This is a genomic window from Chitinophaga filiformis, from assembly GCF_021646545.1.
Lineage (GTDB): Bacteria > Bacteroidota > Bacteroidia > Chitinophagales > Chitinophagaceae > Chitinophaga > Chitinophaga filiformis_A.
The window spans coordinates 1-57671 of the sequence record NZ_JAKIRP010000017.1; the positions used below are offsets into that span (position 1 = coordinate 1).

At 45.0% G+C, this 57671-nt stretch carries 43 protein-coding genes and 2 tRNA genes (1 of these 45 running past the window's edge); 19 read left to right on the forward strand and 26 right to left on the reverse strand.

The window, feature by feature from the left end; all coding sequences use genetic code 11:
- Nucleotides 1-434 precede the first annotated feature (434 nt).
- Nucleotides 435-510, reverse strand: a tRNA-Gly gene (locus L3C95_RS29155).
- Between the two features lie 130 nt (nt 511-640).
- Nucleotides 641-716: transfer RNA gene (locus tag L3C95_RS29160), tRNA-Gly, on the reverse strand.
- Between the two features lie 346 nt (nt 717-1062).
- Here L3C95_RS29160 and L3C95_RS29165 point away from each other — a divergent pair.
- Nucleotides 1063-2601, forward strand: coding sequence for an alpha-N-arabinofuranosidase (locus L3C95_RS29165; RefSeq protein ID WP_236393760.1), 1539 nt, complete (start codon nt 1063-1065; stop codon nt 2599-2601).
- 98 nt (nt 2602-2699) lie between these two features.
- Here L3C95_RS29165 and L3C95_RS29170 read toward each other — a convergent pair whose 3' ends face one another.
- From L3C95_RS29170 to L3C95_RS29195, 6 genes are read right to left on the reverse strand one after another with little or no spacing between them, the layout of a single operon-like run.
- Nucleotides 2700-4958: a DUF4838 domain-containing protein gene (locus tag L3C95_RS29170; protein ID WP_236393765.1), complete on the reverse strand. Its 2259-nt coding sequence runs from the start codon at nt 4956-4958 to the stop codon at nt 2700-2702.
- 11 nt (nt 4959-4969) lie between these two features.
- A complete protein-coding gene (locus L3C95_RS29175) occupies nt 4970-7837 on the reverse strand; it encodes a tetratricopeptide repeat protein (protein WP_236393770.1) in 2868 nt (955 codons plus the stop codon).
- A gap of 1 nt (nt 7838) precedes the next feature.
- Nucleotides 7839-9335 (reverse strand): glycosyltransferase family 2 protein, encoded by a 1497-nt coding sequence (locus L3C95_RS29180; RefSeq protein WP_236393781.1) that lies wholly within the window; start codon nt 9333-9335, stop codon nt 7839-7841.
- 44 nt (nt 9336-9379) lie between these two features.
- Nucleotides 9380-10837, reverse strand: a complete 1458-nt coding sequence (locus L3C95_RS29185) for a glycosyltransferase family 2 protein (RefSeq protein WP_236393792.1) — start codon at nt 10835-10837, stop codon at nt 9380-9382.
- 7 nt (nt 10838-10844) lie between these two features.
- Nucleotides 10845-11972 carry a HEAT repeat domain-containing protein gene (locus L3C95_RS29190; protein WP_236393801.1) on the reverse strand — a complete coding sequence of 376 codons (1128 nt, stop codon included), beginning with the start codon at nt 11970-11972 and terminating at the stop codon, nt 10845-10847.
- 49 nt (nt 11973-12021) lie between these two features.
- Nucleotides 12022-12408, reverse strand: coding sequence for a PleD family two-component system response regulator (locus tag L3C95_RS29195; protein ID WP_236393803.1), 387 nt, complete (start codon nt 12406-12408; stop codon nt 12022-12024).
- Nucleotides 12409-12825: 417 nt separating this feature from the next.
- Here L3C95_RS29195 and L3C95_RS29200 point away from each other — a divergent pair, with 417 nt between their 5' ends.
- The 5 genes from L3C95_RS29200 (at nt 12826) to L3C95_RS29220 (ending at nt 19083) form a co-directional block, all read left to right on the forward strand.
- The gene (locus tag L3C95_RS29200) at nt 12826-16239 is read left to right on the forward strand and encodes a response regulator (RefSeq protein ID WP_236393807.1); all 3414 of its coding nucleotides are present in this window, start codon (nt 12826-12828) and stop codon (nt 16237-16239) included.
- Nucleotides 16240-16254: 15 nt separating this feature from the next.
- Nucleotides 16255-17076, forward strand: coding sequence for a CheR family methyltransferase (locus L3C95_RS29205; protein ID WP_236393808.1), 822 nt, complete (start codon nt 16255-16257; stop codon nt 17074-17076).
- Between the two features lie 26 nt (nt 17077-17102).
- Nucleotides 17103-17663 (forward strand): chemotaxis protein CheB, encoded by a 561-nt coding sequence (locus tag L3C95_RS29210; RefSeq protein WP_236393809.1) that lies wholly within the window; start codon nt 17103-17105, stop codon nt 17661-17663.
- A gap of 51 nt (nt 17664-17714) precedes the next feature.
- Nucleotides 17715-18800: a sensor histidine kinase gene (locus L3C95_RS29215; protein ID WP_236393810.1), complete on the forward strand. Its 1086-nt coding sequence runs from the start codon at nt 17715-17717 to the stop codon at nt 18798-18800.
- A gap of 73 nt (nt 18801-18873) precedes the next feature.
- A complete protein-coding gene (locus tag L3C95_RS29220) occupies nt 18874-19083 on the forward strand; it encodes a hypothetical protein (RefSeq protein WP_236393811.1) in 210 nt (69 codons plus the stop codon).
- 148 nt (nt 19084-19231) lie between these two features.
- Here the strand turns inward: L3C95_RS29220 and L3C95_RS29225 are convergent, their stop codons facing one another.
- Nucleotides 19232-20377 (reverse strand): FecR family protein, encoded by a 1146-nt coding sequence (locus tag L3C95_RS29225; protein ID WP_236393812.1) that lies wholly within the window; start codon nt 20375-20377, stop codon nt 19232-19234.
- A gap of 42 nt (nt 20378-20419) precedes the next feature.
- A complete protein-coding gene (locus tag L3C95_RS29230) occupies nt 20420-20953 on the reverse strand; it encodes a sigma-70 family RNA polymerase sigma factor (RefSeq protein ID WP_236393813.1) in 534 nt (177 codons plus the stop codon).
- 448 nt (nt 20954-21401) lie between these two features.
- On the opposite strand from L3C95_RS29230, the gene L3C95_RS29235 reads away from it, so the two are divergent.
- The 3 genes from L3C95_RS29235 to L3C95_RS29245 are packed head-to-tail and all read left to right on the forward strand — an operon-like array spanning nt 21402 to nt 27704.
- On the forward strand, nt 21402-24938 hold the full coding sequence (locus L3C95_RS29235) for a SusC/RagA family TonB-linked outer membrane protein (protein WP_236393814.1): 3537 nt from the start codon (nt 21402-21404) through the stop codon (nt 24936-24938).
- Between the two features lie 17 nt (nt 24939-24955).
- Nucleotides 24956-26311: a RagB/SusD family nutrient uptake outer membrane protein gene (locus tag L3C95_RS29240; protein WP_236393815.1), complete on the forward strand. Its 1356-nt coding sequence runs from the start codon at nt 24956-24958 to the stop codon at nt 26309-26311.
- A 7-nt stretch (nt 26312-26318) separates the two neighbouring features.
- The gene (locus tag L3C95_RS29245) at nt 26319-27704 is read left to right on the forward strand and encodes a TlpA family protein disulfide reductase (RefSeq protein WP_236393816.1); all 1386 of its coding nucleotides are present in this window, start codon (nt 26319-26321) and stop codon (nt 27702-27704) included.
- A gap of 23 nt (nt 27705-27727) precedes the next feature.
- Here L3C95_RS29245 and L3C95_RS29250 read toward each other — a convergent pair whose 3' ends face one another.
- From L3C95_RS29250 to L3C95_RS29260, 3 genes are all read right to left on the reverse strand, one after another.
- Complete coding sequence (locus L3C95_RS29250) at nt 27728-28009, reverse strand: hypothetical protein (protein ID WP_236393817.1); 282 nt, start codon at nt 28007-28009, stop codon at nt 27728-27730.
- A gap of 106 nt (nt 28010-28115) precedes the next feature.
- A complete protein-coding gene (locus L3C95_RS29255) occupies nt 28116-29162 on the reverse strand; it encodes a hypothetical protein (protein ID WP_236393818.1) in 1047 nt (348 codons plus the stop codon).
- A 28-nt stretch (nt 29163-29190) separates the two neighbouring features.
- Nucleotides 29191-29607 (reverse strand): MauE/DoxX family redox-associated membrane protein, encoded by a 417-nt coding sequence (locus L3C95_RS29260; protein WP_236393819.1) that lies wholly within the window; start codon nt 29605-29607, stop codon nt 29191-29193.
- A 514-nt stretch (nt 29608-30121) separates the two neighbouring features.
- On the opposite strand from L3C95_RS29260, the gene L3C95_RS29265 reads away from it, so the two are divergent.
- From L3C95_RS29265 to L3C95_RS29285, 5 genes are all read left to right on the forward strand, one after another.
- A complete protein-coding gene (locus tag L3C95_RS29265; RefSeq protein ID WP_236393820.1) occupies nt 30122-31387 on the forward strand; it encodes a Gfo/Idh/MocA family oxidoreductase in 1266 nt (421 codons plus the stop codon).
- Between the two features lie 21 nt (nt 31388-31408).
- Nucleotides 31409-32857 (forward strand): HEAT repeat domain-containing protein, encoded by a 1449-nt coding sequence (locus tag L3C95_RS29270; RefSeq protein ID WP_236393821.1) that lies wholly within the window; start codon nt 31409-31411, stop codon nt 32855-32857.
- Nucleotides 32858-32950: 93 nt separating this feature from the next.
- Nucleotides 32951-33361 (forward strand): hypothetical protein, encoded by a 411-nt coding sequence (locus L3C95_RS29275; RefSeq protein ID WP_236393822.1) that lies wholly within the window; start codon nt 32951-32953, stop codon nt 33359-33361.
- 409 nt (nt 33362-33770) lie between these two features.
- Nucleotides 33771-36401, forward strand: a complete 2631-nt coding sequence (locus L3C95_RS29280) for a glycoside hydrolase family 2 protein (protein WP_236393823.1) — start codon at nt 33771-33773, stop codon at nt 36399-36401.
- Nucleotides 36402-36881: 480 nt separating this feature from the next.
- The gene (locus L3C95_RS29285; RefSeq protein ID WP_236393824.1) at nt 36882-37616 is read left to right on the forward strand and encodes a hypothetical protein; all 735 of its coding nucleotides are present in this window, start codon (nt 36882-36884) and stop codon (nt 37614-37616) included.
- Here the strand turns inward: L3C95_RS29285 and L3C95_RS29290 are convergent.
- The 12 genes from L3C95_RS29290 to L3C95_RS29345 all read right to left on the reverse strand — a co-directional run bounded on the left by L3C95_RS29290 (nt 37600) and on the right by L3C95_RS29345 (nt 51680).
- Entirely contained in the window at nt 37600-38838 is a 1239-nt protein-coding gene (locus L3C95_RS29290) for a WcaI family glycosyltransferase (protein WP_236393825.1), read from the reverse strand. The genes L3C95_RS29285 and L3C95_RS29290 overlap by 17 nt on opposite strands.
- Nucleotides 38839-38847: 9 nt before the next feature.
- Nucleotides 38848-40254, reverse strand: a complete 1407-nt coding sequence (locus L3C95_RS29295; protein WP_236393826.1) for an undecaprenyl-phosphate glucose phosphotransferase — start codon at nt 40252-40254, stop codon at nt 38848-38850.
- Between the two features lie 125 nt (nt 40255-40379).
- Entirely contained in the window at nt 40380-41117 is a 738-nt protein-coding gene (locus tag L3C95_RS29300; RefSeq protein WP_236393827.1) for an FkbM family methyltransferase, read from the reverse strand.
- Entirely contained in the window at nt 41114-42217 is a 1104-nt protein-coding gene (locus tag L3C95_RS29305) for a glycosyltransferase family 4 protein (RefSeq protein ID WP_236393828.1), read from the reverse strand. The genes L3C95_RS29300 and L3C95_RS29305 overlap by 4 nt, the downstream gene beginning before the upstream one ends.
- Before the next feature lie 3 nt (nt 42218-42220).
- A complete protein-coding gene (locus L3C95_RS29310) occupies nt 42221-43660 on the reverse strand; it encodes a hypothetical protein (protein WP_236393829.1) in 1440 nt (479 codons plus the stop codon).
- 3 nt (nt 43661-43663) lie between these two features.
- Nucleotides 43664-44566: a glycosyltransferase family A protein gene (locus L3C95_RS29315; RefSeq protein WP_236393830.1), complete on the reverse strand. Its 903-nt coding sequence runs from the start codon at nt 44564-44566 to the stop codon at nt 43664-43666.
- A gap of 6 nt (nt 44567-44572) precedes the next feature.
- Nucleotides 44573-45217 carry a class I SAM-dependent methyltransferase gene (locus L3C95_RS29320; RefSeq protein WP_236393831.1) on the reverse strand — a complete coding sequence of 215 codons (645 nt, stop codon included), beginning with the start codon at nt 45215-45217 and terminating at the stop codon, nt 44573-44575.
- A complete protein-coding gene (locus L3C95_RS29325) occupies nt 45210-45905 on the reverse strand; it encodes an FkbM family methyltransferase (RefSeq protein ID WP_236393832.1) in 696 nt (231 codons plus the stop codon). The genes L3C95_RS29320 and L3C95_RS29325 overlap by 8 nt, the downstream gene beginning before the upstream one ends.
- Nucleotides 45902-47248, reverse strand: a complete 1347-nt coding sequence (locus tag L3C95_RS29330; RefSeq protein WP_236393833.1) for a flippase — start codon at nt 47246-47248, stop codon at nt 45902-45904. The genes L3C95_RS29325 and L3C95_RS29330 overlap by 4 nt, the downstream gene beginning before the upstream one ends.
- Nucleotides 47241-49604 carry a GumC family protein gene (locus L3C95_RS29335; protein ID WP_236393834.1) on the reverse strand — a complete coding sequence of 788 codons (2364 nt, stop codon included), beginning with the start codon at nt 49602-49604 and terminating at the stop codon, nt 47241-47243. Before L3C95_RS29335 ends, L3C95_RS29330 begins: the two co-directional genes overlap by 8 nt.
- A gap of 8 nt (nt 49605-49612) precedes the next feature.
- Nucleotides 49613-50377, reverse strand: coding sequence for a polysaccharide biosynthesis/export family protein (locus tag L3C95_RS29340; protein ID WP_236393835.1), 765 nt, complete (start codon nt 50375-50377; stop codon nt 49613-49615).
- Between the two features lie 64 nt (nt 50378-50441).
- Nucleotides 50442-51680, reverse strand: a complete 1239-nt coding sequence (locus L3C95_RS29345) for an acyltransferase family protein (RefSeq protein WP_236393836.1) — start codon at nt 51678-51680, stop codon at nt 50442-50444.
- 320 nt (nt 51681-52000) lie between these two features.
- On the opposite strand from L3C95_RS29345, the gene L3C95_RS29350 reads away from it, so the two are divergent.
- The 5 genes from L3C95_RS29350 (at nt 52001) to L3C95_RS29370 (ending at nt 56630) form a co-directional block, all read left to right on the forward strand.
- Entirely contained in the window at nt 52001-52906 is a 906-nt protein-coding gene (locus L3C95_RS29350; protein WP_236393837.1) for a hypothetical protein, read from the forward strand.
- Nucleotides 52907-52929: 23 nt separating this feature from the next.
- Nucleotides 52930-53730: an FkbM family methyltransferase gene (locus L3C95_RS29355; RefSeq protein ID WP_236393838.1), complete on the forward strand. Its 801-nt coding sequence runs from the start codon at nt 52930-52932 to the stop codon at nt 53728-53730.
- Between the two features lie 108 nt (nt 53731-53838).
- Nucleotides 53839-55257, forward strand: a complete 1419-nt coding sequence (locus L3C95_RS29360) for an RtcB family protein (RefSeq protein WP_317207723.1) — start codon at nt 53839-53841, stop codon at nt 55255-55257.
- A gap of 74 nt (nt 55258-55331) precedes the next feature.
- Complete coding sequence (locus tag L3C95_RS29365; protein WP_236393840.1) at nt 55332-56297, forward strand: MBL fold metallo-hydrolase; 966 nt, start codon at nt 55332-55334, stop codon at nt 56295-56297.
- Between the two features lie 144 nt (nt 56298-56441).
- Complete coding sequence (locus L3C95_RS29370; RefSeq protein ID WP_110055495.1) at nt 56442-56630, forward strand: pinensin family lanthipeptide; 189 nt, start codon at nt 56442-56444, stop codon at nt 56628-56630.
- Between the two features lie 66 nt (nt 56631-56696).
- Here L3C95_RS29370 and L3C95_RS29375 read toward each other — a convergent pair whose 3' ends face one another.
- On the reverse strand, nt 56697-57671 hold the 3' portion of the coding sequence (locus tag L3C95_RS29375) for a lanthionine synthetase LanC family protein (protein WP_236393841.1). It continues 894 nt past the right edge of the window; 975 of the gene's 1869 nt are visible here — the last part of the coding sequence; its start codon lies beyond the right edge, outside the window — the gene reads right to left on this strand; it ends in the stop codon at nt 56697-56699.

Sequence of the window (57671 nt, forward strand, 5' to 3'; positions counted from 1 at the left end):
GCGCTGCCTGCAGGCGGTAAAGTCATTGTGGAAGCGGAGAATTTGCCAGGGAGGTATACGGTGAAGGAATTGCTGCTTACATAAAAAACGTCTTCACTGCTTACGAATGGCTTCTTTCTGATTGGGGGCCCTGCATCGCTGGAATATTCTCCAATTTGCCAGCCAGCCAGAATTATTTTGATAGGTATTGTTCCCTCCTTACAAGTGGGTAGGCGTAGCTTTGCCCACCAGGTTTTCAACTTGATCCGATCTGCCTTTCTAAAAGGGAGGCCTCAGGATAGGATTGAAATTTCAAGGAAGGGTGTGTAAATAGGCCTCAACAAACCGCTGATGCCGGCTGCGTGATATATTCTGTGGGAAAATGGATCGGGAGACGAAATAGCCCCTGCAGGGCATAAAAAAAGTCCTGATGTAGCAACACCAGGACTTTTGTGTGGAGCGGAAGACCGGGCTCGAACCGGCCACCCCGACCTTGGCAAGGTCGTGCTCTACCAAATGAGCTACTTCCGCGTATCTGAGATACGGTTTCTAAAACCGGCCTCTTTAGTTAAGAACTTGTTTTTGCACTATTGCCTGCAATTGATCTTGTGAGCCAGCGCAATAAAAAAGTCCTGGTGTAGTATACAGCAGGACTTCTCTGTGGAGCGGAAGACCGGGCTCGAACCGGCCACCCCGACCTTGGCAAGGTCGTGCTCTACCAAATGAGCTACTTCCGCATATCTGAGATACAATTTTATTCAGTGATTACCTGTCTAAACTGACCTCTTTAATTAAGAACTTTTGTTTCCCGCCTGCGTCATTCGCGATTGGGATTGCAAATGTACAATTTTGTCCGAAATCGCAAAATATTTGCGTCCTTTTTTTCAAAAAAAGTTGAGCCACTTTTTAATACGCTGAACAAACAATTCTGATGTTTGATATTTGAAGACGATGAAATGCCGTAGCAGTAAGGATTATAAGAGAAAGAAAATAGTTGTATGATTGACAGTTATTTTTTCTATCTTGTGCCTGTTCCACGTCTCTCAAATGTTGACAAGTCAGACAATACATAAATTCTAAATTATGAAAAAGAAGCTATCGCTCCTGTTACTGGTGCTTTTCAATTACGCGGCAAAGGCACAAAATACGGCAAGCCTGGTGGTACAGCCCAAATCTGATCACACCATCAGTCGTCATATCTATGGACATTTTTCTGAGCACCTGGGGCATTGCATTTATGATGGCTTCTGGGTTGATCCTGCACTGAACGTGCCTAAAAAGGACCGCATACGCCTCGATGTAGTGGAAGCCCTGAAAAAGATCCGTATCCCTAACCTGCGCTGGCCGGGAGGTTGTTTCGCTGATGAATATCACTGGCGGGACGGTATCGGCCCAAGAGAACAACGCCCTAAAATGGTAAATACCAACTGGGGGGGCGTAACAGAAGATAACAGCTTCGGTACACACGAATTCCTGGAGCTTTGTGAACTGCTGCAAACCGAACCTTATATCTCTGCAAACGTAGGTAGTGGCACTGTTGAAGAAATGGCCAAATGGGTAGAGTATTTCAACTTCGACGGCCTTAGTCCTATGAGCAACTTACGTAAGCAGAACGGCCACGAAAAGCCCTGGAAAGTGACCTTCCTGGGTGTGGGTAATGAAAGCTGGGGTTGCGGTGGTAATATGACGCCGGCTTTTTATGCTGACCAGTACCGCAGGTATGCTACCTACGCACGTAACTATCCCGGTGCGCCCCTGAAAAAGATCGCCAGCGGTGCAAGCGATTTTGATTTTAACTGGACAGAAACCTGCATGAAGCAGATCCCGCTGGGACAAATGTGGGGACTCAGCCTGCACTATTATACCGTACCTAAGACCTGGAACGATAAAGGTTCTGCTACCAACTTCACCGAACAGGAATATTTCACTACCATGAAAAAATGCCTGGCCATGGATTCCCTGGTGATCAAACATGCGGCTATCATGGATAAATATGATCCTAAAAAACGTGTAGCCCTGGTGGTGGACGAATGGGGTATCTGGACAAATGTGGAACCAGGCACCAATCCTGGCTTCCTGTATCAGCAGAACAGCCTGCGTGATGCCCTGATAGCCGGTAGCACACTGAATATCTTCAACAATCATAGCGACCGTGTGAGAATGGCAGAACTGGCGCAGACTGTGAACGTGTTACAGGCCCTGATCCTGACAGACAAGGAGAAGATGCTGCTAACGCCTACCTACCATGTATTTGATCTGTACAAAGTACACCAGGATGCACAATACCTGCCTATAAAGCTGAACAGCCCTGCTTACACTTCGGGTAACGAACAGATACCTGCGGTGAATGCTTCTGCTTCGCAGGATTCTACCGGTGCAATACATATCTCCCTGGTGAACCTGAACCCTTCTCAGAAAATCAGCCTCAGCACCAGCTTCGAACAGGCAAAATGGAAAACAGTGACGGGCGAAGTGCTGACATCAGCAAAAACAACTGACATCAATACATTTGAGCAGCCTAATAAAGTGCATATTGAGAAATTCTCGGGAGCAAAGAAACAGGGCGACAATCTTGTAGTGGAACTGCCTCCTGCATCAGTAGTAGTGCTGGAACTGAAATAGTACCACACATCCTGACCATATATCGTTGAGTGGCAATTGCAAAAAGCAGTTGCCACTTTTTTTACAGGCTGTCGAAAAAGTATTTATACAGGATACTGTTACAGCACATACACCTCATCACAACATACCGCCGCCTTTTTACCTGATGGTGCTCCTCTCCATGCCGGCACCTCCTGCTGGCAACGGCCGGTAACGCGCAGGAAACGCGCATGAACTGCTGGCAGCCGGAAACGGAAATTGCGTACTGCTATGGTATAATCTTCTTCTCCAATTGGTGCCGGTTGCTGCTGGCCCGCCGGTTTGAAGTTGACACCGTCTGCAGATGTTTCTATCACTATTTCGGAAGGATTGAAAATATAATGCCGGGCGTCCTGCAGGAAGTTCATCTGCACCTGCGTGATGATCTTTTCTTCCCCGAGATCGATGGTGGCAACCAGGTCTTTTCCATAGATAAACAGCCAGTTGATGCTGAAATCCTTATCGCCCTGTAATCCGTCCGTGAGTGTCCGTTCTCTTTTTGCCGGGTACTCATCTGACCATGGATGCAGCAGCGAAACTTTTGCGCCGAAGGCCAGGCTGTTGATCCATTTGCGGGCAAAAATAGTGTCCCATTCCTGTTGATAGGCATCTGCATTACCGCCACCCTCTGATAGCTCTTTTACACCTGCCTGTTTACATTGTGCTACAAATTTATGTACACGTTCCGGCCAGCGGGGATTTACAATATAACCGCCCTTATCCGGGATAAGATAGCCGAACTTCTCCGTCCCGAAAAAGCGGGATTGCTGTAATACAGTATACTCCAGTGGCAGCCGCGCGTTATATACTTTTGTGAGCAGATCGTTATTGCCGGCTGCTGCCTTTTCAGCTTTGTCGAGAAGATCAGAATACTGATCTATCGCCGTGGGTGAAAGATAGTTGATATGGTTGTTGACAGGATTGCCATAAATGTCCAGTTGCGTTTTGGTGTTGTGCATCGTAGTGACCAATGCCTGCAGATATTGTCCAATGAAAGGGCCTGCTTTGCCATAATAGCCATTCAGGAAATCCAGGGTGATCTCCTCCGTAGTGCGTGATGGATTCCAGAGCAATTTTGCCTGCAGATAGCTATTGTAGGCAGCCATATCACCATAGGTATCGCCACTGCCCTGTGAAAAAACACCTGTTACTTTATGTGCTGACAGGTACTTCAGATTGGGCTGCAGATTGTTGTAGTCAGGAAAAGGCGCCAGGTAGTTCGTGAACTGTGTAGTATAATCCCACAGGAAAATATGATCGGTTATGGCGCCCCATCCTTCTAAGTCTTTCCTGAATGCAGCGGCAGAAGGAATAGTGCTCAGCGGCTCCTGGCGGTAAGCATCAATGCTGCTCAACATGATATATACGTTAGCGGCAGGCTTCGTCCTCTGCGGCGGATGTGACGTGTATTGATAGGCCAGTGTTGTAAACTGTTGTTCAGGAAACACGGCCGCAACCTTGTTTACAAAGCGGATCAGTGAGCCCTGCGGACCGCCTTCTTCTGCATTCGCTTTGCTGCATTGATCGCAGGTACAGAAACCACCACCATCTTCTGCAGCAATAGACCAGTAAAGTGCATCGGGATTGGTGGCAATGGCTTTACGGAAATATTCCACCATTACATTAAATACGTCTTGATTACTGAGGCACAGCTGACTGGCCTGTCGTTTGCCGTTTACCAGTGCATAATATTCCGGATGGGCAGCAAAGTATGTTTTGGGAGGAAGGATCTTGAAAAAGGAATGTCCCCATACTCCCCAGAGGTCTTCCAGGCGATGCAGTTTATGCCATTCCAGGTATTCATCGTCAAATGCAGCGGGGTAATAGGTTTCTCTGTATACAAAAGCAGGCTCCTGTTTATCCATCAGTTCCTGCGGTAAGCGAAGATTTTTACTGTTGGGTATAATGACCGGTGTAGCAGCATATTTACGGCAACCAAAATAGTCTTCCAGCAGGGTATATACACCATATAGAATACCTTTGCCAGTGCCTCCCCTGATATACAGATGCTGATCGTCTGTAGCAATAAAAAAGCTTTCTCCCTTCAGCTTACCACTCCTGAACTGTTCTACATGTTCAGTGTTGCCAATAAAAATACCGGGTTGCTCCTGATATGTTTTTTCCTGAATGATGTTCAGGGATGCGCCTGAAATCCGTTTCACATAAGTCTGCAGCAGGCTGGCCGCCTTTGTTTCATGCTTCGTTGCTTCATCCGGCAGTACGATCACATACCTGGAACTACCCTTGGATACCAGGTCAATATTCCCTCTTGGGGATTGACAGCTGTTATGGGTGAGCAGCGTCATTATCAACAGTAAAGAGTACATCATCCTGAACATGAATAGTGTGATTAAAATTTACGTTGCAGGGTTACATAAATATCGTACTGGTTCTGAAAGACAGTGGAGCTGATCTTCTGATTGATCCATGTGCCGAAAATACCCGCCGTAGTACGGTATTTAAAAGTCTTCTGATATCCCGCGCCTACACTGCGGGTCAGCAGGCCCGCCAGTTTAGGGAATTGTATAAGACGGCTTCTGTCATCAGGAGAAGTACCCAGTCCTGCATTGAAAGCAATAAAGTCCTGCTGCCGGTTCATATAGTAACGGGCAGTAAGATTGTAAGAGGTATAAAACTCGGGTGAATCATTAATGAAATAAGCCCTGAAATTCACCCAGAATTCTTTCCATGTCTTTGAAATGGATGCTACGCCCGATATACTGCTCGTACTGTCTGCATTCAGATAACGGATACCCAGCTCACCCTCTATATCGCGTTTGAATGTTTTGAAAATAGAGTAAGCCAGCCGCGTTCTTGGGAAGACAATTTCATTGGAATAAGTGGCGAGTGCATAAGAGTACAACTTTGGATTGTGTGTGTAATACAATTCTCCTTCACCCTGCAACCCCGTACCCTGTTCCCGTCCTGCATAGTTCAGGCGGGCAGCATAGGAGCCCCGTTTGAAGAAATGACGGTATTCAAGGGTCGCAATATTATATGAGTTGTCCTGGTAGTCGTAGCTGGAATGAAGGAAGAACATGCCAAACTGGTTCTTCATTGTTTTACTATGCAGGTAGTCCGCATAGTCAATATACTCTGTACTGCGGCTCAGCTTTACAACAGAATCTGCCGACAGTGCAGCTTCCGCGTACATCTTTTTATTCTCCAGTAACACAGCTCTTTTCTGTATGAAAGATGCATTGTCGGGATAGAAGCGGATACCCTGATCCGCATATGTCAAAGCACTGTCGTATTCCTTTTTGTCGCTCAGCAGATTTATACTGTAGAGTAAGGCCAGAGAATCTCTCCGGTTCAGGCCCAGCACCTGCTGGTAGATGGCCAATGCGCTATCTGGCGCATTGTTGCGCTGATAGGCAGTACCTGCGGCAAGGAGGCCATCGGTATATGCGGTTCTGTATTTGGCTGTGAACGGATAACGTTGCATCAGCTGGTAGGAGATGGCATTTGCTTCGTTATACCGCTTCATTTCAGTCAGTATGCCTGCCTTTTTCAGGAGCAGCTCTTTGTTGTCAGGGTAATAGGTCAATGCCTGACTAATATAGAACAGGGAGCTATCTGCTTGCCCTACGGCATGCTGCAGGTTGATCATGTAATTCAGCGCATCGGGGTTTTCGGGCGATTGTGCCAGCACTGCACGGAATTCTCTGGCGGCCATATCATATTCTTCTGCCTGCATCAGTGTACGGCCTGCTGTCAGGCGCAGGTCGGTCAGATTTGCTGCGTATTTCGTATCAGAAGGAGCGCGGCGTAACAATTGTTCTGCAATCACCGCTGCTTCATCATACTGCCCCATCTCAGCAAGTATACTGGATTTCTTCAGGAGGAAACGGCTGTTGTCAGGGTAGGAGGCGAGCGCCCTGTCCAGCACCTGCAACGCGTGTATATTGTCTTTCTGATTGATATAAGTGTTGGCCATCATATCCAGCGCGGTAGAATCCCGTGGATCTGTTTGCAGGGCCTTGTCAAATTCTGCCAGCGCCAGGTCGTATTGTTGCTGGGACAGATAATCCCGTCCACTGGCTATTTTTAAGGCAGTATACCGGCTTTTCAGGTCAGCGCCGGACCTGTTGTTTGCATACAATTTTTCAGCCAATACTGCGGCTTCTGTGAACTTTCTGTCGCTTTCAAGTACATCCAGTTTAAGCGATAGTAATCGCTGATCGTTCGGATTATTCTTCAGGCCCCGGTTGATCCAGGCAAGCGCTTCGCGATAGGCGCCGCGTGACATGCTCATGCCTATTATTTTATCCAGCGCCTCGCGGTTGCCGGGATTTTTTTCCAGTACCCCCTGATATAACAGGTAGGGATCTGTATTAGCATACCATGCTGCAGCCTCCATATGCAGGGCTGTTTCCATACTGTGTGCTTTAGCATCCCCGGGCCAGCGTTTCAGTATCTGTTGCAGTTGATCAATGGCCGCGGGATAATCGTGCATTTCCTGCAGCAGCCCTAGTTTACGCATCATCAGGTCATGGGAACCGGGATTAGCGGCCAGTTCTGCATTCACCTGTTCAATCGCCCGTGTATAACTGCCGCTTTTGATATACATAGCGGTGATGGCCGATTTTGCTTCCTCATTGGTATGATCCAGCAGTAAGGCCCTCTCATAATTCTGCATGGCAAGCAGCTGGTTGTTCCTGAGCTGATAGTAACGTCCTGCCAGCAGGAAGTGGCCGGTATATGCTCTCTGGACCGTGGTATCGGTACTGTACTTTTCCAGGAGTGAAGTTGCATAATTGCCACCCTGGAAAAATCGTTCAGATGCATCGAGGATGCTTAGTTTTTTTAACATCAATGTTTTATCACCCGGGAACTGGAACAATCCTTCATCAACATAACATTCTGCTTCCTCATACTTTTTTGCGCCCAGCTCAATGTTGACAGCGTAAAGGTAGGCATCATAATAGGTAGGCGCTTTAGCCAGCACCTGTTTCACATAGCGTCTTGCCAGCATTGTGTTGCCGGTCAGCATGTACAATCTTCCCAGCAATAACTCCTGATCGGTGAAGTCCGGTCTTTTCAGCAGGGCTTCTTTCGAGAGCTGTATTGCCTTCTGGTAATGATTGGCCCGGGTCTCTTTTACTGCTTCTTCATACAGCTCATCTGCGTCTTTCTCTTTGGTAAAGAGCTGCGCCTGTGCCTGCAATGAAAGGCAAAGTATGGTACCGGACAGTATATATTTGAATAACGACATCATCTTAAGTATTTGCAGGTTTCCGCTGGCCAAATCCCTGGCGCTGCATGTTCCCCCAGCTGTGTTTCCGTCCTGTGATGAAATGGAAATATCCCCTCAGCGCAAAGAATACGATCAGGGGGTGATAGACAAAAGGTTCAAGAAAGGCCATTAAAGCCAGGCCTATCACTTCCTTCCATGTCTTATAGTGTTTGTAGGTGATCTGGTCCCATAAGATGGCCAGTGTAGTGATCATTACCGAATAGAAATAGACAAACGCCAGCAGGATCAGTGCATTGTGCCAGTTGATACTGCCTGTAACGATCTGGTAGATATAATAAAAAATACCTGTGATCTCGATAATCGGAGCCAGGAATTCAAAAAGCAGGTTATATGGCAGCACGATCATCCCGAGGCGCTTATAGTGCGGATTGAAAATCACCTTGCGGTGTATGGTGATGATCTCTGCCAGACCACGGCCCCAGCGGGTACGCTGGCGACTGAATACCTTCATGGTAGGAGGGCCTTCCGTCCAGCATTGTGTGGTAGGAATGTACCTGATCGCATACTTCAGTTTGTTGTCGATCATGTAGGTACACATCCGCGTTACAATATCCATGTCTTCTGCAAACGACTTACTGTCATAGCCGCCGGCCTTGATAGCGATCTCTTTATCAAACAGCCCCAGACCACCGGATACATTCGGTACACAGTTGATCACACTCCATCCCATTTTACCCAATACATAGGCCCGCAGGTACTCCATTTCCTGGAAGCGGGGCAACCATTTATCCGGAGGCCGCACACGGGTGATCACGCCTTCGTCCACCTCGCAGGAGTTGGCCAGACGCAAAGTTGCACCTGTAGCAATGACGCGGATACTGTCTTCCACCATATGCACATAACCACATTCAGGGCAGGGTTCTCCGATCTCTTTGATCTTATTGTGCTCCTCATCCATAAATGGTTTGATCATGCGCAGCAGCGTATCTTTTTCAATGATACAATCCACATCCGTACAAAGAAAGTAATCATAAGCAGCAGCGTTGATACCTGCGTTGGAAGCGTCAGCCTTACTCTTTCCATTTACCTTATCGATCACCACCAGTTTCTCATATGCAGAGTTGGAAGATTTGAAGAGCCTTTTTACCGGTTGTGATTTGATACGTTCATTATAGGCGAAGTCTACTACCTGCAGCTGGAATTCCCTAATGAGTTTTTCGAGGGTGTCGTCTGTACTACCGTCGTTGACGATGATCACTTCATAGCGGGGATAGTTCAGTGTCAGCAGTGAACGAACGTTCTGGATAATGGTCACACCTTCATTGTATGCAGGTGCAATGATGGAGATACCAGGCGCTATGGGCGACTGCAGCATTTTGTTATAATCCACATAACTGTTCTTACGCTGGAACCTGATGATACCACGGAGCGAGAGTATAGCCAGCAAAGCATACATGAACAGCATGGTACTGCCGTATACAAAAACAAAGCCTTCAAAAACGTTTCTAAACAATTGCACGGTATCTCCTGGTTTTTATAGATAATAGTTTTACAAGCCGACCCTTATTTCGCTGTGACGGTCGCAGCTGCTTTCTGCGTCGTCTGGAAACCCCTCCGCTGCATATTGCCCCAGGCACTCTTTTTACCCGTAAGGAAGTAGTAATATCCACGCACCGCGAATATTACTATCAGCGGGTGATAAAGGAAGAATTCCATAAAAGGCGTTAAGCAGAGATAGGCCACCTCTTTCCATGTTTTGTAATACCTGAACGTAAGCTGGTCCCAAAGGATAGCCATAGTGGTGATCATCACGGAATAAGTATATACAAAAAGCAGCAGTACCAGCGCTGTAGGCCAGTTGATAAGGCCAAGGCAGGTCATGATTATGTAGTAAGCTATACCGGTAATTTCAATGATGGGCGCCAGCAGTTCAAAGAAGAAGTTGTAAGGAATAATGACGAGTCCCATTTTTCCATAACGGGGATTCATGAACATGCTGAAATGCGCATACATCAGTTGCGCCAGTCCTCTTGCCCAGCGGGTGCGCTGGCGGTTGAAGATTTTGACGGTGGAGGGTGCTTCCGTCCAGCAGAGCGTTTTAGGAATATAACGGATAGCGTAATCGATCTTATTGTCATATGCATAACGGCACATCCGTGTCATCAGTTCCATGTCCTCACCAAAAGAGCTATGATCATATCCACCCGAGCGGATGGCAATTTCCTTATCAAACAATCCCAGACCACCGGAAACGTTCGGTACGCAGTTCAGGAGGCTCCAGCCCATTTTACCCAGTACAAACGCACGGATATATTCTACTTCCTGGAAGCGGGGCAGCAACTGGCGGGGAGGGCGCATACGGGTCATTACTCCTTCGTCAAATTCGCAGGAGTTGGCAATACGTAAGGTAGCGCCGGTAGCAATGACACGTTTCTTCTTTTCCTGCATCACCGGTTTAATGAGTTCCAGCAGGGTATTTTTGTCGAGAATGCAGTCTACATCTGTACACACGAAATGATCATATGACGCGGCGTTGATGCCGGCGTTTACCGCGTCTGCCTTGCTTTTACCGTTTACTTTATCAATGACGAGCAATTTGGAATAGGCGGGGTTGGTGGATTTGAAGATCTTCCTGACCGGTCTGGTCTGTATCTTGACATTATAAGCAAAGTCAACCTGTACCAGTTCAAATTCATTGATCATCTGTTCGAGGCTGTTATCTGTACTGCCGTCGTTCACGATGATGATCTCATATTTCGGATAGTTCAGCGTAAGCAGGGAACGCACGTTGAAAATGATGGTAAGTCCTTCGTTGAAGGCGGGCGCCAATACCGTGATGCCGGGAGCGAGTGGAGAACTGAGCAGGGTATTTTGCTGGTTGAACTTATCTTTTCTGGCATATGCCCTGACAGAAATCATAGAGAAGATGGCCAACAACGCATATGTGATCAGCAGTATTGTACCGTAAACAAAAACAGTGGTTTCATAAAATCTTCCTATCGTATCCCAGATATTACCCATCTCACGGTCAGTATTTAATTAAAGGGTTCATACTATGTTTCAGGATCAGTTTATTTTCTGCAGTAGCGGTTTCTACCAGTTCTTCAATAATGCCTTTGGCGGCCCATTTATTATTTATGATCGATTTGGCAGCATGTTTACGAACGTCGAAATCAGTAGCATGCAGGAATTCCTGACGCAGGAAGTCAACATGCCGGCCGCTGCTGATGCGGCCAAGGGCTTTCAGTATTTCCAGCTGGCAGTTCAGCGGCTGACTGTCATACATCTGGAGGAGTTTATCTTCCACACTTTCCATTTTCAGTTTCCCCAGACAATTGATTGCATCAGCACGCAGGTAATGATCTTTGGTGTCCAATAGTTTCAGCACCGCCGGAACGGCACTGATCTGGTTGTAGTGGACTACCAGTTTGAGGCAGAAAGAGACAATACTTTTATTGGAAGAATAGGTGATCCATTGTGCAAAGTTAGGAATCGCGATACGCTCGGTAGTGGAGATGATCTTAAAAAGCTCCACCTGGTCCCACATGAGGAGCGGCTCAGTTACTACGTCAAAGAATTTGAAAGGTTCATTCTTACTCAGCTTGATATATGCGTGCCGGGCGGCAGCGCGTAATTCGCGGTTGCGGCTGTTGGTAAGAGGGAGAATGGTAACATCTGCAATGGACATATTCATGTTGCTGAGTTCTGCCAGTGCCTGCACTTTTTTATCCCATTTGCGGGACTTCATTTTTTTGAGGGAATCTTTGTCCAGTTCCAGTTGTATGTAGAGGTTCCGGAGTTGTTCGCCCATAGCCCCCCGTACATTATTCCTGTAGTCTATCAGCCGGTCTATTAACGCCTGTCTGGCCCATCTGTGTTCAAAAACGGGCAGGCGGAACACTTCTATGGGAAGCATGACCTGATCTGCCGGAACATCGCTGGCCAGCTCGTCATTAAGAAGGATATGCTCCATGAGCAGGTTGTCTATAACAGGATGAAGGCTGGCAAGCTTCTTTTCCCGCTGATGGGCCTTGTACCTGCCGGTAAGTATGGACAGGTAGGCAAGGACAGTGAAGGATATCGCAATGATAATGAATATTATTGCGATCTGAATATTCAGGGAAGACCCCCTGAAATCATATAGGTTATATTCCATACAGGACTGGTCAATTGATCAAGGTTCAAGAGGAAAGTAACAACAATGTCTATCTGGCGCTGTACTGCATCAGTAAGCGTTTTACCCGTATCAGTAATTCCCCCGGAATAACCGGTTTCTTAAGGAAGTCGTCTGCTCCCAGTTTGAAACCTTCGAGGATCATCTCTTCGTTACCTGCATTAGAAACAATAATTACAGGAATTGGTTTACCATTTGTTCTTGTTTTCACCTTGCTGAGGATCTCAAAGCCGCTTGCATATGGCATCATGATATCCGTAATGATCAGGTCATAATCATAATTAGTGTCTTCAAGACGCTGAAAAGCCTCTTTTCCATTGGTGACATGTTCTATCTTATATTCTTCCTTATGAAGTATTCGTTCCATTATTTTAGGCATTACTTCATCGTCCTCGACGAGCAGGATCCTGTTACTCATAAAATCGGCTTTTTTGTGCAGTATGCACTGGTGGAAGATTGGTCTTTCAGCATGGTGCAAGATATTTTAGCGTGAAAGTTTAAGAGTGCATTTCAGTCATATCAGTTTGTATAAGACAATCTTTCACAGTATCCTATTATATACTGAAAATCCGCTTGCAGGGATTTATTGCTATGGAGAATTCTCTGCCTGTTCACATGATGAATAATTGTTACTTATTGTAGGTGTATAATATGTTCACTTGGTTTTTACTGACTCTCCGCCAAAGTTAAGGGGCCTGTTCGAAAGATGGTCCATATTAGGCTTAGAAATATATGTGAACAACGGCGGCCTTCGCTGCTGACATATAACAATTCGCTATATTTGCCAGGTCTTTGGTCGTAAATCCTATTGGCTATCACGCTGCATAACCATCACATGAAAAACACCTTAAAACTGCGCCTGTATCTGGGTTTTGCAGTCGCTCTTATTCTTGTAACCGTAGGAGGTATTTTTTCGTATCTGACTTTCAGGCACCAGCGAACTGAAGGGCAATGGGTAGAGCATTCGTATGAAGTGATCACCACTGCTCAACGACTGAACCGGTACATTTATGAAATTGAAACGGCAGGGGTTACTTACAGAAGTACACGGGAGAAAAAATTCCTCGATTCATATTATGAGAACTATCCACGGGTACTGCCAACGGCACAGGACCTGCGCAAACTGGTAGCCGATAATCTGTCACAGTTCCGGCGGGCCGGAAGGCTGGAGACGGGGGTGATCGCGGTGCTCAATTATTGGCAGGAGCTGTACCAGGTGCGTGACACAGGTTACGTGTTCGCCAACCAGCTAATGATCACGCAGGAGGAGTTAAAATTTGCTGATACGGTACATAATATCATCGGAGAATTAATTTCAGAAGAAAGGGCACTGCTTGGCAACCGGGCAGCTTCGAACAAGGCTTCTGTGGGAAGGGCCATGAACATGTTGATCGTGAACACCATTTTTATCCTGCTGGTGGCTGTTACGCTGATGGTGGTATCTTTCCGGGAACTGAGCAGCAGGATGAAGATCCAGCAGGAGTTGCGCAAGAAGCTGAAAGACGTAGAAGATCTCAATCAGATAACGACAGACAGGAACTGGTTGCTCACGGGAATGTCGAGGATCAATGACAGCCTCAGTGGTGATCTGCAGATGGGCGTGCTGGCGAAAAGATGTCTTGATGTAATGGTCAATTACCTGAATGTACCGGCCGGCGCGCTGTATGCTTTTGATGAGAGGAGTCGTTTGCTTACATTATGTGCAGGTGTTGCGCTACCGGCGAACATAAAGCGGGAATATGCACTGGAAGAAGGGATCACCGGCTATGCAGCCACAAAAAAAGAACTGACCGTCATAGAAAATGTGCCTGCCAGTTACTGGAATATTGAAGCCGGTAGCGGTAGTGCTTTACCAGGCGCCATTGTTTGCCTGCCCCTGTGGCACAATGACGCACTGATGGGCGTTATTGAACTGGTAGTATTCGACGGGGTGAACCCTGCTATGCTGGAGTTATTACGCACCAGTAGTAATGCAATAGCTGTTGCCTTCAACGCTGCTGACGCCAGGACCAGGGTGATGCAGCTGCTGGAACGGGTACAGGAGCAGAAAGAAACGCTGGAAACGCAACAGGAAGAATTGCGGCAGTCTAATGAAGAACTGACCCGCCAGTCCGAGATATTGCAGACCTCCGAGGAGGAATTGCGCGTACAGGAGGAAGAACTGCGCCAGGTGAACGACGAAATGAGTGTACAGAACAAGGCGCTGGAAATGGCCAGGGAAGAACTTTCCGAGAAAGCGAAAGAGCTGGAGCAGAGCAGCCGGTACAAGTCGGAGTTCCTGGCAAATATGTCGCATGAACTGCGTACGCCCCTCAACAGTGTGTTGATATTAGCCCGGTTGCTGGAGGAAAATAAGGATCGCAACCTGAGCAGCAAGCAGGTGGAGTATGCTGGTATCATTCATAAATCAGGTTCCGATCTGCTGAAGCTGATCAATGATATCCTTGATCTGTCTAAGATAGAAGCCGGTAAAATAGAGATAAATATAGAGCCGGTATCTGTCAGGACAATGGTGAGTGACCTGGAGCAGTTGTTCCTGGTGGTAGCGGAAGAGAAGAACATCCGGTTTACAACAGAAATATTGCCGGGCGTGCCTGAAGAGATCCGGACCGACAGGCAGCGACTGGAACAGGTGATCAAAAACCTGTTGTCGAACGCTTTCAAGTTCACACCTGCTGCAGGTACTATTAAGCTTCGCCTTGCGGCTAACCCCGATGGACTGCATATTGCAGTAAGCGATTCGGGAGCGGGCATTCCGGCAGACAAACAACAACTCATCTTTGAGGCTTTCCGGCAGGCGGATGGTTCTACCAGCCGGAAATACGGAGGAACAGGACTGGGCCTTTCTATCAGCAAGGAACTGATGAAAAGGTTAGATGGAGAGATCAGGCTGAAAAGTGAGGAAGGAAAAGGAAGCACATTCACGGTAGTGATGAAGACCAATGGTGTATCGGCGCCGCTGGCAGCAGCTGAGGAAGAAGTGTCTTTACCGGTGAAAAAAGAAGTGCAGCCTATTCCGGTGGCTGAGCCGCCAGCTACAGAGAATGGTGCTGTAGAAGATGACAGGGAGGGGCTTAGTAAGCAGGACAAGCTGGTATTGATCATAGAAGATGACGTTAATTTTGCCATGATCCTGCGGGATTTTGCCCGGGAGAAGGGATATAAAACGATTGTGGCCCTGAATGGTAACGATGGCCTGTTCTTTGCCCGTAAGTATTTGCCGGCAGCTATCCTGCTTGATATGAACCTGCCATTGATAGATGGAAACAGCATCCTGAAGATCCTGAAGAGCAATGAAGACCTTAAGCATATACTAGTACACGTGATCTCCGCAGGGGAAATATCGATCCAGGTCAGGGATAAGGTGGAAGGCTATACGCAGAAGCCTTTGCAGGTGACCGATATGGAGTCAGTATTTTCAGGCATCAGCGAGCAGTTGCAGGCACGTTTTAAGAAGGTGCTGGTAGTGTCTGACGGGGTACTGTTGCATCATCCGTCATTGCAGTCGCTCAGCGATAAACGGCAATTGCAGACGCAGTACAGTCATGTGGAAGACCAGGATGCCGCCGCCACTGAACTGCTCCAGAAAAATTATGATGCCGTGATACTTGATGCGGGAACAGATATTGAGGCAGGCATCGGAAAACTGAACATGCTCAGGCAGGTGGCAGGCAACAAAGGCATGCCTATAATTGTATATCTTGATCATGATATTTCAGAAGCAGATGAGCTGAAACTGAAAAAAGAAGCAGCTGCGATTGTGAGGAACTCTACGTTTTCTACCGACCGACTGATGGACGAGCTGGAACTCTTTTTGTATAAACTGAAGGAGGTAGCTCCCAGGCAAACCAGTGCCATAGAAGTATCTGAGAAGAATCTGTCGGGGCAGAAAGTACTGCTGGCAGATGATGATATGCGGAATGTATTTTCTATCAGTGCGCTGCTGGAAGAGCAGGGTATGGACGTCGTTACGGCTGCGGATGGCAAGGAAGCGCTTGAAAAACTCGAACAACATAAAGACATCCGCCTGGTACTCATGGATATTATGATGCCGGAGATGGATGGCTATGAGGCCATGCGGCACATCAGGGCCGATATGCGTCATAAACAGCTGCCGGTGATAGCGCTGACAGCTAAAGCGATGGCTGGCGACAGAGAGAAATGTATTGCGGCGGGAGCGTCCGACTATATTGCAAAACCAATAGAAAGCAGCAAGCTTTTGTCTTTAATACGTGTATGGATGGTGTAAACCTTATTGTTTCTTATGAAGGAGGTTATCTCAAATGCAGATTTCCTGGATATTATCAACATTGTTAAGTTACAATACGGATATGATTTCACTGGCTATGCACAGGCGTCGATTAAACGGCGCTTACTCCGCTTCATGGGACATATGCGGCTGGACTCCGTTTTTGAACTGAAACACAGGTTGGTCAATGATCAGGATCTCTTTGCCCGGTTGATGCAGTACATTACGGTAAATGTGACGGAAATGTTCAGGGACCCCGCATTTTACAGGTCTTTACGTGAACAGGTATTACCTAAACTTGCCGCTTACCCCAATATCAAAATATGGCATGCGGGTTGTTCCACGGGAGAAGAAGTGTTTTCAATGGCGATCCTTTTACAGGAAGCAGGATTGTTAAGCAGGACGAAGATCTACGCAACAGATCTGAACCCGACTAACCTGGAGCGGGCGGCGACGGGGATTCTGCCCCTGGACAACATGAAAGATTTTACACAGAATTATATACAGTCCGGCGGTCTGGCGGACTTTTCCAATTACTATACGGCCCGGTATGACAATGTGCTTATTAAGAAAGAACTCAGACGGCATATTGCCTTCTTTCAGCATAATCTGGTAACAGACAAGGTGTTTAACGAGTTCCAGCTGATCTGCTGCAGAAATGTATTTATTTATTTCAACAGGGACCTTCAGAATTCGGTATTGCAGTTATTCTTTGACAGTTTGTCCTCAAGGGGATACCTGGCAATGGGACTGAAAGAGACAATGCGTTTTGCAGATATTCATGGCAAATTTGAGACAGTGCATGCATATCATAAAATCTACCGGCGTAAAGAATAGCAGGCCCTATTATTGATAGTCACTTTATGAAGAACAGATTTGACGTTATTACTATTGGAGGCTCCGCCGGCAGTCTGCTTGTATTGACCGATATCCTGGATATCGTGCCTCATCATCTTGCTGCTCCTGTGATCATTGTATTGCATCGTCTTCGTAATGTACAGAGTGAAATGGGGCGTTTATTGTCCAGCAAAAGACGGATCATTGAGCCGGAAGATAAGGAGCCTGTGAGGGAGCACTGTATTTATCTCGCTCCGCAGAACTATCACCTGATGGTAGAGGCAGAGAGGACTTTCATGCTGGATTATTCCGAACTGGTGAATTACAGCCGGCCGTCTATTGATATGACGTTCAGTAGTATCGCTGATGTTTATGGTGCAAGAACATTGGGTATTTTGCTGAGCGGAGCTAATAAAGATGGCGCTGCCGGTTTGTGTCAGATCATTGCTGCCGGAGGGCGGGGCATTGTTCAGGATCCGCGGACGGCAGCATTTGACGCAATGCCGCAATCAGCTATTGAAATGTGTGACGGTGTTCAGGTATTGTCTATAGAAGATATTAAGAAAATCATAATTGGTGAAACGTAAATGTGGCGTATTTCGTATATACCTTCAGCGTAGCCGTTAAAAGAATAAGAGATGACTAAGAAATTTACGATCCTGTTAGTAGATGACCGAATGGAGAACCTGCTGTCATTGGAACAGATGCTGCTTGCTGAAAACAGGATTTTTCTGCATGCAACGTCCGGAAATGAGGCATTAAAACAGGTATTAAGGAACGAAGATATCGGGCTGATCATGCTGGACGTGCAGATGCCCGATATGGATGGATTTGAAGTAGCGCGGCTGCTAAAGGCAAACCCGAAAACGCGGGATATTTCCATCATTTTTGTAACCGCCATCAACAAAGATGAATATCATGTGCTCAAAGGTTTTGAGAAAGGGGCGGTTGATTATCTGTACAAGCCTTTGGACATCAACATGACGCGCGCCAAGGTGGATGTTTTTGAGCGGCTGTACCTTTATCAGATGGAGTTAAGGCAGGCTTTAAAAGACAAAGAGCTGATCAATGGTCAGCTGGAGCGTTTTATGCATGTGGTAGCACATGACCTGAAGTCGCCGCTTTCCGGCATAACAGGTTTACTGATGCTGATGAAAGAGGAGGAAGAGATCTGTAAATCTCCTTTCCTCACGGAATATACGAATATGGCCATCAATGCCACATCCCAGCTGGCGGATATGATCACGGCCATTCTGGATTATAGCCGGGAACATCAGTTTCGGCATATAGAGGAAGATGTGGATGTAGGGGAATTGTTGCAACAGCTGGTCAAGTTCCTGTTTCCTCCCGCACACATTAAGATAGAGATAGAGGAGGGCTTGCCGGTGATCCATACCAGCAGGCAGAAATTGCAGCAGGTATTCCAGAACCTGCTGACGAACGCTATTAAATATGGCGACAAACCGGTGGGGGAGATCTGTATAGGGGGAAGACCGGACGGCGATTTCTATGAATTTTTTGTTAAGGATAATGGTCCCGGTATTGAGGAAAAAGACAATGAGCGCATTTTCCGCCTGTTTGAAAAGGTGGATAATGAGGACGAAAAAGGCACTGGTATAGGGTTGAATATCCTGAAATTGCTGGTAGAAACGCAGGGCGGAAAGGTGTGGGTAGATTCAAAACTAGGGGAGGGAAGTACTTTTTATTTCCAGTGGAGGCGATAAAAAAGCTATCAGGTAAGGAAAAAATTTCATAAATTAAATGTTGAATGATAGGAATAGCCCATTCAATATGTGTATGATAGATTTTTATTTATTTAAGGACAGGGACAATGAACAGTCATCCGACACCGGTAAAGAAGAGGAAATAGTACATACCGGGTCGGGAGGAGCATTTGATGAGACAGAGTCGGCCACTGACGAAGCAGAGTGGGAATTAAGTGATGAGCAGTTGGATGAGCGCCTGGAGAATCCCGCGGAAACCTCTAAAAAGCCTCCCGCTTACTAGGATCAGTAAAAAAAGATATACCGTTTACGGCAGGACAAAAAAGGATAAAAAAAACCGGCACTAAAGGAATAAAGTACCGGTATTTCATTTTGCATTGTTCGTAAACGAAGATAATAGTATTCGCCAGCAGCCTTATGGCCATGCGCTACTATTTAATATGTATAGTATCATTTTTATAGTAATAGTCTGCACCACGGATTATCTTCAGCATCTCCAGGAAGGCTTCAATCCCTTCCGGCCTTTTGATCAGCATCGTAAATGTTCGATCGGCTACAGCAGGATGGTCTGTTATGATCTTTACGTCATACCATCTTTCCAGTATAGGTATTATCTCACTAAGCGGTGTTTCCCTGAAGTCATATTTTCCTTCCAGCCATGAAAGTACGTCGTTTTTGTCAAATTGACGCGTATTGATGCCATTTTGAGTAGTATATTCTGCCTGGAACCCTGGTTGAAGTACTACTTCCTGTTTGCCGGCGAGCACTTTCACGGCGCCCTGGATCAGGGAAACGGCGGCTTTGCCCGGATTATATGTGTTAACATTGAATGCTGTGCCCAATACCTGTATGGTGGTCTCGCCTGTGTGCACGATAAAGGGTTGGCCTGCTGCTGCGGCTACTTTTATATAGGCTTCCCCGGTAAGGGATATTTCCCGGGAGTTACCTGCAAACCCAAAAGGGAACTGCAGGGTACTACCGGCGTTCATCCGGATTTCTGTACCGTCAGAGAGTCTTATGGAGTATTCTTTACCGTGGGGGACTATCAGTTTATTCAGTCCGCTGTTTTTCCTGTCTGCTACGAACGTGAGTGTGTTCCTGCTATTATTAAGCGTAACCTGTCCATCGGCTGTTTTTTGATCTTGTTCGCCGCCGGAGAGGTCGATAATCTGGCCATTCTGCAGTTCAAGATAAACACTTTTGTCGGGAATGTTCTTATGAACGGCCGTAAGGACTTTAGAGGAATGGTTGGTTTTTGTGATGGTATATATAAATATACCTGCGCCTGTAAGGGCGGCTGCTGCGGCTGTGATCCATTTCCCGGTATGGAAAGTGCGCCGTGGTTGCGGAGAAAACACCCTGTCTTTTACGCCGGCCATGATATCGTCAGCGGAGATACTCTCAAAATCTGCCCTGCGCTTTGCATGCAGGAGGTAATATTCCTGGACGTGTTTCCAGGCCATGTTTACCTCCGGATCACTCTCAATTAATGCGTCGATTTGCTCCTGCTGGTCCTTACTCAGACCGCCTGTCAGCTTAAGCATTAATAACTCATGTATGTCGGATCTACTCTCCATGTACTTCTCATTGTGACAATACCAGTATAAAAGCTTTAGTGCTTACAGGATCTTTTTCAGTTTCTCCTGTAGTTTTTTACAGGCAGTATAAATGTGGACATTGACGGTATTGATGGAGAGGCCCATGTCGAGGGCTACTTCCTTTCTCTTTTTACCTTCAATAAAAACCTGAGTAAAGATGTTGGACGATTGCAGGGGAAGCGTTTTGATGGCAGCGGAGATGGTGCGTTTCAACTCCTCGTTCTCAATACTGGTTTCCGCTTTGGTAGCAGCATCCTGGCAGAACGACCATGCATCTTTTTTACCTTCTTCCGTATCCTTCGTTTTTATAAAGCGGTAGCATTTATAACGAAGGGATTGAAACAGGTAGGACCGTACATTGGTCTGTACATTCGACAGGGAGCGCTTTTCCCATATTTCTATGATCAGCTCCTGAACAATGTCTTTGGCGTCCTGGCTATCTTTCAACAGCCGGTAGGCTTCTGCCCAAAGCGCCTTTGCATGGTTCTGAAATATATTTTCGTATGTAACATTATCGTCTGCAAGAGGCAGATCGTTAGTATTCGCATGACGCATTATATAAACCCTTTACTATTTACGAATGTTATGCTAATCCCCCGGTAACAGATACAGTTTGTTTTTTTATTAAGAAAGTGGGGCGAAAGTACTAAAGACATAAATGTTATATTGAAATTAACTTTTGGGTACTCATGTTAACGATTTGTGAATGTGTCTTTAAGATAAGTACGTAAACAATGCTACAGTGTTGTAAATGCTTGTCTTTTAGGTCCTTGCGTGTGCGTTAGATTCGTGGATGTCCTTTATTGAGATTGTTATGGCACTGAGTACATATACGCTAAAAATAAAGCACCGGTTTTCTCATGTTCAAAAAAAGCTTTCCAGCCCGCTAAAGCTTTTTTGGATAAGATGTCACTGTAGAGTTATAATCTTATACGTTAGTCAGTTTTCAGGCATTGTGCAATTGTAGTAAACGTTTTATTGACCACTATAATTACTGATGATGATGTCTTACCGTTGTCGGGACCATAAAAGGTATGGTCTCTGGGTCGTTGTTTTGCTCGTTTTTCCTTATACTGTTTCCCCTGTCCGGGCCCAGGACAAAAGCATTCAGCGAAAAATATCCCTGCAATATGAGAACATCAGCCTTGCTGATCTCTTCAATATCATAAGCCGCGAAACAGGATATACTTTCTTCTACAATAATCAAACTGTTAATGACCGTATCAAAGTAACTGTGCATGAAAGTAATGCGCCACTGACACAGGTGTTAGAGAAACTGCTGCTCTCCAGGGGGTATGACTGGGAAGTGCGTATGAACAGGATCGGTATTTTCAAAAAAGAAAAAACAACCGGTAAAGAAGTGCCTGCAAAGAAAAAGGAAGAGCTGATCATCCGCGGCGTTGTTACCATGTCGGATGGTACACCACTGGAAGGTGCTACTATAAATATATCAGGTATCGGTAAAGGAGGAACAAGCACCAATGAGAAAGGCGCCTTTTTCCTGAGTAATGCAGACGCTGATAGTATTGTCAGGATCAGTTATACCGGTTTTAAAACGCAGGAGATCAGGATAAAATCTGCTGCTGTGCTTCGTGTGGTGTTAGAGCCGGTGATCACCGATCTGGCTGTAGTGGCGGTGAGAAGTAATGGTTATCAGAAGATACCTGCTGAACGAGCAACAGGTTCTTTCGTGCAGGTGAATAATCAGTTATTGAATCGTCGGGTAGGACCCACTATACTTGAACGGCTGGAGGGTGTTGCCAGCGGCGTGTTATTCCCCAATAAAAATATTCCGCCTTATTCCAATGAAGCCTACATTTCCATACGCGGAAGAAGTACTATCCATGCAAATGCGCAGCCCTTAATAGTAGTAGATAATTTTCCTTTCGCCGGCGACATCAATCTGCTGAACCCTAATGATGTTGAAAACGTCACGATACTCAAAGATGCAGCTGCGGCCTCTATCTGGGGCGCTTTTTCGGGTAACGGTGTTATTGTTATAACTACCAAAAAAGGGAAACTGCATCAACCATTAAAGGTAGAAGCAAATACCAATATTACGATAGGCGCCAAACCGGATCTTTTTTACAATCCTGCCTTTCTTGGATCCAGTGAATTTATTGATATAGAAAAGTATTTGTTTGACAAAGGATTTTATGATGCTGATCTTTCTAACGATTTCAGCTATCCGGTTATATCTCCTGTTGTCGAATTGCTGGATAAAAAGAGAAGTGGGTTGATTAGTGTATCTGAAGCAGATAAAGCAATTGATCAGTTAAGGAAGAATGATATCAGGAAGGACTATGAGAAATATTTTTACAGGAATAGTGTCAGTCAGCAATATGCGGTGAATGTGAGTAGTGGTGGGGATAAGTCGGCCTATCTGCTGTCAGTAGGATATGACAGGATATTGAACAATAAGGTGACAGATGCATCCAGCCGGTTTACGATTAACAATTACGGCGTATTTCGGTTATGGGATAGAGTGGAGTTGTCTTCAGGGGTTTCATTTGTATTGAATAAGGCAAATGCGGATGTCGGTCTTCTTGCGCTTGCTCCCGGAGGAGGGAAGAGCGTTTATTATCCATATGCACAACTGGCAGATGGTAATGGTAATGCATTACCATTGCCTAAAGATTACCGGTATAGTTTTATCAGTCAGTTGAAAGGAGACGGGTTATTGGATTGGACGTACAAGCCGCTTGATGAATTGAAGGCTATTGATAATGTAGAAAGAAGATACCATATCAGGTTGAGTCCAGGTATGAAAATAGATATCATCAAAGGATTGAATGCAGAGATAAGATATCAGTTTGAGAAGCAGATCGGGAAGGCGGAAAACTATAATAGTATTAAGACATATTATACACGAAACCTGATCAATCTGTTCACACAGGTGGAGGCAAATGGTGTAACGCATCCCATACCTATGGGAGGTATCCTTGAGGAAAGCAACAGTGAGCTTACCAGCAATAACTACAGGGCACAACTAAATTTCAACAGGACCTTTTCGGGAAGACATAATATTGCTGCTGTTGCAGGTTTTGAACAAAGAGAAACGGTTACGAAGGGCAGCAGTCATATTTATTATGGATACAACGAAGAGAATCTTGCGTACAATAATCAGATTGATTTCACTAGATATTATGACGCTTATCAATACCTTGGTACTGCGGGATATATTACCAATGGCGGCTTAGTGACTCGCTATAACAATGAGTTCATTTCTTATTTTGGTAATGCAGCTTACACTTTGAATGAAAAATATATTGTCTCTGCCAGTATGCGTCTTGATCAGAGCAATATCTGGGGTATAAATACTAACCAGAAAGGAGTGCCTTTATGGTCAGCAGGGCTGGGATGGGATATCAGTAAAGAATCATTCTATAAACCTGGCTGGTTGCCATATCTGAAGCTAAGAGCAACATATGGATACAACGGGAATCTTGATCCGGGCCTTTTTGGGAAGTTAGCGATCAGATATGAGTCTTTAAATATAGTGGGATTACCGGCTGCAAGTATCGTTAATCTTCCTAACCCAGGACTGAGATGGGAAAAGATTGGAACACTCAATGTAGGAGCGGATTTTGAAACGACGAATAAGATATTAGGGGGCAGTATTGAATATTATCAAAAGAAGGGGGTCGACCTGATAGGAGAACGGACTGTTGCAATGCAAACCGGAACGATGGTGTTTAAAGGGAATTTTGCTGATATGACGGGAGGAGGGGTAGATGTCAGCCTTATTTCCTATAATATAAACAGGAAGATTAGTTGGACGACAGATTTTTTGTTTAGTTATAACTGGGATAAAATAACAAGGTATAGTTATTTTAATGGGATAGGAAGCAGGGTTTGGGGGGGAGATGGTACTACCTCTGCCTTATTCCCGTTTGTCGGCAAGCCCGTTTATGGTGTTTACAGTTATAAGTGGGCGGGATTAGATCCTGAAAATGGAGATCCGCAAGGTTACCTGGCAGGAAAGGTTAGCAAAGATTACAATGCTATAATAAGTGGTGAGGATGAAAATGCTATTATTTATCACGGGCCTGCACGGCCAACCACATTTGGCGCATTACGCAATACTTTTTCCTACAAGCATATTAGCTTGTCGGTCAACCTCGCGTATAAACTGGGATATTATTTCAGACGATCTTCGATCATATACAGCAGTTTGTTTAACAACTGGTTGGGAATGCATAAAGACTACTTATCCCGTTGGCAACAGCCAGGAGATGAAGTGCACAAAAATGTGCCTTCGCTGAGTTATCCGGCAGATCCTAATAGAGATTACTTCTATCAATATTCAAGTGTGCTTGTTGAAAGAGGAGATCATATACGTTTGCAGGATCTGAGAATCGCTTATTCATTCGCTCCGTCATTGCTGAGTAAGACCGGTGTTAAAGATATACAGTTATACTTTTATGCCAACAATATTGGTATTATCTGGAAAGCAAATAAGGTGGGATTGGACCCTGATTATGTACTGGGGTATCCTGCACCGAGGACCTTTTCCCTGGGATGTAGTGCAAAGTTCTAATCGTTAATGAGTTTAATATGATGAAGCGCGTATTTTTTTTGGCTCTTATCATTTTCTTATCTGCCTGTACGGAAAAGTTGGATATTAAGCCGGACCAGTCATTGAATGTTCCGGAAACAGTGGCTGATTTTCAGGCCATGCTGGACAATGTAGAAGTAATTAATGGTTTCATTCCCTCTTATGGAGAGGCAGGGAGCGATAACTATTACATCACGGATACCCGTTATAATGGGCTGGCAGCAAATAGTGACCGAAATACCTATATATGGGCCAAGGATATTTTTCCGGTGAATTATGTCGCGGCAGACTGGGTTTACGGTTATGTAAGAGTGAACTATTGCAATCTTGTACTGGAGGGACTTGAGCATGTTAGTACTGGTATAGGTGCTGCTGCCTATAACAATGTAAAAGGTTCCGCCTTGTTTTTCCGGGCTTTCTCTTTTTATACACTGGCCGGAGAATTTTGCAAGCCATATGACAGCACTGCCGCAGCTACCGATCCAGGTATCCCCTTAAGAACGAAATCGGACGTGCAGATCATTTATCAGCGGGCCAGTGTAAAGGCAACCTATGAACAAGTGCTAGCAGATCTTGCTATGGCAGCAGAACTGTTACCGGATATAGCTACAGTTAAAACCCGTCCATCCAAAGCTGCGGTTTACGGTTTGCTGGCGAGGATCCATATCAGTTTGAAAAATTATCAGGAGGCGCTCGAGTATGCAAACCTGTCATTGGCAATTTATCATAAATTACTCGACTATAACACCATAGATCCTGGTAGTAGTTTGCCTTTTGATATGTTCAACGATGACGTATTATTCTTCGCGAAACTTACTCCTACCAGTTTGTTGCGGATGAGCAGCGCGATCGTTGATTCAATGTTGTATAAACAGTATCAGGATAATGATCTCAGAAAATCAATTTTTTTCAGAGATGGACCGGGAGGGATAAAATTGTTTAAAGGGACTTATAGCGGGAATAGCCTGTTTCATTTTGGAGGGATAGGGGTTGATGAGATGTACATTAACCGGGCGGAATGTTACGTCAGACTGGGAGATGTTGCACATGCTATGGAAGACTTGAATACCCTGTTAAGGACACGATGGAAGTCGGGTACCTATACAGATATGACAGCGGTAGACGCAGATGATGCATTGGAAAAGATATTAACAGAAAGAAGAAAGGAGCTCTTATTCAGAGGGCTTCGCTGGGTTGACCTGCGGCGGTTGAATAAGGATCCCCGTTTTGCTAAAACGCTTACGAGGATGGTTAAAGGCTCTGTATATCAATTGCCACCCAATGACGTACGTTATGTATATCCGATTCCTGAAGATGAAGTAAGGCTTAGTGGTATTGAACAGAATGCCAGATAAGAGAGAGATGCTTAAATATTTATTATTAGTGATTGTCAATGTATGGTGTTTGCCACTATCGGCTCAGGAAAAGGAGCCTTTTTACGGTTATACAACGATACGCACACCTCTGAGTATCGGTGCAATTGTCCCCGATTATAAACTGCAGCAGGTACTGAATTATAAGAAAACGGAAATCAGTCTGTCAGCATTCAGTGGTAAGGCCTTATTGATTGATTTTTGGGCTGCATTTTGCCAACCTTGCCTCGCACAGTTTCCAAAAATACAACGTATACAGGAAAAATATAAAGAGGAGCTTCAGGTAATCACCGTTACAAGTGACAGTCTGCAAAAGGTTATTGATTTGTTTGAAAATATCCGGTATCAGGGTTTTAACTTATTGACTGTTGCCAGGGGGGCTGAGTGCAAGACGAATGATAGTTTGTTTTTTGCATTTCCGCATAAATATATTCCACATTATGTCTGGATCGATAAAAACAGAATAGTAAGGGCTGTTACAGGTCAGGATGCGTTGAACGATGACAATATTGCTTTGTTGACCAGCGGTAGATCACTGGCTGCTATAAATAAAGAAGTGAACATTGTGCCGGCTGAACATCCCGCCATGTATATTTATCAGGAGGCCGATATTGCTGAGAAAATGATGTTGAACGATTCTATAAAAGGATTGATTGGATATTCCATGTTAAGCGGTTATAACAGGAAGTATCCCTCCAGTTCAGCAATAGACTATACCGGCATCTATGCAGAGAGAAGAATACGTACATGGAATCTGCCATTGGGTACAATGGTGCGGCTGGCATATGGAAAAATGGGCAAGGAAATATGGGAACAGGAATTAACACCCGCCCCCAGAGTTTTTTTTAATATCAGAGATACGGTTCTTTTACATAAACTGATGGTGGACTTTAAACAGGCACCTGACACAACTGATGATATGTATTGTTACGACCTGATTACTGCGGGAAAGGGCAGGAGGCAGTTGATGGAAAGGATGAAAGAAGATCTTTACAGATATTTTGGCGTCAGGGGGAAATTCGTTCAACGAAAGGTATGGTGTTACATTCTTTCTTTGGTGGATAGCAGCCAGCTCAGAACAAAAGGAGGAGGCCCTTATGTGAGTGGAAATATGTACTATTTAAAGTTACAGAATGCGGATTTTTCTTTGTTGGCTGAACATATCAGGGCCTATAATGAGGGAAGTAAGACAACGCGCTATAAAGGACTGGAGTCTGGTATCATAGTGGACGAAACTAATTTTTCGGCCAGGGTAGATGTGAATATAAATGCCAGAATGAACGATATTTCTTCGCTGAGGATGGAATTGAGTAAATATGGACTTGCGCTCCTGGAAGGAGAGCGATCGATAGAAGTTTTGTTGTTGGAGGATTAATAATAAAAGCAGTACTGTTATCACTATTGCATACCAAAGATCGTTACCATGGATGAAGTATTTCTCCTGATGATTACGTTGGCACCTGCCTGGGTTTGCGTCACATACTGACTTGAGCTTCCTGAAGCAATATAGCAACACTGCACTGCTGGGGAGTAGATGCATTCACCATTTATGTTTGCGCCTGTGGTGGTGGGTATTGTAGCACATTGGCTAATCGCAATCGCCTGCTCGTCAGTGGCAAATGCTGAGACAGCACTCAGCAATAAAACCACTAAAAGGTGGTTTGTTCTCAGATGTTTCATTTTTAGCTAGTATTTTATCTCACACGATGTTTCTTCCGTGTAGATTTCACGATGAATTGAATAAATTTTATCCATTCGGAAAAGCATCCAATACCATTCGGCATGCTCATTTGCTCAGGCCGGGAAATTCATAAAGGGCAAGGTGGTTAGTATATGTAGCTAGTATCTTACTGTCAAAGATACAAAACGATTTCAGGTGTTGATTGCGAGGAACGGGAATATAAAAACTTTCAAGATACTTGTCCATATTAGTACTGTAAACATCAATAACAGTTTCTGACTGATCTGTCAATGAGGTCTCATTGTCTGCTTTGATCGGGCTGTTAATATACAAGTGGCCATGATGCAGCTGGCTCAGATGGTTAGTAAGCATACGTGTGCCTTTGGGTTTGTACACGATGTCGCTGCTGCCTGTTTTATTCCTGCTGATATATTGAACCTGGTTTTGTGTAAAGGTATCGATGGTACGGGCCCACCGTATAGCCTGGAAAGCTGTGTCAAATATAGCGATCCGGTTATTGTAATGATGAATGTAATAACAGGAGGAATGCTGGTCATCATATAGCAACATACCACTGGAGGAAAGATCTTCAGTGAGCAGGCTTGTTTTATAGAGCTGTTTTGTATGGATGTTAAGTTTGCAGAACGACTGATCTGTTGAATTGCCTGTGAAGTATTTCAGTATGAAGGTAGCTTCGGAGATCTGTACTGCGTTACTATAGTTTGACGGGGCAGGGATCATAGTACTCTTTCCGGTTTGTAAATTATACACAAAAATAGCTGCCATATTATATGCAAAGATAAATGCTTCGGGATACATGATATGTATGCTGAACGCATTGGTCAGGCTTGCGCTGATGATACTGTCTATTGGAAGCTGAATTGTTTTTATAGTGCTGAACGTAGTATCCGTATAAGCAATGATATGTGGATCATCAGAATGAAAGTACATATTACCATTGTTATTGCCTGCAAAATAGAGCGGATGCGCTATAGGTATTTTTTTAATCATCCGTAATGGCTTCTCCGAACGAAATAGCCTGTTGAAACCATGTTTTTTTTCGATTGATTGACGCGACAAACGAACGATCGCGAACATGAAACTCAGCACCACAATCGTGATAAGCAGTACTACTGATACTCTGGTTGTCATAGGAGTTGTGTCTTTAACTGAAGGTGTATTATGCTTTTGATTTGAAGGGAAATGTGAAGATGCCTGCGAGTGCAATCAATGTGAAAATGACATTGAATACAAGGTGTTGTTGCCAGTTCATACGGGATAATATTCCTCCGCAGGAACAGGGGATAAAGTAGCTGAAATGCAGGATGGCGTAGATGTATACAGTAAATAAGAGCATCAGTCCGTAGGAGAAATAAAACCCTTTCAGCCTTGTTGCTGGAAACACGAGCATGGCGGTGGTGATTAGTTCGATGGCCGGAATAAACCATGCGATAATGCCGGAATAGCCGGTAATAAACGGAGACTGGTCAAGCTGAAATCTGAAGGTGTTATACTGGAGCAGTTTGCTGATACTGGCATAAGTAAACAGAATTGTCAGCAGGACCGCTGGCAATTCAAGCAGTGATTTTTTTAACATAGCTAGTCGATATTTCTCGTAATGGGTATTAATGTTCCTCAGCACCGTTCGTAGCGGCACGGTAACGCATCATTTTTCCGGTAGTTTCTCATAGCGGTTACGCTTTCCTCCATATGGACCACCTTCATTTTGCGGCCACCATGAATGGCGGTAGCTTGCTTCCGTTTTGTAAAGGCGTATGTGGACTTTAAAATGGTTTTTGCCAGCAGGGATACTTACTGTTGGAACTCCTGCAGAATTGCCTTTGGGGTTTTTACCTTTCCGGACAACAGGGATGTAGATAAGAGACGGCATGGGTTGTGTATTAATGGTGAAAGATCTCGGGATGATGTTTCGTTTATGGGTTATTACAAGGGTTTGTCACGGTTAACTATATCATGCTAATATTCGATACCAGGACGAATATAGAAAAATTTTGCGGTAAATAGGAGTGGATACTCCGGTCATCACAGAAATTCATACTTGCAAAATCATTTTTATATCTTGCCATCTAGTATTCAATTTTAACCACGAGATGGAGCAGAAAAAGAACCAATCCAGAAGGTCTTTCCTGAGGAACAGCCTTGGCACGGTGGCCGCTTTTACTATTGTACCCCGTCATGTATTGGGCCGCGGTTATCTTGCCCCCAGCGATCAGCTGACCAAAGGCGTGATCGGCACTGGTAGTATGGGAAAAGCACATTTCGGCTATGACAGCACAAGGGTGGTGGCCATTTGTGATGTGGACAAGTTGCATCTGCAGGAGGCGAAACAATTGCTCGGAGAGGGTGTGAAAACTTTTGATGATTACAGGGAGCTGATACAGCTGCCGGAAGTAGATATTGTGCATATTGCTACTCCGCCGCACTGGCATGGAACGATTGCCATAGAGGCGGCGCGCGCCGGGAAAGACATCTGGTGTGAAAAACCAATGACGCGCACTATTGGTGAGGGAAAAAGGGTAATAGAAGCTGTACAGCAATTCGGGCGGATGTTTCGCCTGAATACCTGGTTCCGTTTTACGGATAATTTCTACGGGATGAATACGCCTGTAAAGCCCATTAAAAAGCTCGTGAATGCAAGATTGCTTGGATGGCCGCTGACGGTTACGCTGAGCCGTCATACAGGTTTTAACTGGAAGCAGCACTGGATAGGAAAGACGGATCTTCCTGTTACACCAGTACCTCCGGAGCTGAATTATGACCGTTGGCTGGGACCGGCGCCATACAAGCCCTATCACCCTCACAGGGTGCACCAGACCTTCAGGGGCTACTGGGATTATGACGGAGGTGGTTTAGGCGATATGGGACAGCATTACCTGGATCCTGTGCAATATATACTGGGGAAAGATGAAACAAGTCCTGTATCTGTGCAGGTGGAGGCGCCACAACAGCATCCCGACGCTGTGGGAACGTGGTCGCGTATCATCTATACCTACAAAGATGGTTGCCGTATCATACTCGATGGAGAAGGAAAGGATGAGAAAGCTGCCTTTATTGAAGGTCCCACAGGCAAGTTATATCCGGGCTTCCGTTCCGATATACCCGACCTGGAGAAAAAGCTGGCGGCTTACCCCGACCCGCCTCCACAAGTGACAGATTTTATTACATCCGTACGCGAGAGACGCAGGTTTGCGCTGAATGAGGAAAATGGACATCGCTCCTGCACACTTGTGAATATGGGAAAGATTGCTTTGCAGTTGGGGCGTTCCCTTGAATTTGATCCTGAGAAACAACTGTTCCTGCACGATGAGGGCGCCAATAGTTTAATTGATCCGCCGGCACGTACGTTCTGGTCATAGCAGGTTTGATATATGAACATGATGAAGAAGTTACTATCCATAATTTTCTTTTTAGGTTGCATCAGTGTGAATGCACAGCGCGTGCAGCATCCTTATGCAGCGAGGATCAACCGCATCCTGGAACGATTGCCGGCAGGCAATCAGGAGCAGCTCGACAGCTGTATGATGCAGATCGGATCTTTAGGGGCTGCAGGACTGACTGAAATGGCGTTAATGTTACATGCTCCCGGCAAGGGTGACAATACCCGCTTACAGTTAGCATTGTCAGGATATGCCGCTTATATTTCAACGGCTTCACGTGAAGAAATGCGTAAAACAGCGATGTTGGCCTGGTCAAAAGCGTTGACAGTAACTAAGCAGGCAGAGAACAAAATTTTCCTGATCGATCAGCTGCAGCTTTTTGGTGATAAGCGTGTGGTGCCGGTATTAAAGCAATATTTATTGCAGCCGCGCTTTTGTGATCCTGCCGTCCGTGTATTGATACACATAGGTGGTTCTGAACCATTAATCGCGATGGAAGCTGCATTAGAAAAAGTGCAGAGCGACACCTGTGAGATCTGTCTTATAAAGGCATTGGGCGACTTACGCTATCTGGCTGCAGAAAGCGCTATCATTAAAAGAACGCAGTCTGACAATCCCGTGTTGAGAAGAACCGCTTTGTTTGCGTTGGCGAATATTGTGGGTGGAGATAGTGGTCCTGTACTGGAAGCAGCTGCGGAGAAAGCAGGGTATGGATATGACATCACGGGTGCAACAGCAGCCTATTTATTGTATGTTGCAAATCTTGGACATCAGTGGCCTACAACGCCCGCCATGACTGCAGCCACGAATTTATTGAAAAGATGTAAAGGAGATAGTCTGGAACATGTCCGTATTGCTGCTTTAAAAATAGTTGCAGATGTGCTGGATTACGATGCCACTAATACGTTAATGATAGCGGCAGACAGTAAAGATCATAAATATAGCGCTGCCGCACTGGTCTTCGCTGCAAGGATTATGAACGCTGCGAATGCGGAAGCCTGGATACAGAAGGCAGAGCGTGTTGACGCCGGTAAAAGAGCCGCAATAATTGCAATGTTGGCAAACAGTAAGCAACGTGCTGCAATATCTTTATTTACAAAAGCGTTAAAAGATAACGATCCTCAGGTCAGAATGGCTGCGATCCAGGCAGCGGGACAATTACAAAGTATAGAGATGCTCAGCCCTCTGCTGGTTGCCATGAAAACAGCAGATACTTCAACGGCAAAAGCGATAGGAGATGTTTTACTGACCATCAGGAGCAGCGAAGTACCTGGTCATATAGCAGTAGCAATGCAACATGCACCTTCATTTATGCAGGTTATTTTGTTACAGGTGCTGGCGCAAAAACAGGCGGTAGGACAGGAGCGGTTGATCAGGTTATTGCTAAACAGCCCTGATCCGGCAGTTGTACAGGCCGCAAAGTCAACACTGTCGGCTATAGGATTATAAAAAGCGTTTGTGGCATCCTATTTGATATTAAACAGATATCTAATAACTCTTATAATATCAATCTATATTAAATCACTGTCAATCGGCTCTATTATGAAATCACTCTTGCTTCTGCCCATGCTGATGTTGGGGATACTATTCACCAGCTGCAAAAAGGAAGAAATTATTCAGGAGGTAGTCCAACCTAACCGTACCATTATTTTTGAGGTGAAGTCTACTTCATGGCAATTTGATAATACTACCAAAACCTGGTTCGCAGAACTTCCTATCGACGAAATAGACGACTATGTAAATCAGAATAGTGGTATACTGGTATATATTTCCGGGGATCAGGAACTCTGGGAAGCCATTCCAAACGTATTTAACGGATCTACTTACGTCTATACTTATACAAATGGTCGTTTGTATCTTGAAGTGCAGGGCGCTGACGGGGCTACCGTTAATCCACCCGGTGCTACAACCTGGGCAAAGGTTGTAATTGTGGACTCGGCTCCTATTCCATAATAAATAGCAGTTTATAAAAAGGGGAAAGGTGATTATATCACTTTTCCCCTTTTTTTATGCCCGTGGACAGCTAACCTTCAGGTAAGCGGTATACTTCGGGAAACCAGGCACTTTCCGGTTCCTCAACGCTGTATCTTTGTCAAGGTTTATTTATGCACTTAAATGCATAGTATAACAGTTGTAGGTTTAAACAGTTGCTGGTTTAGTCTTATACCAGCATTTTTTTTAATATTCCTCCTGTGAGTAATAGAGAATTCTCCAATGATGATGCATTATTATTCCTGATTTTTTTCCGTTACCGTCTATCCAATATTACCCCTTCTGTATTTTGATTTTGAACTTTCAACCTATATTTTTGTCTGAATAGTGAACAAGGGGGATTCACTACCTATAAACTCTCATGCTTATTATGGTTCGGAAATTACTGAATGCAACAGGTCTTTTATTAGCACCGTTTTTACCGTTGGCTGCACAAAGCCAATATGAACTGAACAGTGGATGGCAATGTAACAATATTGCGAAGGTCACTGTGAAAGGAGAGGCGCTTTCTGCTCCTTCCTACAAGCTTTCAGGCTGGTTACCCGCCACTGTACCCGGTACGGTGCTGACCACGCTGCTGAACAACAAGTTGGTGCCTGATCCCTTCTATGGAATGAACAACCAGCAGATCCCGGATATTTATACTACGGGCAGAGATCATTATACCTACTGGTTTGTAAAAGATTTCACGGAGCAGCTACCGGCTGCCGACGGACAAGTCTGGCTGCACTTCAGGGGAGTAAATGACGGTTGTGATATTTACCTGAACGGCCACCGTCTGAATGCACAGACTCATTTTGGCACATATCTGCGCCATTCCTATAATATTACTCAATGGTTGGCCAAAGATGGTAAGAACCGCCTGGCAGTGGTGGTATATCCTCCGGCTGTAGTCGGAAATCCCAACGGTGGTCAGGGGGGCGACGGAACCATCGCAAAGAATGTTGGTCCTCAGTACACAGCGGGATGGGACTGGATCCAGCCAATGCGTGACCGTAACACCGGTATATGGGATAAGGTAACCATTGAGAAGACGGGCGCTGTCCGCATCAAAGATCCACAGATCATTACAAAAGTACCTGGTGTAAGATTGCCGGAGGGAAAACAGGCGCCTGCCAACATACTTGTTGGCGCTACACTGGAGAACGCAACAGGAAAGAGCATAACCGGTACGCTGCGTTATCAGCTGGCGGGCAGTACCGCTTCCCGGAAAGTGACATTGGCACCACATGCCACCACTACAGTGCAATTGCCTGATATGGAGCTGAAAGAGCCGAAGTTATGGTGGCCAAGCGGTTATGGTCCGCAGGACATGTACAAACTTCAGCTGGAATTTGTGGATAATGCCGGTGTGGATGATACGGAAGAGGTGAGTTTTGGTGTAAGGGAAATACAGACGTATTGGAATGCACATACCAATAGCCGGGAAACAGCTGTAAATGGCCAGAAGATATTCATTAAAGGTGGTAACTGGATCACCTCGGACGCCATGTTCCGCTTCAGCAGGGAACGTTATGATGCGGAAATACGTTTTCACAGGGACATGAACCTGAACCTGATCCGTATCTGGGGCGGGAGCCTGACGGAGAGACCGGAGTTCTATGAAGCCTGCGACAAATATGGTCTGCTGGTATTCCAGGACTTCTGGATGTCAGGCGATTGTAACGGCAGATGGGTAGATCCTATGAAGAAAGAAGATCAATGGACGCGCCGCCGCTATCCTGACGATCATAACCTGTTCATCGAATCAGTAGCTGACCAGATTAAAATGTTGCGTAACCATGCTTCGCTGGCTTACTGGTGTGGTGGTAACGAAATCACTCCTCCTGTAGACATCCTGGCAGCTATCAAGGATTCATTGTTACCGTCGCTGGACAATACCCGTTTCTTCTTCCATTACTCCAATACAGACAGTATGTCTTACAATACTTTAGGTGGTAATGGAGACGGACCTTACAATATCCAGCCACTGTCAGTTTTCTGGAACGAAAGAACATTCCCTTTCAATTCAGAGGTAGGATCTGTAGGAGTAGGTGATTACGAATCACTGGAGCGTTTCATTCCGGCTGCGAATATGAAAGTGCCTCAGAACGTAAAAGGAGGGATAGATTCTGTATGGGACTATCATAAATACATCCCTTACTTCGATTTTGTAGATCCGTACGGCAAGCCCAAAGATGTAAAGGACTTCGCCAATAAAGCGCAGCTGGTGAATTACGATCAGTACCGCGGTTTGATGGAAGGATTCAGCGCGCATATGTGGGACTGGTATACAGGGGTGATCATCTGGAAAACCCAAAACCCGTGGACTGCTTTACGCGGTCAGATGTATGACTACTATCTGGATCCCAATGCCTGTCTGTATGGTAACCGTACGGGGGCTGCTCTGGTGCATGTGATGTGCAATCCAACTGATGGTAATATATATACGGTAAATAACACCTTCAGATATTATAATGATGTAATGCTGGAACTGAATGCCTATGATATGAAGGGCCAGAAAAAACAGCTTACCCAGGTATTTGCTGAGATCAGCCCTAAGACAGTCCAGAAATATCTCTCTGTAAAAGGAGCGATGGAAAAAATGGGGGCGAAGGAAGGTATGTTCCTGTCAGCCCGTTTAAGGGACAAAGACCAGCAGGTCATAGATGATAACCTGTACTGGTTCCCTGACAGTACCGGCAATTACTCCGGCTTGCAGAAAATGGAGGCAGCGAAAGTACAGATCGTGGCACAAAAGGCTGGCGCTGACAGTATTAGGGTAAAGATCAGCAATCAGGCCAATGGACCGATTGCTTTTTTCAACCGCGTATCGCTGGTAGACAGCAAAACAAAGAAGCGTATCCTGCCTGTTTTTTATAATGATAACTATGTATCCGTATTGCCGGGTGAAGAGAAGATCGTGACGATCAGTGGTGAAGCGATCGGAAAAAGCGGTAATGCAGTTGTTACTGTTTCCGGATGGAATTTAGCGGAACAAACTATCAATATTGCTAAGTGATCATGATAACTTTTTAAGGTCAGGGGTCGGAAAATAGTATTCCGGCCCCTTTTCATTTTTATCTGAAAAGGGGTATTTTTTACCTTTCCGGACCGGGAATGAGTATTCCTGTCCACTAAAAGTGAAAAAAGTTTATGAGCATCTTTTGCGCTCACAAGTCATTGTTAATGATAGAGATTACATGGTTTTTCTATCTGGTTCCACGATATGGTCTTATTGTATTATTAATATAAAAAAATATTAATAAATAAACTATTTACTATATTTATTACTCGGTTTACACCTATTCCAAGTATTATGCCAACATTGAGATTGTCGTTTTTATCTGATTTAGTAGATTTTTCCGGTATCCGGAATGTCAGGAGCTGGTCGGCTAGTAGCAGGTGTATCCCCATGAAACCATTTAAACGGAATCTTATTTCAAAATATTGTTTGAAATACTATCGTAATAATATTAAGAGTTTTGATGAATATTCAGCAATGCGGCAATATTTCTTATTAGTAATTATTGGTATCTCAGCGTTATTAGTGGGATGCGGTGGCGGCGGTGGCGGCAAAGAGACCACGTGCCCTTCGCAAAACCCTGTAATAAATTCTAACGCTCCTCTGGGCCAGAATGACGTCCTGAAATTATCTGTTTTCGGTATCGCTGAACCTAAAAGCTATACCTGGGAAGGACCAAACGGCTTTGTATCTCACGAAAAGTCTCCTGAAATACCTAATCCCCCTAAAGGGAACCAGGTATACACACTCAGTGTGGTAACAAATGCCGGATGTACCTATACCGTGAGCTCGGGTTCTATTATTGTAACAGGTCCATGGAATCCCTGTGGTCTGGATAGTAACGTCTTAAAGATCAACCAGGTCACTCAGGTATCTTTCACCAGGGTACAGGGAATGGTTAACGGCGCTAACTACCTTATTCAGGCGGACAATGGTGGTCTGGCCCTGGCCAACTTCGAATTCCCAGGTAATCAGCCTCCGGTTGAAGGTCAATACGCCGTGGATGCAACTGCAGGCACTATAGGTGGCGGTAAGGCGAGGGTAACCTTCAACGTTACTACGCAGTCGCCTTTTACTGCAACTGAGGGTACTGTATATGTAGCACTAAATGGTACCACCACGATGGTAAGCTTCTGTAACGTGAAATTCACTTCTACAAATAACGGAGCGACGAATACCACCGGTGGGGCCAATATTATGTGGAAGCCCTGATGACCTGATCCAAACGCGACATTATTTTATCTATAGCCAAATAATTAAGAGCATATTCCCGGGCATTCCTGGTGATATGCTCTTGTGTTTTATTAATTGCCCGGCAGATGCCTTCTTTTAAGGCCTCGATGTTGTCCGCATCTACAACAATCCCGATATTATTCTCCTTTACAAGTGCATGTAAACTGGTATGTTCATTAGCCGTTACCAGTGCGAGCCCACCCACCGCCAATATAGTGGTAAGCTTTGAAGGCATGACCAGGTCACCTGCACTGGCTTTCTGGATGACCAGGTGTACATCTGCCATGTTCAACAGACGGTTAAATCTGTCAAAAGGTTCCGGATCACGGAAATAAACATTGTCCAGTTGTAAGCTGGCTGCCTGTAGCCGCAGTTGTTCCCGGTAAGGGCCGGCTCCACAAATAAGGAATTTTACACGCACATCATTTTTCATGCTATCAGCCATCTGAAGGATCGCTTCCAATCCCTGCTTTTCTCCGATAGCACCGGCATATAATATCACTTTATCAGCAACCGTGAAGCCGTATTCAGTTTTAATCTCTTCCCGGTTCTCCAGTGGATGGAAAAATGTCACGTCAACCCAGTTCGGGAGAAAGGATACCTGCTGTGTTGTTTTCTCCTGTACCTTTTTCATCATGCCATCAGAAATACTGCTGACAATATCTGCATGGCGCAATATGTACCTTTCCATACGGAATAAAGACCTCATCAGAACAGGGGACGATATCATTTTCAGATCACGGGCTGCTTCAATCTGCAAATCCTGTATGTGATAAAGAAACCTGGCTCCGCGGATTTTTTTGTAGAGTATCGCCAGTAATCCCATGTGAAAGGGAGGAGCTACCACCACTACTATATCTATCTTACGCGTGAGCAGTTGCTGTAATAATTTCACTGTTACAGACAGCCCAAAGGAGAAGTCCATCAGCAACCTCTTTTTTCCTGAGGGATGAGCCGGAATATACTGTGGACATCGGTAAACCGTAATATTGCTTTCATCTGCTACTTCTTTCCGGAACCAATACCTGCTTTTCTGATAGGGCGCCTGCACCTTCCACTGAGGATAGTGTGGGAAGGATGTAATGACAGTACAATCATAGCCATTGTCTGCCAGCCATCTGATCATCTCTCCGTTATATTTTCCAATGCCTGTGAGCTCCGGTGCAAAGTTTCCACCTATCAATAGTAAACGTTTGAGCATATGTTGCTGTCAATAGGCGTTTTTATCTCCTTTAATCATATTCATCATTGTCTGGAAAATGATCTGGCAATCCAGCCAGAAGCTATAGTTTTCTATGTACCAGATATCAAGGTCCACACGTTTCTGCATCTGTCCGGAAAAGCGGGTTTCCCCTCTGCAGCCATTTACCTGCGCCCAGCCGGTAATACCGGGTTTAACCATTTGTCTGAGCATGTAGTGTTCCACCGTTTCCCTGGCTTCGATATGCAGCGGAGTGGCATGGGGGCGTGGTCCTACAAAAGACATATTGCCCATCAGCACATTGATGCATTGCGGCAACTCATCCAGGTTTGTTTTACGCAGGAAGCGCCCAATACTTGTCACACGCTGATCGTCGCGTGTGGCCTGCATGAACTTCCCGTGCTCGTCCACTTCAGACGCCTGCACTTTCATAGAACGGAATTTGTAGCAGGTAATCATTTTATTTTTAAGGCCCCATCGTTCCTGCTTAAAGAGTACAGGACCTTTGGAAGTCATTTTTATCAATATGGCGATCAGTATAAAAAGCCAGCAAAAGGCTATCAGAATAAATAGTGTGAAGCAAATGTCAAAGGCCCGTTTCATGCGTTGGTGGCCGGGATCATCCAGGGCGAACGAGCGTATGTTCACCAGGGGAATGGTGCCCAGCAGATTCATACTGGACGTAGGCGTACAATACTGATGTACGTCTGCGATGATCTTTACCCTTTTAGCAGCTCTCTCACTCGCCATAATGATCCCTGCTGTTTGTTCTTTGGCAGTTTCAGGCAGTGCAACGATCACATCGTCAATTTCATTGGATTCGAGAATATGTGTCAGCTCAGAGAGCTTACCCAGATAACGGACATTTATCTGCGTATTGTTATGGTCATCTACAAAACCCACACACTTGTAACCAAAATGATTATTGGCAGTAATAGTATGATAAAAGTTCATACCTGTCTGTCCGGTGCCAACAATCAACACATTTGTGGGATTGCTGTGGTGAGTAGCTCTCCAGCGTAACATCAGCTTCTTCACAATGTATTTCGTAGTAATAATGCCGCTGAATAAATAACCGCCATACAGCAAAGTGAAGGTACGCGGATAAGGATATAATTTAAAAAAGTAAAAGAACAGGAATGAAAATAAACAGACGTGTAACAAGACATTTTTGAGAATAGCTACAAACTCAATGGCGAAAGATGTGCTCTTTTTGTAGTCGTCATACAGATGCAGCGACGTGCCGGTTACCGTCCATGTCACAAGACTTACAAACAGTAAGAATATATTGAGGTTCGATAAGAATACGTCTCCCTTTGCTGCGATGTACCGTCTTGTTAATAAAAACGCGGCAGTCAATACCATGTAGTCAATGGTCTGCCTTAAAAACTGACTTGCATGAATACGCGGTTTCATATGAGTGTCGGTTTGGAAGCGTTATGGATAAGAGGTCGGGGTATACTCATAATTGAGCCTGTTGCTGATAATAGACTTTGGGGGTAATGGAAATACAATGCAAGTGGCTTTAGCTGTAGTAAATGTTATTTTTTTCGTTTGTACAGAAGATCCATCTGCAGGATCTGCAATTCGTCTGTTTGTAAAAATCCTACCGGTGCAATAAATTCAAAGCCAAGCTCTTTCACATAATTGTGCATTTCATCGAACAGTGGCTCTCCGTCGTACATCTGGACAAACGAAGTTTCGAACAGCAGATAGTCGATTTCTTTCAGGCAATTCACCGCTCCCTTGAGCACTTCCTTTTCAAAACCCTGTACGTCCAGCTTCAATAATACCGGATGGTTGACCGGAATAGTGGGCAGCAGGTCGTCCATACATTTTACATGCACGCTGATCTGGTCTGCAGCTGCGGTTTGCGGCATGAGCTGTTGTTGCAATGACGAAACATGTAAAGCTGAGCTGGCGTGTGAATAATGATTAGCGTAGAAGTCCAGTGTTCCATTTGTACTACCTAGTGCAAAGTTGTAAGTGTGTATGCCCGGCACATTGCGTGTATTTTGCTTTAGTGCAGCATACACGGCCGGTATCGGTTCAAAGGAATGAATACCGGCTTTGGGATAAAAATGCATAGCTGATAAGGCAAATTGTCCCTTGTTAGCGCCTACATCCAGAATAGTGTTGATTTCAGGGATGTAGCGCTTACAATTGTGTAGTAGTTGTGTAGAAGCAATGGATACGCCTTTTTTCAATAGTGACGTTAATCCTCTGCCGGATTGTGAGAAAACTTTAGCCGCTTCTGCTAACTTGAAAATGAGGTTCATAACGAAAATTTATTGTTCCAGCAATCTTTATAAAAACGTATTGTCTCCCGTACACTCTTTTGCCAGGTGAAGGACCTGGCTTGTGTAAGACCAGCCTGTATAACTTGCTGGCGGAATGTCCCGTTTTCCAGCAGTAATATTTTTTCTGCAAAGGCTTCTGCAGTTATAACGGTGGTAAGTAACCCTGCATTACCTGTTACTTCAGGGATGGAAGTACAGTTAGTAGCCACAACCGGACAACCGGCTTTCATGGCTTCCCCCGGTGGAAATCCAAATCCTTCATAGGAGGAAGGGTAGAGCAGGCACCATGCATAATTGTAAAGAATGTTCAGTTCAGAGGGAAGCACATTTTCTAAGACAACATAACGGCCGCGGATCTTTTCTTCAGCCAGCAATTGTTCCTGCCTTGTCCACATGCCACCGCCTGCAATGACCAGTTTATAGTGGGCTGGCAGCAGTGCAATGGTATCCAGTGCAATGTTGAAATTTTTATAATTGTTCCGGCCGCCTACATACAATATGTAGGGAGATGTGACTCCTGCAGTCAATACAGGCGCGGAAGCATCTCTTTTATCCAGCGGAAAAAATGTATCGGCAATTCCATGATGTACTACTTTCAGCTTCCGGGGATCTGTGTCAGGGTAAAAATGGAGGAGTTCTTTCCTTGTGCTGTCGGAAATACAGATAATGCCATCTGCCCGTTTTATACCATATGCCTTTTGCGTGGTGTTTGCCAACCCACGTGGAAAAGGAGTGGCAAGCTTCCGTTCATGGGCAAAATCATGTACGGTCATAATATTTGCAACATTCTTTTGCGGTGATACGCGCAGGTAACCACCATGAAAAATGGCATTAGGCGGTAAAGTATATTGAAGGGGCAGGTAGCGCAGATATTTCGGTGGAATCCAGCTTTCACGGATACAGGGGTGCCGCCGGTAGTCGAGCTGCTGTTCGAAAATATTGGAGGGACTCAGTCCGGCGTTCAAAAAATTAACCGCCAGTCCTGCATTGCACAAACCCTGCAACAGCTCGTACCAGTAGACGGACACGCCGCCGGCTTTCTGTATAGTGAAAACGATATTGTCGAGAAATATCTGCATAGCCTAATAAGAATGATCAGGTTTATATACTGTTAATGATGGTGATTCTTCCGGTTCGTAATCACATAACAGTGCCGTAATGATCAGAAAGAGGTCTATCTGGCTGAAGAAGAAACACACCCATATAAAAGCAAAATAAGTGCTCTGAAAAAGGGGAAGTCCCGGTTTGGTTCGTGTAAGTATTGTGAAGAAGATGAGCAATGAAAAGACGCCGAATTCTGCCAGAATGTAAAACCATCTCATATTGAGGTTATGGCCGCCTATCCCATTCAGTCTGTTCTCGTAGTTCATCTGCCCGAAAAAGTATTGCGCCGGAATAAATGTACTGTTGCCAGCCCCATACCCCGACAGAAGCAGGAATGGCTGATCTTTGAAGAAGTCTACAACAGGAAGTTCCATATCCCGCTGCAGAGGCATTCCGAGTATTACATTGTCCTTCTGCCAGAACTCATTGTCGTAGCGGTATACAGATCTTTTAAATACCAGCTGGTACATTGTGTTGTTCTGGTTTTTAGCATACAGCTTGATAAAGTAATCTTTACACTCGGTGATGATCAGGAACAGGCCGATAATAATTCCGAGTGTACCTGCTATTTTGAGCCTGGTGGAAGATATCCGCGAGACTACCGTAAAAACCAGTGTAGCTGACAGCATATTGATCCAGAATGTCTGTGACACCGTCAGGATGCCCATCAGCAGAGCGAGGACTGCCATCCGGTATTCTTTATCCTTCAGGAATAAGGGGATACATAAAGAGAGAAATGCGCTGTATACTTTCGGTTCTCCGAATAATGCCTGCACACGGATACTGAAGATAAATGTGGAGGCTTCAATCATATATCGTCGTTGCATGCCCAGTATCTCTGCAAGCGTTTCATTGCCTAAGACCATCTGGCAGAACATCTGCAGGGCGGCTATCACAAACGAGAATTTCGCGATCCTTTTCATGATAGTAGAAAAGAATTCAAACGATATCCGTTCTTTGTCCTGTAGCAACTTGGCGCCGATCGCAAAAAGGGGCAGATATGTTTTTATATAGAAATAGACCGGTCGCAGGTAAAAAGCAGTTTGTTTACCAGGCGGATAATAGAAAGGATCCTTATAGAATTGTACGATCAGGAATATGGCAAAGCTTGACAAGGCTGGGAGGACCAGCAGCAGCAGGAATTTCCGGTGTATGTAGATCTCTCCTTTTATAAACAGATGTATCTGCTCAAGCATGAAGGCGACGCTTACAAAGAAAGTGGCTGTAAAGGTAGGCCCAATTTTAAGCATCGTATATGCCTCGGTGGCAAATGCATATAGTATCGCTTCCAGTGCAGTGATGCGGTTATTATAATGCAGGTGTAACAAGGTGGCGGCAATTACCAGTGGCATGGTTTCCTTGAAAACCTCTACATATATATTGCTGCTTACAAGTATATCAAAGATTGTATCCGCCATTATTTATGATATGCGTTTATACAGATTATATAAGAGCGTATTATTCCTGATGATCTTTTTCACCATGTAGAGGAAAGGGCTGCATTTAAACACCGTATCTATGGTATATGCGTCTGCTTCCTCGTCTGCGGCAATTTCAGCGGGATGAGTGAGCTGTGTGATAGTTCCGAATATCATTTTTTTAAACCATATTGGCTCAGTTCTGGTGTGTGTGGCCTCTTTTCCATAGCCGATGTTTCTGATCAGGTTTGTATTGGGCGTAATAGCAAGTCCTTTGTTGAAAAGTACCGTCAGAAACCATTGTGTGTCCCAGGTGTCCATCTTTTGTTCATAGAAGGCTTCCAGGTCCCATTTGAATTGTACAGGAATCTCATCAGGAGGTACATTCCTGTACCTGAGTAATGTGAAGTCATAATATTTCCAGGCTCGTTTCCAGGTAGCCCATCCCCATATATGCGAGTAACGCGAGAAATAATAGGAAGCATTTCCTCTGGTAACGCCGGCCTGATAATTAGTGCCCCCGATATGCATGATGCGTGTATTATCACGGTAGCGTTCCAGCAGGTTTTCACAGAAATAGTAAAAAGTCGGATCGGGCAGGCAGTCGTCTTCCAGTATAATGCCTTCTTCCACCTGCGAGAAGAACCAGTCTATAGCACTGCTTACGGCAAAGGCGCAGCCGAGGTTATGGTCCCTGAACAAGGTATGTACTTTACAGGGCCAGTCTAGTCTTTGCAATATGGCGTCCCTGGTTTCTCTGCATAGCGCCGCTTCTCCCGGCTTGTTATGACGGGGTCCGTCTGCCGCAATAAATAACTCCGGCGGTCGCTGCTCCCGTATACTTTCCAGTATGCGTATCGCTTGCTGCGGGCGGTTAAATATTAACAATAAGATAGGCGTCTTCAAGTTCAGTTATTTTATAGCTTCCAGTGCAACTGCATTTTCAAATCGCGATGCCTCTTCTACAAGCCTGAACATTTCGTCGGGACAGTCATTAAAACTGCAGGTCCGTACCTTACTAAAACCTGTCTGTTGTAATATGCCGGAGAGAGAAGGTGTATCCCACATATACAGGTGTTCCCGGTTGCCGAGCGTGGTTTGCAGCAATCCCTTCAATCCGCGTAGTCTTTGTTTTTTTCCCAACATGGTTTTCTCCAGAAATTTGATATTGGCCTCCTGGTCATTGTTGCCGAGATCCTGTACATATTCCCTTGCCGCGCTTTCCAGGTCAGGCACCACACAACGGAAGCAGCCGCCGGGTTTTAGCATCTGGTAGGTATTACGGATAGCCAGCAGGCAATCATCATATGCGAGGTGTTCAAGTACATGAGAACAGTATATGCCATCGCAGGAATTTGGAGCAACACCGGGCAGTTCTTTCAGGATGTCTCCGAGTAATACATCTTCGGGGAATGCAACGTGCATCCTGTTCCTTAACAGACCACCGATCAGTGGCAGCTGCTGAATGCGCAGGGTGGGTGACGCGTCGAAATTCTTCCAGCCTTTAGGGGCCGAGAAAGGTCCACAGCCGTATTGAACGTATAGCTTCTTACTCATGATTCATGTTTTTAAAGAAATAGGTATAATAGGTCTTCGCGAAGATGGCATATCCTGCCTGCTGCATGAATTGCCCCAGCTCACAATGCTGCATGTCAGAAAGCAGGAAGGGATCAGACTCCACCAGTATATAGGTGGGCCTGTACTTTTCCCAGTTGTTGGACCGCAGTACATCCATATCCAGTCCTTCAGCATCGATGGTCAGAAAATCAATAGACCTGCCGGCAGGCAGATAGTGATCCAGTATGTCTGCCAATGGCCATGTTTCGATCTTTTTCTCTTTTATAACACGATATTTGGGGTCTTGTGTATATTCTTCCACTTTGTGAGCGGAGAATGTATTTAAAGCCGGTTCATTGAAAATATGGTAGGTCAGGTGTTGCCTGGTGGCAGATACACCCATTTCCAGGTTGACATCCTGTGGCCGGTACCTGTCGAACAACGCTTTCGAGCCAGGCATCGGGTCTATATTAATGCCTGTCCATTTCATTTTATGAAACAGATAAGTATTCGATACACGGAACGGATGGTGTGCCCCTACGTCCACATATATGCCATTGGTCTTATTATCAAATATCCTCTTCAGTATCAGATCTTCTCCCTCCGAACTATAAGCAGGTGCGAGGTACCGGATCCTTGGGGCAACTCTTGAGGCTAGCGTGGCAATTATTTTTTTTACACTCGTCATTTCATCAAATGCTTTTCACGTATTACTGTTAGAAAATTGTCTGCAAATAGTTTCAGTGCGTCTATCATGTACCTGGTATCTCCCAGTGCCAGTGCGGGGGATAACATTTTTTGTATAAGGGATGCCAACTGACGTGTTTTGTCCAATGCCACCAGTGTCGACACAACAACCATATAAGATGCAACGGTGGCTATGGCAGCGCCGACTCCTCCCAGCGATGGAATAAGCAGAATGTTAATGGCGATGTTTACAACAAGCCCGGCACAGCTGGCATACAGATTCGTTTTGTAGGCGCCCTCTATCAGCTGGTACTGCATTAATGCTGTACTCAGAAAAACCGGGATATTGGCCCAGATATGTATGGAGAGAATGATTCCCGATTTTGGAAATTGAATACCATATAATAGCTGGGTGATCATAGCCGATGAAAAGGTCATTACCACCGCAATTGCCACACTTACCCAGAACGATAACCTTAACCATCTTTCCATGGCATGCAGATAAGCGTGCATATCGTCCTGCCTTTTTGATATCAATCCGGGCAGGAGGGCCGTAGCCAATACAGTAGGCAGTGCGTACCAGAGCTCCGATATTCTTGCCGCTGCGGCATATTCTCCCAGTTGTACAGAAGTGCCAAGTGTGTCGAGTAACAGCTGATCTGCTTTTACATACAGCAGGATCAATATACCAGTGAACATCAATGGCCAGCTGTGCAGGAAAAGGTGTTTTATCTCTGATAAACTGATCGCCGTAAAAAGACGATGACCGTCTTTCAGGTAGAAGATCAGTATAGTGAGATACGTCAGCACCAATTCAGCAAATGACAGCCATACAAACTGAAGCAGGGTTCCATCGAGGTAAACAAATACTATTTTGATGATGCAGAAGGCCACAAAGAAGCTGACCTTGGGAATGATCACCTTTTGTACTTCATTCTTTGCCTGGTAGAAGTAATCGAATACATCGAAACTCAGCAATACGATGTTTAACGCCGTGATGATGGTGCAATGAAGGTACACCTCTGAGTGCCGTCTGGTGGCGTATACAATGGCAGCGCAGAACAGGAACGCCATAATGCCTGCAGTAAAACGTATAGCTAATGTAGACGCGATGATTTTATCCTCTCTTTCCGGAAAGGATACCGCCTCTTTTACTACCACCTTGTCAAGTCCCAGTATAGCAATGCTACCCACTATCGCCGTCAGGGCAATAGCGTAGTTCCATATGCCAAAGGCCTCTGGCCCGATATGACGGGCTATCATTGCGATAGTGATGAGACCTATGAACAACCTGGCAAGTTTATCTACCAGCAACCAACCGCTATTTTTAAATATCTTATGCAATCCTTTGTTTCATTTTTTTAGCAAACGTTGACCACATCCTGGCTTTATCTCTGTTCTCAGAATAAGAATAATGATCATAGTAGTAGTAAGGATAGAAAGAGTCCTGTTCTATACCATTGAAAATGACCCCCGTTTTGCGGAAGAAGCTTTCCCTGACGTTTTCAGCTACAGCAGTCATCTTGGACTTCAGCGTAAAGTTGTAGCGTACCATAAACAGGGTACAGTCCACATATGGTGCGAGGCTCTTCGAGTCTGACACTATACCGATCGGAGCGGTATCAATGATGATATAATCAAACCGCTGCTTTAATGTCTCCAGTAATGTCTTCATCCGGTTGCTTTCAATCAGCTCAACAGGGTTGGGCGGGATAGGACCGGAAGATATCAGGTACAAACTTTCTGTACCCGGTACTTTTTTGATGATCTCATCTATCGTTTTGCTTTCCACCATATAGCTGGTTACACCAATCTGATTATCCAACCCGAGAGAGCGGGATAATTTCGGTTTGCGCAGATCCAGCTCCAGGAGTATGGCTTTTTTATTGTTAACAGTCAGTGCATTGCCCAGGTGAGCCGTCATAAAAGTCTTTCCTTCGCCGGAAATGCTGGAGGTGATCATGATGGTAGCAGCGCTGTGATGTTCATTCAGCAGGAAGCGCAGGTTAGTACGAAGATTGAAGATCTGTTCAAGTAACACTGACCTGTTATGGAGCGACATGTCCTTTCCTTTTGTTTCATCCTGGTAGATCTCTGCCATGACAGGTCTGCCAAATGCCTGTTCTATTTCTGACTTATCAAGCACTTTGTTGTTCAGGAAATATTTGATGTAGATGTATACTGTACAAAGCATAAGGGCGGCTGCAAGGAAGCTGACGAGCACCAAAGTCTTTTTAGGTGACTCCGGTTTCGAGGGAACAAATGCAGGCGCCAGCACTTTATTGTCTGTAACATTACTGGCGTAAGAAATAGCCGCTTCTTCTTTCTTTTTCAACAGGTGCAGATACAGGTTTTCCTTCACACTCTGTTGTCTTTTGATATTGATGTACTCACGTTCATAAGCCGGAATATTGGCAATCTTGGCCTGTATCTGGTTCACCTTTGTCTGCATCTGGCTCTGCGCTACGCCGGCATTACGTTTATATCCGGAGATGTAGTTCTTGATAGTGTTCTTTGCATCATTGATCTGGGCATCCGTGTTCTGAAGGATCATACTGCCAGGTTGCAGGGAGAGGGAAAGCCTTTTTTTCTCCTTCAGCAGTTCCTCATAACGGTTGATCATACCTGTCAGGGCCTGATCTACATTACCTAATACCGGTGCAAACGGATAGTCGGTACCGGGATCATTAATATAGGACTCCACCTGGTCAAATACAGACAATTGCATATTGGCGTCATTCAGCTTCAGATCGGCTTCTTTAACCTGTTCCAGTGCCAGCTTGGAGCTGCCTTCGATGTCTGTAATGCCCCGCTGCACTTTAAACTGTTCTTCCTGTTTTTCAAGGAATCCCAGCTCATCTTTGAGTGAGTCGATACGTACATTGAGAAAGCGGATAGTTTTGAGGGCTACCCGGTTCTTATCATCCAGGGTATATTCATTATAGGTATCCAGCAGTGCATTCAGGAAGTGGGCAGTGCGGGCAGCTATCCTGTCTTCATAGGTTACCATCACAACTGTAGCATCCCTGTTGACGAGGGCTGTCCCAATATCTTCTATTTTCTTATAAGCCAGTTCTTCCACAGAGTCGATCCGCACCCTGTAGGTATTACCGGCTGCTTCGGGAACTGTTGCGTCAAAGGTGATGCTGAACTGGTTGTTGTTCACCATAAAGGGCTCGCCGGAATGTATATTGAATGTAGTGGGATCGTCGTCATGCGGATTATTGATCCAGTGTACCTGCAGGAGGTTCCTGTCTTCCCTGACGTCAAAGGTATAATTGCCTACATGTGTGCTGTCGCCGAGGAAATGCAGTGTGAGCGGATTCCGTTCATAGATTTCCTCGTTACGGAAAGTGCCTTTTACATAATAGCGTACGTTGAAACGATTATCCCGGATCACCTTTTCGACGAGGATGGGGGATTTAAGCACTTCCATTTCATTTTCAATGTTCTTACCATTGTTGAATAGAGATAATGACTTCAACAGGTCAGTCTCTTCCCCATTCTTCTTTTCATCTTTGAGATACAATTTGGCGCTCGACATATATCGTGGCCTTGCATATTTGAGATAGGCAATAGCACCGCCCGCAGCTATCAGCAGAACAATGAGGTACAGGGGCCAGTGGAATAGCAGTTTTTGGAACAGATCGCCAAGGTCTATTATGGCATTTTTATTACTAATTTCTTTATTGCGGTTCATTTGCGGTATCATTTTACGGAAACGATGACGATAGTGGTGATCAATGACAGAATACCGATAGCTGCAGGTAACAGCTGTACTATCTTTGAAGTGTTGAACTGTTTGTTGGGGCCCGGCTTTACATATATCACATCATTATTATTCAGATAATAATAGGGAGACGAAAGAGTTTTACTATTATTCAGGTTCAGCGACGCGTATGTTTTTTCTCCGTTCACTTCACGGATGATCATAATATCATCTCTGACGGCAGTTATATTCAGATCGCCTGCCATACTTAAGGCATCGAGCACCGATGCCCTCTCGCCGGAGATCCGGTAAGAGCCCGGACGGGCCACATCTCCCAGTACAGAGATCCTGAAATTGGCAATACGGGTCGAGACATAAGGATTGCGGATCGTCTTGTTTAACTCCTGCGTGATGATGTCGTTTATTTCGGCTGTCGTTTTATGTTTGACGTATACTTTACCGATCATTGGAAGGTTTACGTAGCCCGCGCTGTCTACAATATACCCGGGGTCCGCACCATCAGCGGATAAAGGGGACGAATTGACCGCGGCGGGATTTAATATGAGTGAAATGTCTTTATCGATCGTTGTAATGGTGATCTGTAATATGTCTCCGGGTTGCACTTTGAGTGCCTGCAACCTGGAGGCAGATTCTGCTCCGGTCGCTTTTTCAAGGTCATTGAAATAGGTTATCTTTTTAGTGTTGATACAGCTTGTAAGAAGGACCAGGGTAGTAAATAACAATAAATAGAATTTAGCTATCATATCTGATTTCGATTAATAAAACAAGGTGGTAACAGTTGCTAAGTGCCCGTACTGGTAACCTTAGTTATGTGGTGGTGATCTGATTATTAACAACAGTGACAAGACCCGGTACCGGTTTTTTGAGTAGCCGCTTTCTGAACATTTCCTGCAGCGGTAGTTCGAAATAATAATGAGTAAGGATACTTAGCGGGATCAGCACTGAATAGAACAGAAGCACTGTCAATGGAGAATGAAACACCTCCCTGCTGATTCCCAGCGCATCAACTGCAATAAACAATAATACCATTAACGGAAAATGGAGGAGGTACAGTGCATAACTGGCATTTCCCAATACCAGTGCCCATTTTACTTTCAGGCTTCCCTTTGTTGTTTCCGACAATGCAAGTGTTAGAATTGTAACAGGAGATATAATGGTCCTGAAGAAAGTGTTCCTGGAAAGGTTGTACAAGGCCGTATCAAAGGCAACATCCTTTCCTGGCAGTACCTTTTTCATCAGTATCAGTGAGAAATCCCTGATATAAGAGAAAGCGTATTCTGTAAGCACGATCATCCATAATGCCACAGCAGTAATGGTTACTATAGTGGTAATCCTGCGCGGGTTCTTTTGTTCGATCAGCCAGGCATAGACATAATAGGTAAGCCCTCCAAGGAAAAAGGAATAGATACCCTGGCCTATCATGGAATAAAAATGTTGTATAACAGCGCCTGCAACTACTATCGCTAACAGGAGACCTTTATTACGGTGCAGCTTTTTCCAGCTAATAAGAAAGAACAACAGGTATAGCAGTAGTTCTACCGATACAGACCAGGAAGGGCCGTTAAATCCGTTGAGGGCCGGTGTACGCTCAAAGCCCCAGCTATGTATGACGAGCAGGTTTAGCAGAAAGTGGTAAGCATCGTTATTCTGAATAATAAAGGTGTGACCGTTCATGCTGACCATAATGTATTGCAGCATTATGAGCGATAGCAATGTGATAAAATGAACAGGATAAAGACGGGTGAGCCGGTAGCATATGAAGTTGCCGAAAGGCGTTCTCCCGTCAGCTATTTTATCTGAATAGAACCAGAAGAAGATGAATCCTGACAACAGAAAGAAAAGATCTACAGCATAAAATGCATGATTATAAAAGATCGAGAGGTAGGGAAATAAGGGAAGTCCCAGCTCTTCCAGTGGTTTAGTCTGTAAGGTCTGATCCGTATAAAAATAGAACTGCCAGTGGCATAAGACCACAATAAGTGCAGCAAGCCCTCTTATAGCATCCAGGCTAAAAAAATATCGTGGTGAAGACGTGTTAGAAATCATGGAATAGCGATCAAGTAGAAACAATAAAACACCTTATAATGATTGGGGCACCATTATGCAAGTACTAAATTCGCAGCGTTTATTGATTATCGCATTCTCAGATTGAGGCAAGTTAAATCAAAAAAATCATATGCGCAAAATTGCGAAAAAAGTTGGGCGGACAGAACGATTCCTGTGTCATATTGAATATGCAAACAGAAGTACGCAAACGCATATGTTATGAATTATCGCGAAATGAACAATAATTGTTAATTATTGTATTTATGGGGTAATAAATTTTAGGAGAGCGCTCCGCTTATTTAACTCATACCATGTTCCTGATGAAACGAATGAAAAAATTGGTGAATGTCTTGCACCATTTTTTGTACACCTCAAGAAAAGCACAACAATCAGACCTGCTGTTATTAGGTACCCTTCTCGCCCGGCAGAACAAGGAACTGCCGGTGCTGGATAACATTTCTGCCGCTGAGTTTAAAGTCTTCTCCCAGACAGGAGATGATGGCATTATTCAATACCTTATTAATAAAGTGTATATCCCGGAGACAACATTTATAGAGTTTGGAGTAGAGAACTACGTTGAGTCAAATACACGTTTCCTGTTGAAATATAACAACTGGTCGGGGCTAGTAATTGATGGCTCAAAGAAGAGTATCCGTTACATCATGTCTGACGATATTTATTATCAGCATGACCTGAAAGCGGTGCAGGCATTCATTACAGCAGAAAATATTAATGACCTGATCGGCGTACATGGTATGAAAGGAGAAATAGGACTATTGTCTGTCGATATTGACGGTAATGACTATTGGGTGTGGAAAGCCATTGATGTTGTTGACCCGGTGATAGTAGTAGCGGAATATAATAGTGTATTCGGTATCGACAGAGCGATAACCGTTCCTTATAAACCGGATTTCATAAGAGAGCAGGCTCACTATAGTCATCTCTATTTTGGCGCATCACTGAAAGCACTGTGTGTATTGGCCGAAGAAAAGGGGTATGCCTTTGTCGGATCCAATTCAATAGGTAATAATGCTTATTTCGTAAAGAAGAACAGACTGGGAGGACTCAGGGCGCTCAGCGCAGAAGAAGGGTATGTTTATTCCCGTTTCCGTGAAAGTCGTGACAAAAAAGGAAACCTCAATTATTTGTCGGGTGCTGAAAGATATGAATGTATAAAAGGATTGTCTGTATATAATGTAATGACAGGACTGGAGGAAAAATTATAACACTACCAAAACTAAACTAATCAATGAATCTATTTACCAATGCCCTGATAAAAGTTTACGTCTTCATTTTTGCACGGAAGGCGCTTTATCCCATCAATCTGCTCCTGTATAAATTAAGTATGAGAGGACTGGGCATCATGAATCATGAAAACGATTATGTGAGTGGCGAGAACGCCTTTGTTAAATATATGATCTCAACCGGAAAATTCAACAGTGGTGTAATTCTGGACGTAGGTGCCAATATTGGCCACTATTCGGTTATGCTGCGAAACTGGAAGGTGTCACTGCCTATATACGCATTTGAACCACATCCCGTTGCTTACAACAAACTTGAGGAGGCCGCGTCAATGCACCGGTTTATTCCTGTGCAGAAAGGAGCTGGAGAGTGTGCATTCACTACTTTTATCTATGACTATGTGGAGAACAAGGGATCTGAGCATGCCAGTATGTATAAAGAGGTGATCGCCGATTTCCGGAAGAGCGAAGTGGAAGAGATAGCCATTGACCTGACTACTATTGACGAATTCATTGAGGAACACCGGCTGTCGAAAATAGCGTTGCTGAAAGTAGATACGGAAGGAAATGAGCTGAACGTATTAAAAGGGGCACGCCGTGCCATCGCAAGCGGAATAATCAATGTTATCCAGATAGAGTTTAATGAGATGAATGTAATTTCCCGTACCTTCTTTAAGGACATCATAGATATATTGCCGGGATACGACTTTTACCGTCTGCTGCCCGACGGACTTAAAGCCATGGGAGAATATAATGTCGCGGCTTTTGAAATCTTTGCTTTTCAGAATATTGTCGCTATAAGGCGTTGAAAGTAAGTTTTTTAGGAAAAGATTTAAAAGGTAGTGGGAAGTGCGCAAAAAAAGTGCGCATATAGTCCTGAATATTGCATTATTATTATAACCCAATAAGAAATGCATATGAACAGCATTAATGGTAAAGATCTGCTGGCTATCGGTTATCAGCAGGGTAAAATACTTGGTTTAGCACTTGAAGTCCTGGAAAAACATTACCAGGAAGCTGAACATGAAGCAGTGCTGGCATTAATGAAAGATCTGCTTGAGAGGCCCGAAGCTTTCCTGGATCATGAAGTACTGGAAGACCTCGCCACTAAGATGATCGAAGAGGCGAAAGAGATTGAGAGCACTATTTTCCTTAATAATAGTGCTAAGGAGTTCGCGGTATACGGAGCAGAACATATTGCAGACGGCGCAGTGGCACAAATGAGAACAGCTATGAAACTGCCGGTTACGGTAGCGGGCGCTTTGATGCCGGATGCACACCAGGGTTATGGACTGCCGATCGGTGGGGTACTGGCTACAAAGAACGCGGTGATACCTTATGGTGTGGGTGTGGATATAGGTTGCCGTATGGCATTGTCCATCTTTGATATTACTGAAGAAGACTTCGTTCGTAATCATGATACCTATAAGCGGGAATTGATCGCACAGACCCGTTTTGGCGCCGGACATGGATACCATGGTAAGCATAGGTCAGAACACGCCGTACTGGACCGGAATGAGTTCAATATGACGCAGTTCATCAAAACCCTGAAAGATAAAGCGTATTCCCAATTAGGTACTTCCGGCGGAGGAAACCACTTTGTGGAATGGGGTATCATTGAATTTGCCGAAGATGATCAGCCTTTAAATATTCCTAAGGGAAAATATCTCGCACTGTTGTCGCACTCCGGCTCCAGGGGGCTGGGAGCCACTATTGCCGGTTATTATACCCGGTTGGCGAAAGAATTGTGTAAACTGCCTAAAGAGGCGGCTAATCTTGCCTTTCTGGATATGAATACTGAAGCGGGCCAGGAATACTGGTTGGCGATGAATCTGGCCGGTGACTATGCTTCCGCCTGTCATCAGGTGATCCATGATAAACTGACAAAAGCGATTGGTGGTACATTGCTGGCTAAAGTGGAAAACCACCACAACTTTGCCTGGAAGGAGATCTGGAACGGAGAAGAAGTGATCGTGCATAGAAAAGGCGCTACTCCGGCAGGTAAAGGCGTAATGGGGATCATCCCGGGATCAATGACAGCACCGGGATTCCTGGTGAGAGGAAAAGGAGAAGAAAACGCCATTAATTCCGCTTCACACGGAGCCGGACGGCAGATGAGCCGTACCAGCGCTATGCAGAACATTACCCGGCAGGAGATGCAGGCTATGCTGCAGGCTAATGGTGTGACCTTGATAGGCGCTGGACTGGACGAAGCACCGATGGCTTATAAAGACATCAATGTGGTAATGGAAGCACAGCAAGAGCTGGTGGATATAGTGGCTAAATTCTCTCCGAAAATGGTGAGAATGGCGGATGACGGAAGTAAAGAAGACTGATTATGGTTGGGCCTGGCTGACTCAGCATGAGTTTTGAGATGTAATAACCAGTGTTCATGTTAATTCCGTTAAATATGAAAAAGCAACAAGCGCTGGTTAAAATTAAGGCATGCTCAAAACATGAGTGGTTTTATGTAGCTCCGGGAGTATGGGGTGTTCGTGATAAGATCGTGAATGTATATTTCATACATGATGCTACCACCAATCACTGGGTACTGCTGGACGGTGGACTCTCTACTTCCGCAGCCCGGATCAAGAGAGTGGCAAAGCAGCTTTTCTGGCCTCAGGCTACACCGGCTGCCATTATTCTTACCCACGGACATTTTGATCATACCGGTTCAGTAAAACAGCTTGCGGATGAATGGGACGTACCGATATACGCACATTATCTGGAAGCGCCCTATCTGACCGGGCGCTCTGCTTATCCACCGCCCGATCCTTCTGCCGGTGGAGGATTGTTTACCTATCTCTCCTTTTTGTACCCAACAGGCCCCATTGACCTCGGAGGCCGTTTACTGTTGTTGCCGGAACAAGGAAATATACCAGGTCTGAAAGAGTGGCAATATTTTCATACACCGGGCCATGCACCCGGTCATATTAGTCTGTTCCGGGAGCAGGATGGTGTACTGCTGGCAGGAGATGCTTTCGTGACTACACGACAGGAATCGCTATTATCTGTCTTAAAACAGGAAAGAAAGCTCTCCGGTCCTCCACGTTACTTTACATACGATTGGGCAGCAGCGGAAAAGTCAGTCCAAACCCTGGCATCTCTGCAACCATCTATCGTAGCTACAGGGCATGGGATGCCTATGGAGGGAGACGCGTTACACGAGCTGCAGGAACTGGCGAATAACTTCAAAGAAAAAGCAGTACCTGCAAACGGTCGTTATACCCAGGACCCAGCCGTTGCCGGCATTAGCGGTGTAGAATATGTTCCGGCTGTAAGTACCAGGAAGACATTGTGGAAAGCTGCTGCTGTTCTTGCATTAGTGGGAATTAGTGTATTGCTGGCAGGTGCAGTGAAGAAAAAATATAGTTGAAGCACATGAAAATGTCTGTCAAGCTAAAAATAAATACCAGGTAATTTTTGAAACAATGATGCATTTTATATATCTTTAATTGATTGCAATCGGGGAGAAGCCGAAACCCTCAGAATAGTAGGCATAACAATTAAAGACTATTTTATGAAAGAAAACCAGTTCAGACTTACCCTGGACGATCTCCGGATCGAAAGCTTTGTAACAAGTATTGATAGCGAAATGAACAGCCGCCTTGCAGGTGGTATAGCTGGTCACGATGCAACAGATTCGCATCCTACTCATACTGAATTAACAGATGATGAAGGTCACGAATGCGAAACCGTGATCTGCTAATGCAGGCTGTTTGTTCGTAAGAACATACTACCGGTCGGGATGGTGTCACAGTCATCCCGGCTTTTTTTATGCTGCAGTGATCAGGCCATTTCGCAGCAATAATCTGACTTGCTCCAAAACGATCTGTGTTAGCTGTGTAAGTATTACAGCTGATTGACCGGGAAAATGACTTTCAAAGATGGAACTGATGACTGTTATGATCGTTCCGGGTTGTTGCAGCTGAGAAAGTATCAATCCCGGTAACAGCTGTACCGGCAGAATGGAGATACCCTCTTCATGGCTGTATATTACTTTGTACTCCGACTGACTACGATGTATTTTAACATGCGGACAAAGGGCCATTCTTTTGTCTAACAGGGTACGATCATCATGCCGAAGTATATTCCGGGAGATGATTTGCAGCTGTTGCGTCCTTTTCCTGAAGCATAACATGCCTTTATGCATTTTCCACAGCGAAGTAAGCGTGGCTTCAAAACTGAAAGCATCCAACAACTCTTCCCGCGGATCAGCCTTGATCCTTCGTACCAGATGCTGCTCAAGTTCCAGGATATTATGTATCCTTTTCCATGGTATCATACCTGGTTTTAACAACGATATTGTTTGTTTAAAATAACAGCCCAATAAGTCTGCTTTTACAGCCTCCAGGTGATATATCCCTTTATCTTTCGCATGGCCCGGTATAAGAGGGTGCAGTACGGTGTTTCCATTGTACGGCAGCAGGAATTGAAGGAACAAATATCCCATTCCTGCAAGGCCGGACAATAAGGCAGGGTCTTCGGCATGCACGGCTGCATAAGTATTATAAGTACCATGTTGCTTAAAAAAACGGAGCGCATCCCTTGCATATGTTACCGCCTGCGTATGCAGCGATGCGTCACCCAGTACCTGCGAAGCCTTCAATAATAACATTATATGGCCACCATAGCCACTACAAAGTGTATAATTATTCCTGGAAGGTGCTGATATATCCTGCAGGGTTCTTTCTATCCCCCTGCCTGCCTGTTCTGCATATAAATCGTTCCCCGTGAGATGCCAGGCATG

What these genes read in the sequence shown, in the direction of transcription:
- L3C95_RS29365 (WP_236393840.1), top strand. Translation starts at nt 55,332, where the DNA reads ATGAAAAAGCAACAAGCGCTGGTTAAAATTAAGGCATGCTCAAAACAT.
- L3C95_RS29285 (WP_236393824.1), top strand. Translation starts at nt 36,882, where the DNA reads ATGCGGCAATATTTCTTATTAGTAATTATTGGTATCTCAGCGTTATTA.
- L3C95_RS29255 (WP_236393818.1), bottom strand. Translation starts at nt 29,162, where the DNA reads ATGACAACCAGAGTATCAGTAGTACTGCTTATCACGATTGTGGTGCTG.
- L3C95_RS29310 (WP_236393829.1), bottom strand. Translation starts at nt 43,660, where the DNA reads ATGGCGGATACAATCTTTGATATACTTGTAAGCAGCAATATATATGTA.
- L3C95_RS29305 (WP_236393828.1), bottom strand. Translation starts at nt 42,217, where the DNA reads ATGCAGATATTTCTCGACAATATCGTTTTCACTATACAGAAAGCCGGC.
- L3C95_RS29340 (WP_236393835.1), bottom strand. Translation starts at nt 50,377, where the DNA reads ATGATAGCTAAATTCTATTTATTGTTATTTACTACCCTGGTCCTTCTT.
- L3C95_RS29245 (WP_236393816.1), top strand. Translation starts at nt 26,319, where the DNA reads ATGCTTAAATATTTATTATTAGTGATTGTCAATGTATGGTGTTTGCCA.
- L3C95_RS29240 (WP_236393815.1), top strand. Translation starts at nt 24,956, where the DNA reads ATGATGAAGCGCGTATTTTTTTTGGCTCTTATCATTTTCTTATCTGCC.
- L3C95_RS29350 (WP_236393837.1), top strand. Translation starts at nt 52,001, where the DNA reads ATGAAACGAATGAAAAAATTGGTGAATGTCTTGCACCATTTTTTGTAC.
- L3C95_RS29210 (WP_236393809.1), top strand. Translation starts at nt 17,103, where the DNA reads ATGAAGAACAGATTTGACGTTATTACTATTGGAGGCTCCGCCGGCAGT.
- L3C95_RS29275 (WP_236393822.1), top strand. Translation starts at nt 32,951, where the DNA reads ATGAAATCACTCTTGCTTCTGCCCATGCTGATGTTGGGGATACTATTC.
- L3C95_RS29355 (WP_236393838.1), top strand. Translation starts at nt 52,930, where the DNA reads ATGAATCTATTTACCAATGCCCTGATAAAAGTTTACGTCTTCATTTTT.
- L3C95_RS29290 (WP_236393825.1), bottom strand. Translation starts at nt 38,838, where the DNA reads ATGCTCAAACGTTTACTATTGATAGGTGGAAACTTTGCACCGGAGCTC.
- L3C95_RS29220 (WP_236393811.1), top strand. Translation starts at nt 18,874, where the DNA reads ATGATAGATTTTTATTTATTTAAGGACAGGGACAATGAACAGTCATCC.
- L3C95_RS29370 (WP_110055495.1), top strand. Translation starts at nt 56,442, where the DNA reads ATGAAAGAAAACCAGTTCAGACTTACCCTGGACGATCTCCGGATCGAA.
- L3C95_RS29170 (WP_236393765.1), bottom strand. Translation starts at nt 4,958, where the DNA reads ATGTTCAGGATGATGTACTCTTTACTGTTGATAATGACGCTGCTCACC.
- L3C95_RS29230 (WP_236393813.1), bottom strand. Translation starts at nt 20,953, where the DNA reads ATGCGTCATGCGAATACTAACGATCTGCCTCTTGCAGACGATAATGTT.
- L3C95_RS29325 (WP_236393832.1), bottom strand. Translation starts at nt 45,905, where the DNA reads ATGACGAGTGTAAAAAAAATAATTGCCACGCTAGCCTCAAGAGTTGCC.
- L3C95_RS29250 (WP_236393817.1), bottom strand. Translation starts at nt 28,009, where the DNA reads ATGAAACATCTGAGAACAAACCACCTTTTAGTGGTTTTATTGCTGAGT.
- L3C95_RS29235 (WP_236393814.1), top strand. Translation starts at nt 21,402, where the DNA reads ATGTCTTACCGTTGTCGGGACCATAAAAGGTATGGTCTCTGGGTCGTT.
- L3C95_RS29345 (WP_236393836.1), bottom strand. Translation starts at nt 51,680, where the DNA reads ATGATTTCTAACACGTCTTCACCACGATATTTTTTTAGCCTGGATGCT.
- L3C95_RS29270 (WP_236393821.1), top strand. Translation starts at nt 31,409, where the DNA reads ATGAAGAAGTTACTATCCATAATTTTCTTTTTAGGTTGCATCAGTGTG.
- L3C95_RS29165 (WP_236393760.1), top strand. Translation starts at nt 1,063, where the DNA reads ATGAAAAAGAAGCTATCGCTCCTGTTACTGGTGCTTTTCAATTACGCG.
- L3C95_RS29300 (WP_236393827.1), bottom strand. Translation starts at nt 41,117, where the DNA reads ATGAACCTCATTTTCAAGTTAGCAGAAGCGGCTAAAGTTTTCTCACAA.
- L3C95_RS29225 (WP_236393812.1), bottom strand. Translation starts at nt 20,377, where the DNA reads ATGGAGAGTAGATCCGACATACATGAGTTATTAATGCTTAAGCTGACA.
- L3C95_RS29175 (WP_236393770.1), bottom strand. Translation starts at nt 7,837, where the DNA reads ATGATGTCGTTATTCAAATATATACTGTCCGGTACCATACTTTGCCTT.
- L3C95_RS29215 (WP_236393810.1), top strand. Translation starts at nt 17,715, where the DNA reads ATGACTAAGAAATTTACGATCCTGTTAGTAGATGACCGAATGGAGAAC.
- L3C95_RS29320 (WP_236393831.1), bottom strand. Translation starts at nt 45,217, where the DNA reads ATGAGTAAGAAGCTATACGTTCAATACGGCTGTGGACCTTTCTCGGCC.
- L3C95_RS29200 (WP_236393807.1), top strand. Translation starts at nt 12,826, where the DNA reads ATGAAAAACACCTTAAAACTGCGCCTGTATCTGGGTTTTGCAGTCGCT.
- L3C95_RS29205 (WP_236393808.1), top strand. Translation starts at nt 16,255, where the DNA reads ATGAAGGAGGTTATCTCAAATGCAGATTTCCTGGATATTATCAACATT.
- L3C95_RS29265 (WP_236393820.1), top strand. Translation starts at nt 30,122, where the DNA reads ATGGAGCAGAAAAAGAACCAATCCAGAAGGTCTTTCCTGAGGAACAGC.
- L3C95_RS29195 (WP_236393803.1), bottom strand. Translation starts at nt 12,408, where the DNA reads ATGAGTAACAGGATCCTGCTCGTCGAGGACGATGAAGTAATGCCTAAA.
- L3C95_RS29280 (WP_236393823.1), top strand. Translation starts at nt 33,771, where the DNA reads ATGGTTCGGAAATTACTGAATGCAACAGGTCTTTTATTAGCACCGTTT.
- L3C95_RS29360 (WP_317207723.1), top strand. Translation starts at nt 53,839, where the DNA reads ATGAACAGCATTAATGGTAAAGATCTGCTGGCTATCGGTTATCAGCAG.
- L3C95_RS29260 (WP_236393819.1), bottom strand. Translation starts at nt 29,607, where the DNA reads ATGTTAAAAAAATCACTGCTTGAATTGCCAGCGGTCCTGCTGACAATT.
- L3C95_RS29185 (WP_236393792.1), bottom strand. Translation starts at nt 10,837, where the DNA reads ATGGGTAATATCTGGGATACGATAGGAAGATTTTATGAAACCACTGTT.
- L3C95_RS29295 (WP_236393826.1), bottom strand. Translation starts at nt 40,254, where the DNA reads ATGAAACCGCGTATTCATGCAAGTCAGTTTTTAAGGCAGACCATTGAC.
- L3C95_RS29335 (WP_236393834.1), bottom strand. Translation starts at nt 49,604, where the DNA reads ATGAACCGCAATAAAGAAATTAGTAATAAAAATGCCATAATAGACCTT.
- L3C95_RS29190 (WP_236393801.1), bottom strand. Translation starts at nt 11,972, where the DNA reads ATGGAATATAACCTATATGATTTCAGGGGGTCTTCCCTGAATATTCAG.